Origin of the sequence: Klebsiella sp. Lac1 (genome assembly GCF_009825425.1) — a bacterium.
Classification (GTDB): Bacteria; Pseudomonadota; Gammaproteobacteria; order Enterobacterales; family Enterobacteriaceae; genus Klebsiella; species Klebsiella electrica.
Genome location: NZ_VJZJ01000001.1, coordinates 1,774,154 through 1,831,577 on the forward strand (window position 1 = coordinate 1,774,154; position 57,424 = coordinate 1,831,577).

53 protein-coding genes and 1 pseudogene (2 of these 54 cut by a window edge) are annotated in these 57,424 nt (G+C 57.0%); 27 read left to right on the top strand and 27 right to left on the bottom strand.

Going from position 1 to position 57,424, the window contains the following annotated elements; all coding sequences use genetic code 11:
* Positions 1–903 carry the 5' portion of a LacI family DNA-binding transcriptional regulator gene (locus FNY10_RS08435; RefSeq protein ID WP_160704910.1) on the bottom strand. The gene continues 162 nt to the left of window position 1, outside the view, so the window shows 903 of its 1,065 coding nt (coding positions 1–903); it begins with the start codon at positions 901–903; its stop codon lies beyond the left edge, outside the window.
* 220 nt (positions 904–1,123) lie between these two features.
* On the opposite strand from FNY10_RS08435, the gene FNY10_RS08440 reads away from it, so the two are divergent.
* Positions 1,124–4,231, top strand: a complete 3,108-nt coding sequence (locus FNY10_RS08440) for a beta-galactosidase (protein WP_160704909.1) — start codon at positions 1,124–1,126, stop codon at positions 4,229–4,231.
* Positions 4,232–4,505: 274 nt separating this feature from the next.
* On the opposite strand, the gene FNY10_RS08445 is transcribed toward FNY10_RS08440, so the two are convergent.
* Positions 4,506–5,606 (bottom strand): AAA family ATPase, encoded by a 1,101-nt coding sequence (locus FNY10_RS08445; RefSeq protein WP_160704908.1) that lies wholly within the window; start codon positions 5,604–5,606, stop codon positions 4,506–4,508.
* A gap of 99 nt (positions 5,607–5,705) precedes the next feature.
* A complete protein-coding gene (locus tag FNY10_RS08450) occupies positions 5,706–5,969 on the bottom strand; it encodes a hypothetical protein (RefSeq protein WP_202395525.1) in 264 nt (87 codons plus the stop codon).
* Positions 5,970–6,262: 293 nt separating this feature from the next.
* On the opposite strand from FNY10_RS08450, the gene bla reads away from it, so the two are divergent.
* A complete protein-coding gene (bla, locus tag FNY10_RS08455) occupies positions 6,263–7,138 on the top strand; it encodes a PLA/ORN/TER family class A beta-lactamase (RefSeq protein ID WP_160704907.1) in 876 nt (291 codons plus the stop codon).
* Positions 7,139–7,227: 89 nt separating this feature from the next.
* On the opposite strand, the gene FNY10_RS08460 is transcribed toward bla, so the two are convergent.
* The 5 genes from FNY10_RS08460 to FNY10_RS27170 form a co-directional block, all read right to left on the bottom strand.
* Positions 7,228–7,458, bottom strand: a complete 231-nt coding sequence (locus tag FNY10_RS08460) for a hypothetical protein (RefSeq protein WP_100683814.1) — start codon at positions 7,456–7,458, stop codon at positions 7,228–7,230.
* A gap of 495 nt (positions 7,459–7,953) precedes the next feature.
* Positions 7,954–8,079, bottom strand: a complete 126-nt coding sequence (locus FNY10_RS27165) for a hypothetical protein (protein WP_255493179.1) — start codon at positions 8,077–8,079, stop codon at positions 7,954–7,956.
* Positions 8,080–8,325: 246 nt separating this feature from the next.
* Positions 8,326–8,769, bottom strand: coding sequence for a hypothetical protein (locus tag FNY10_RS08465; protein WP_131050236.1), 444 nt, complete (start codon positions 8,767–8,769; stop codon positions 8,326–8,328).
* Between the two features lie 229 nt (positions 8,770–8,998).
* Entirely contained in the window at positions 8,999–11,044 is a 2,046-nt protein-coding gene (gene dcp, locus FNY10_RS08470) for a peptidyl-dipeptidase Dcp (protein ID WP_160704906.1), read from the bottom strand.
* A gap of 90 nt (positions 11,045–11,134) precedes the next feature.
* Positions 11,135–11,257 (bottom strand): hypothetical protein, encoded by a 123-nt coding sequence (locus tag FNY10_RS27170; RefSeq protein ID WP_255410868.1) that lies wholly within the window; start codon positions 11,255–11,257, stop codon positions 11,135–11,137.
* A gap of 512 nt (positions 11,258–11,769) precedes the next feature.
* Between FNY10_RS27170 and ydfG the strand changes: the two genes are divergently transcribed.
* Positions 11,770–12,519, top strand: a complete 750-nt coding sequence (gene ydfG / locus FNY10_RS08475) for a bifunctional NADP-dependent 3-hydroxy acid dehydrogenase/3-hydroxypropionate dehydrogenase YdfG (protein ID WP_131050234.1) — start codon at positions 11,770–11,772, stop codon at positions 12,517–12,519.
* Between the two features lie 92 nt (positions 12,520–12,611).
* Entirely contained in the window at positions 12,612–13,298 is a 687-nt protein-coding gene (locus FNY10_RS08480) for a GntR family transcriptional regulator (RefSeq protein WP_032687529.1), read from the top strand.
* A 57-nt stretch (positions 13,299–13,355) separates the two neighbouring features.
* Here the strand turns inward: FNY10_RS08480 and FNY10_RS08485 are convergent, their stop codons facing one another.
* The 5 genes and pseudogenes from FNY10_RS08485 to FNY10_RS26835 all read right to left on the bottom strand — a co-directional run.
* A complete protein-coding gene (locus FNY10_RS08485; protein WP_160704905.1) occupies positions 13,356–13,787 on the bottom strand; it encodes a universal stress protein in 432 nt (143 codons plus the stop codon).
* 337 nt (positions 13,788–14,124) lie between these two features.
* A complete protein-coding gene (locus FNY10_RS08490) occupies positions 14,125–15,588 on the bottom strand; it encodes a mannitol dehydrogenase family protein (protein WP_100683820.1) in 1,464 nt (487 codons plus the stop codon).
* Positions 15,589–15,802: 214 nt separating this feature from the next.
* Complete coding sequence (locus FNY10_RS08495) at positions 15,803–17,179, bottom strand: MFS transporter (RefSeq protein WP_142255883.1); 1,377 nt, start codon at positions 17,177–17,179, stop codon at positions 15,803–15,805.
* Between the two features lie 49 nt (positions 17,180–17,228).
* Complete coding sequence (locus FNY10_RS08500) at positions 17,229–18,242, bottom strand: Zn-dependent oxidoreductase (protein WP_160704904.1); 1,014 nt, start codon at positions 18,240–18,242, stop codon at positions 17,229–17,231.
* A 372-nt stretch (positions 18,243–18,614) separates the two neighbouring features.
* Positions 18,615–18,701: pseudogene (locus tag FNY10_RS26835) on the bottom strand (hypothetical protein); the annotation flags it as partial.
* A 152-nt stretch (positions 18,702–18,853) separates the two neighbouring features.
* Here FNY10_RS26835 and FNY10_RS08510 point away from each other — a divergent pair.
* The gene (locus tag FNY10_RS08510; protein ID WP_160704902.1) at positions 18,854–19,195 is read left to right on the top strand and encodes a DUF1283 family protein; all 342 of its coding nucleotides are present in this window, start codon (positions 18,854–18,856) and stop codon (positions 19,193–19,195) included.
* A 41-nt stretch (positions 19,196–19,236) separates the two neighbouring features.
* A complete protein-coding gene (gene speG / locus FNY10_RS08515; RefSeq protein ID WP_100683825.1) occupies positions 19,237–19,797 on the top strand; it encodes a spermidine N1-acetyltransferase in 561 nt (186 codons plus the stop codon).
* On the opposite strand, the gene FNY10_RS08520 is transcribed toward speG, so the two are convergent.
* Positions 19,791–20,468, bottom strand: a complete 678-nt coding sequence (locus FNY10_RS08520) for a YnfC family lipoprotein (RefSeq protein ID WP_202395532.1) — start codon at positions 20,466–20,468, stop codon at positions 19,791–19,793. The genes speG and FNY10_RS08520 overlap by 7 nt on opposite strands.
* 135 nt (positions 20,469–20,603) lie before the next feature.
* Between FNY10_RS08520 and FNY10_RS08525 the strand changes: the two genes are divergently transcribed.
* The 5 genes from FNY10_RS08525 (at position 20,604) to clcB (ending at position 25,721) form a co-directional block, all read left to right on the top strand.
* Positions 20,604–20,867 (top strand): DUF1161 domain-containing protein, encoded by a 264-nt coding sequence (locus FNY10_RS08525; protein ID WP_131049602.1) that lies wholly within the window; start codon positions 20,604–20,606, stop codon positions 20,865–20,867.
* Positions 20,868–21,011: 144 nt separating this feature from the next.
* Positions 21,012–23,462, top strand: coding sequence for a selenate/tellurate reductase subunit YnfE (gene ynfE / locus FNY10_RS08530; RefSeq protein WP_160704900.1), 2,451 nt, complete (start codon positions 21,012–21,014; stop codon positions 23,460–23,462).
* A 42-nt stretch (positions 23,463–23,504) separates the two neighbouring features.
* Positions 23,505–23,594 carry a dimethyl sulfoxide reductase anchor subunit gene (locus tag FNY10_RS26840; protein ID WP_224742549.1) on the top strand — a complete coding sequence of 30 codons (90 nt, stop codon included), beginning with the start codon at positions 23,505–23,507 and terminating at the stop codon, positions 23,592–23,594.
* Positions 23,595–23,636: 42 nt separating this feature from the next.
* On the top strand, positions 23,637–24,245 hold the full coding sequence (gene dmsD, locus FNY10_RS08535; RefSeq protein ID WP_160704899.1) for a Tat proofreading chaperone DmsD: 609 nt from the start codon (positions 23,637–23,639) through the stop codon (positions 24,243–24,245).
* Between the two features lie 180 nt (positions 24,246–24,425).
* Entirely contained in the window at positions 24,426–25,721 is a 1,296-nt protein-coding gene (gene clcB / locus FNY10_RS08540) for a voltage-gated ClC-type chloride channel ClcB (protein ID WP_160704959.1), read from the top strand.
* On the opposite strand, the gene bioD is transcribed toward clcB, so the two are convergent.
* The 3 genes from bioD to FNY10_RS08555 form a co-directional block, all read right to left on the bottom strand.
* Positions 25,674–26,369, bottom strand: a complete 696-nt coding sequence (gene bioD, locus FNY10_RS08545; RefSeq protein WP_142255880.1) for a dethiobiotin synthase — start codon at positions 26,367–26,369, stop codon at positions 25,674–25,676. The two genes, clcB and bioD, sit on opposite strands and share 48 nt — an antisense overlap.
* Positions 26,370–26,496: 127 nt before the next feature.
* Positions 26,497–27,717: a sugar metabolism global transcriptional regulator Mlc gene (gene mlc / locus FNY10_RS08550; RefSeq protein WP_100683844.1), complete on the bottom strand. Its 1,221-nt coding sequence runs from the start codon at positions 27,715–27,717 to the stop codon at positions 26,497–26,499.
* Positions 27,718–27,841: 124 nt separating this feature from the next.
* Positions 27,842–28,744, bottom strand: a complete 903-nt coding sequence (locus FNY10_RS08555; RefSeq protein WP_131049606.1) for a LysR family transcriptional regulator — start codon at positions 28,742–28,744, stop codon at positions 27,842–27,844.
* Between the two features lie 117 nt (positions 28,745–28,861).
* Between FNY10_RS08555 and FNY10_RS08560 the strand changes: the two genes are divergently transcribed.
* Complete coding sequence (locus FNY10_RS08560; RefSeq protein WP_131049607.1) at positions 28,862–30,112, top strand: MFS transporter; 1,251 nt, start codon at positions 28,862–28,864, stop codon at positions 30,110–30,112.
* Between the two features lie 34 nt (positions 30,113–30,146).
* Here the strand turns inward: FNY10_RS08560 and FNY10_RS26845 are convergent, their stop codons facing one another.
* Entirely contained in the window at positions 30,147–30,239 is a 93-nt protein-coding gene (locus FNY10_RS26845; protein WP_004862449.1) for a KPN_01571 family protein, read from the bottom strand.
* A gap of 271 nt (positions 30,240–30,510) precedes the next feature.
* Between FNY10_RS26845 and FNY10_RS08565 the strand changes: the two genes are divergently transcribed.
* Both FNY10_RS08565 and asr read left to right on the top strand, forming a co-directional pair.
* Positions 30,511–31,998, top strand: a complete 1,488-nt coding sequence (locus FNY10_RS08565; protein ID WP_160704898.1) for a carboxypeptidase M32 — start codon at positions 30,511–30,513, stop codon at positions 31,996–31,998.
* 182 nt (positions 31,999–32,180) lie between these two features.
* The gene (asr, locus tag FNY10_RS08570) at positions 32,181–32,711 is read left to right on the top strand and encodes an acid resistance repetitive basic protein Asr (RefSeq protein WP_160704897.1); all 531 of its coding nucleotides are present in this window, start codon (positions 32,181–32,183) and stop codon (positions 32,709–32,711) included.
* Between the two features lie 344 nt (positions 32,712–33,055).
* On the opposite strand, the gene FNY10_RS08575 is transcribed toward asr, so the two are convergent.
* Entirely contained in the window at positions 33,056–33,664 is a 609-nt protein-coding gene (locus FNY10_RS08575; RefSeq protein WP_160704896.1) for a LysE family translocator, read from the bottom strand.
* 118 nt (positions 33,665–33,782) lie between these two features.
* Between FNY10_RS08575 and FNY10_RS08580 the strand changes: the two genes are divergently transcribed.
* Positions 33,783–34,700 carry a LysR substrate-binding domain-containing protein gene (locus FNY10_RS08580; RefSeq protein ID WP_142255878.1) on the top strand — a complete coding sequence of 306 codons (918 nt, stop codon included), beginning with the start codon at positions 33,783–33,785 and terminating at the stop codon, positions 34,698–34,700.
* A 661-nt stretch (positions 34,701–35,361) separates the two neighbouring features.
* Positions 35,362–36,171, top strand: a complete 810-nt coding sequence (locus tag FNY10_RS08585; RefSeq protein ID WP_160704895.1) for a trypsin-like serine peptidase — start codon at positions 35,362–35,364, stop codon at positions 36,169–36,171.
* A gap of 4 nt (positions 36,172–36,175) precedes the next feature.
* On the opposite strand, the gene FNY10_RS08590 is transcribed toward FNY10_RS08585, so the two are convergent.
* The 3 genes from FNY10_RS08590 to mdtJ form a co-directional block, all read right to left on the bottom strand.
* The gene (locus FNY10_RS08590) at positions 36,176–38,332 is read right to left on the bottom strand and encodes an EAL domain-containing protein (protein WP_160704894.1); all 2,157 of its coding nucleotides are present in this window, start codon (positions 38,330–38,332) and stop codon (positions 36,176–36,178) included.
* Between the two features lie 104 nt (positions 38,333–38,436).
* The gene (gene mdtI / locus FNY10_RS08595) at positions 38,437–38,766 is read right to left on the bottom strand and encodes a multidrug/spermidine efflux SMR transporter subunit MdtI (protein WP_131049613.1); all 330 of its coding nucleotides are present in this window, start codon (positions 38,764–38,766) and stop codon (positions 38,437–38,439) included.
* On the bottom strand, positions 38,753–39,115 hold the full coding sequence (mdtJ, locus tag FNY10_RS08600; protein ID WP_131049614.1) for a multidrug/spermidine efflux SMR transporter subunit MdtJ: 363 nt from the start codon (positions 39,113–39,115) through the stop codon (positions 38,753–38,755). Before mdtJ ends, mdtI begins: the two co-directional genes overlap by 14 nt.
* Before the next feature lie 550 nt (positions 39,116–39,665).
* Between mdtJ and FNY10_RS08605 the strand changes: the two genes are divergently transcribed.
* The 9 genes from FNY10_RS08605 (at position 39,666) to mdcH (ending at position 48,530) form a co-directional block, all read left to right on the top strand.
* A complete protein-coding gene (locus FNY10_RS08605; RefSeq protein WP_100685039.1) occupies positions 39,666–40,697 on the top strand; it encodes an AI-2E family transporter in 1,032 nt (343 codons plus the stop codon).
* Between the two features lie 645 nt (positions 40,698–41,342).
* Complete coding sequence (gene mdcA / locus FNY10_RS08610) at positions 41,343–42,998, top strand: malonate decarboxylase subunit alpha (RefSeq protein ID WP_141964526.1); 1,656 nt, start codon at positions 41,343–41,345, stop codon at positions 42,996–42,998.
* Positions 42,998–43,858 (top strand): triphosphoribosyl-dephospho-CoA synthase, encoded by an 861-nt coding sequence (locus FNY10_RS08615; RefSeq protein ID WP_100685041.1) that lies wholly within the window; start codon positions 42,998–43,000, stop codon positions 43,856–43,858. Before mdcA ends, FNY10_RS08615 begins: the two co-directional genes overlap by 1 nt.
* 10 nt (positions 43,859–43,868) lie before the next feature.
* The gene (mdcC, locus tag FNY10_RS08620; protein ID WP_141964525.1) at positions 43,869–44,168 is read left to right on the top strand and encodes a malonate decarboxylase acyl carrier protein; all 300 of its coding nucleotides are present in this window, start codon (positions 43,869–43,871) and stop codon (positions 44,166–44,168) included.
* Positions 44,161–44,994, top strand: coding sequence for a biotin-independent malonate decarboxylase subunit beta (locus FNY10_RS08625; protein WP_131049619.1), 834 nt, complete (start codon positions 44,161–44,163; stop codon positions 44,992–44,994). Before mdcC ends, FNY10_RS08625 begins: the two co-directional genes overlap by 8 nt.
* The gene (gene mdcE / locus FNY10_RS08630) at positions 44,994–45,794 is read left to right on the top strand and encodes a biotin-independent malonate decarboxylase subunit gamma (RefSeq protein ID WP_160704958.1); all 801 of its coding nucleotides are present in this window, start codon (positions 44,994–44,996) and stop codon (positions 45,792–45,794) included. The genes FNY10_RS08625 and mdcE overlap by 1 nt, the downstream gene beginning before the upstream one ends.
* Before the next feature lie 255 nt (positions 45,795–46,049).
* Positions 46,050–47,009, top strand: a complete 960-nt coding sequence (locus FNY10_RS08635; protein WP_100685044.1) for an AEC family transporter — start codon at positions 46,050–46,052, stop codon at positions 47,007–47,009.
* A gap of 1 nt (position 47,010) precedes the next feature.
* Positions 47,011–47,631, top strand: coding sequence for a malonate decarboxylase holo-ACP synthase (locus FNY10_RS08640; RefSeq protein WP_141964524.1), 621 nt, complete (start codon positions 47,011–47,013; stop codon positions 47,629–47,631).
* Complete coding sequence (gene mdcH / locus FNY10_RS08645) at positions 47,628–48,530, top strand: malonate decarboxylase subunit epsilon (RefSeq protein ID WP_141964523.1); 903 nt, start codon at positions 47,628–47,630, stop codon at positions 48,528–48,530. The genes FNY10_RS08640 and mdcH overlap by 4 nt, the downstream gene beginning before the upstream one ends.
* Here mdcH and FNY10_RS08650 read toward each other — a convergent pair.
* The 3 genes from FNY10_RS08650 to FNY10_RS08660 form a co-directional block, all read right to left on the bottom strand.
* Positions 48,520–49,446, bottom strand: a complete 927-nt coding sequence (locus tag FNY10_RS08650; protein WP_131049622.1) for a LysR family transcriptional regulator — start codon at positions 49,444–49,446, stop codon at positions 48,520–48,522. The two genes, mdcH and FNY10_RS08650, sit on opposite strands and share 11 nt — an antisense overlap.
* Positions 49,447–49,651: 205 nt before the next feature.
* Positions 49,652–51,310, bottom strand: a complete 1,659-nt coding sequence (gene mqo / locus FNY10_RS08655; RefSeq protein ID WP_141964522.1) for a malate dehydrogenase (quinone) — start codon at positions 51,308–51,310, stop codon at positions 49,652–49,654.
* A gap of 271 nt (positions 51,311–51,581) precedes the next feature.
* Positions 51,582–52,502, bottom strand: a complete 921-nt coding sequence (locus tag FNY10_RS08660) for an N-acetylmuramic acid 6-phosphate etherase (RefSeq protein ID WP_141964521.1) — start codon at positions 52,500–52,502, stop codon at positions 51,582–51,584.
* A gap of 174 nt (positions 52,503–52,676) precedes the next feature.
* Between FNY10_RS08660 and FNY10_RS08665 the strand changes: the two genes are divergently transcribed.
* Both FNY10_RS08665 and dcuR read left to right on the top strand, forming a co-directional pair.
* Positions 52,677–54,296: a sensor histidine kinase gene (locus FNY10_RS08665; protein WP_141964520.1), complete on the top strand. Its 1,620-nt coding sequence runs from the start codon at positions 52,677–52,679 to the stop codon at positions 54,294–54,296.
* A complete protein-coding gene (gene dcuR / locus FNY10_RS08670; RefSeq protein WP_100685050.1) occupies positions 54,293–55,012 on the top strand; it encodes a two-component system response regulator DcuR in 720 nt (239 codons plus the stop codon). The genes FNY10_RS08665 and dcuR overlap by 4 nt, the downstream gene beginning before the upstream one ends.
* Here dcuR and FNY10_RS08675 read toward each other — a convergent pair.
* Both FNY10_RS08675 and FNY10_RS08680 read right to left on the bottom strand, forming a co-directional pair.
* Positions 54,993–55,955 carry an FAD:protein FMN transferase gene (locus tag FNY10_RS08675; protein ID WP_131049626.1) on the bottom strand — a complete coding sequence of 321 codons (963 nt, stop codon included), beginning with the start codon at positions 55,953–55,955 and terminating at the stop codon, positions 54,993–54,995. The genes dcuR and FNY10_RS08675 overlap by 20 nt on opposite strands.
* A gap of 82 nt (positions 55,956–56,037) precedes the next feature.
* Positions 56,038–57,424: the end of a flavocytochrome c gene (locus tag FNY10_RS08680; protein ID WP_141964519.1), read on the bottom strand. The gene runs 1,391 nt beyond the window's last position; 1,387 of the gene's 2,778 nt are visible here — the last part of the coding sequence; the start codon falls outside the window, past its right edge; the stop codon is at positions 56,038–56,040.

Below are 57,424 nucleotides of genomic sequence, written 5' to 3' on the forward strand. Positions count from 1 at the left end.
GCGTTTACCCAGCAGATCGAAGTTCTGCGCCACGGTGGTCAGCGGCGGCTGAAAGTAAAGACTGTCCGCCGTATCGTCGTAGCCGGTGACCGAGATGGCGCTGTGACCGGTGCGGTTAAGCTGCGCCAGCGCGCTGAGTACCCCTAATGCCATCTGGTCATTGGCCACGACGATGGCGCTGATCCGCGGCTGCAGATGAACCAGCTCAAAGGTTTTCTGCCAGCCGCTGGCGGCGCTCCAGTCGCCAAATACCGTCACGGCCTGACTCACCCCCAGACGATGCAATGTTTCCCGCCAGCTGCCCAGGCGCATCCGGGCGGAGACCGAGCTTTCCGGGCCGGCCAGCAGGCCAAACTCGCGATGGCCGAGTTCCCAGAGATGGCGCACGCAGGCGCCGCAGCCGTCACGATGATCAAAGCGCACGCAGGAGACCTCCGTCTCCGGCGACACATCAAGAAACAGACAGGCAATATCGGGATTTTCCTTCACCAGCCGTTCCGCGATGCTGCTCTCCAGCGGCAGGCTGATAATCGCGCCGCGAATATGCTGAGCACGGAACTCATCCAGCCGGGTCTGCAGTGAAGCGTAGTCGCTGCGTTCCGGCATGGCGATGGATACCTCCAGCTGATGAGCGCCAGCATGGCTTTTCACCGCCGAGGCGATTTGTGACGGCGCGTGCAGCGTCAGCGACGCCGTAATCAGCCCGATTGAAGGCGCCGCTTTTCCCGCCAGCAGCTGCGCCGAACGGTTAGGAACATAATGCAGCGCCTGCATCGCGCGGATCACTTTCTCGCGGGTCCGCGCGGAGACTACATCGGGACGATTCAGCACCCGGGAGACCGTTTGCTGCGAAACACCGGCCTCGTGGGCCACATCGTCTAAGGTTGCCGAACGCCGCTGCATAATCCCCCCTGTCTGCGCAAAATTGGTCTGATGACGGCAAATGTCGCCCGCTAACATTTTATGTCTTATTGACGACAAAAATCAGCGTTTACCCTGGAGTTTCGTGATCGTGAGTCGGTTTCATTTTCGCCAGTATTGCGGCCTGAATAAAAATACCTGATAACGACATCATCATTGTCTAACGAATGACATTTTTCTCACTTATCCGTCAGGTATGCCGATGCAACAACATGACTCAAACGCGGTTCGCTCGTTGACGTTTCAGGACGTGCTGGCCCGTGAAGACTGGCAAAATCAGACCATTACTCACCTTAACCGCTTAGCGGCTCGCCCCTCGTTTGCCAGTTGGCGATCACTCGACGACGCCCGGGACAACCGCCCTTCCGACCGCCTCCGCCTGCTTGACGGGCAGTGGCAGTTCTCCTGGTCCCCCAGCCCGTTTGCCGTCGATTCCCGCTGGCTCGAGCGCGATCCCGATACGAGCCGCAGCACGCCGGTGCCCTCTAACTGGCAGATGGAAGGCTACGACGCGCCTATTTATACCAACGTTCGCTACCCCATCGATACGCCGCCGCCGCGGGTGCCGGAAGAGAACCCGACCGGCCTGTACTCGCTCAACGTCACCCTGGAGCAAAGCTGGCTGACCGATGGCCTGACGCAAATTATTTTTGACGGCGTTAACTCCGCGTTTCATCTGTGGTGCAACGGCGCGTGGGTCGGTTATTCCCAGGATAGCCGGCTGCCGGCGGCTTTCGATCTCACCCCCTACCTGCGGGCGGGCGAAAACCGGCTGTGCGTGATGGTCATGCGCTGGAGCGCGGGCAGCTGGCTGGAAGATCAGGATATGTGGCGCATGAGCGGGATTTTCCGCTCGGTGTGGCTGCTCAACAAACCGCAGCAGCACCTGAGCGATGTGCAGATATCCCCGCTGCTGGATGCGCTGTATCGCGATGGCGAACTGCGGGTCAATCTGACCATCGCTGCCGCCGACGAACAGCTGGCCGGGCTGGAGGCTGAAGTCAGCCTGTGGGACGGCGAACAGCTGATTGCCCGCCAGCGCCAGCGGCCAGGTTCTGCGCCGGTTGATGAACGGGGCCATTATGCCGAACGGGCGACGCTGGCGCTGGCGGTGGAAAAACCGCGGCAATGGAGCGCGGAAACGCCCCACTGCTATCGTAGCGTGGTTGCTCTGTGGCGCGGCGAAGAGCTGGTCGAAGCCGAAGCCTGGGACATCGGCTTTCGCCGGGTGGAAATCAGCAACGGCCTGCTGCTGCTCAACGGCAAACCGCTGCTGATCCGCGGGGTGAACCGCCATGAGCACCACCATCAGCGCGGCCAGGTGGTGAGCGAAGAGGATATGCTGCAGGACATTCTGCTGATGAAGCAGAATAACTTTAACGCCGTACGCTGCTCGCACTATCCCAACGCCGCACGCTGGTATGAACTGTGCAACCGCTACGGCCTGTACGTGGTCGATGAGGCGAACATCGAAACCCATGGCATGGTGCCAATGAACCGCCTGTCCGACGATCCGGCCTGGCTGCCGGCCTACAGCGCTCGCATCACCCGGATGTTGCAAAGCCACCGTAACCATCCGTCGATTATTATCTGGTCGCTGGGGAACGAGTCCGGCTGCGGCGCCAACCATGAAGCCATGTATCGCTGGCTGAAACGCGAAGATCCTACGCGGCCGGTCCAGTACGAAGGCGGCGGTGCCGACAGCGCGGCGACCGATATTATCTGCCCGATGTACGCCCGCGTGGAACGCGATCAGCCGATTCCAGCGGTGCCGAAATGGGGCATTAAAAAGTGGATTGGTCTGCCCGGCGAACAGCGACCGCTGATCCTCTGCGAATACGCTCACGCAATGGGCAACAGTCTCGGTAATTTTGCCGATTACTGGCAGGCCTTCCGGGAATATCCGCGCCTGCAGGGCGGGTTTATCTGGGACTGGGCGGATCAGGCCATCGAAAAAACCTTCGATGACGGCAGCGTGGGCTGGGCCTACGGCGGCGATTTTGGCGACAAGCCGAACGACCGCCAGTTCTGTATGAACGGGCTGGTATTCCCGGATCGCCGCCCTCATCCTGCGCTGACTGAAGCAAAACATGCCCAGCAATATTTCCAGTTTGCTCTGCTGGCGCACTCCCCGCTGCGGATCGCGGTCGAGAGCGAATACCTGTTCCGCGCCACGGATAATGAAGTGCTGAACTGGCAGGTGCAGTCCGCCGGCGAAACCGTGGCCAGCGGCAGCCTTACGCTGAACCTCACGCCGCAGGGCCACGGCGATTTTACCTTGTGCGACAACCTGACCTTACCGCCAGGCGCCAGAGAGGTCTGGCTGACGCTGGAGGTTGTTCAGCCGCAGGCGACGCCGTGGTCTGCTGCCGGGCACCGCGTGGCCTGGGCGCAGTTCGCCCTCGCCGCCCCGCTGGCCTTACCGGCGCCCGCCGTCGTCGGTCCAGCGCCGGAGCTGACCATCGATGATGAGCGCTTCACCGTCCGTCAGGGATCCCAGCAATGGATTATCGATCGTCAGAGCGGCCTGTTAACTCACTGGCTGGCGGAAGGCGCAGAGCAACTGCTGTCTCCGCTGCGCGACCAGTTCGTTCGCGCCCCGCTGGACAACGATATCGGCGTGAGCGAGACGGATCGTATCGACCCCAACGCCTGGGTTGAGCGCTGGAAAAGCGCCGGACTTTATACTCTCGATGTGCGCTGCGTCCAGTGTACCGCGCAGCGCCTGGCCCATGAGACCATCGTCGACAGCCGCTGGCACTATCTGCGCGGTGACGAAGTGGTCATCGTCAGCCAGTGGCGGATGACCTTTACCCGCGATGGCCGTCTGCACCTGACGGTGAGCGGCGAGCGGGCCGGGACGCTGCCGCCGCTGCCGCGCGTGGGCCTGCACTTCCAGGTTCCTGACCAGCATGCTCCGGTCTCCTGGCTCGGCTACGGGCCGCATGAAAACTATCCTGACCGCAAGAGCAGCGCCTGTTTCGCCCGCTGGCAGCTTCCGCTGGAAGCGATGAGCACGCCCTATATTTTCCCGACAGAAAACGGCCTGCGCTGCGACAACAAAGCGCTGGACTGGGGGCGCTGGCAGGTGACCGGCGACTTCCACTTCTCGGTTCAGCCCTACAGCACCGCGCAACTGATGGAAACCGACCACTGGCACCGGATGACCCCGGAAAAAGGCGTCTGGATAACCCTCGACGGCGCGCATATGGGCGTCGGCGGCGATGACTCCTGGACACCGAGCGTGCTGCCGCAGTGGCTGCTGCTCGGGACCCGCTGGCAGTACCAGCTCTCTGTGTCTCTACGCTAAACCCTTAACGGGGGCTCGCGCCCCCTTTAAAACGGCTATACCCGCATATTCGGGATGCAGCGTGGCGGAAATGGGCAGAATCCGGGCCAAAAGACCGGGATGGCGAGTATCACGCCGGAAACAGCGTGCCGCCAATATCAGGCAACTGGAATGATGACGAGTATAATAACCCAGGAATATCGTGAACCGTATCGGGGCGAAAAATGCGCTGCCGACCGCTGGCTATAACAACGCCGCGTAAACCGCAACTTAGCGGCCAGACAGGCCGCTAATATTATCCGCCCACCGCGGCTTTAATTCGCGTCTCGCCGTCGCTGTTTTCCAGCTCGTATATCCGGCTGGCGGCCTGCGCGGAGATAAGCGCCGCCAGCTCGGCTGAGTGGCTGGTCAACCAGATCTGGCTATAGCGTGAGGCTTCGACAATCAGCCTGGCCAGCGCCGGGAACATCTGCCGGTGCAGGCTGTTTTCCGGTTCGTTGATCGCCAGAAATGCCGGCGGACGCGGACTCAACAACGCGACCGCCAGACATAAAAAACGCAGCGTACCGTCCGACATTTCCGCCGCCAGCAGCGGGCGAGACACTCCGTTGCGCCGCATCTTAATCGAGAAACGCGAGTTTTCGTTTTCGCAAAAGAACGCGCACTCCGGAAAGGCGGCGGCCAGAATCTCGTGCAGAAGTTCTTCGGCGCCAATTTCGACAATCGTCTGAAAAGCGGCGGCGAGATTGTGCCCGTCGCTGTCGAGGACCGGTGAACGGTAACCTACCGTCGGATGGCGGAGCGCCGAATGGCGGCCGATATTAAACTCGTGGTAGAAACGCCACTGGCGCATGGTTTCCCGGACGCGAGAGACTTCCGGGAAGCGGTGCGGCTCGCCCAGTTGACCAAAAATCGATTCATTTTCATAAATCGTGTCGGTGAAGGTATTTTTCTCGCCGTTGACATCGAGCAGGAACGCAGCCTGGTTTTTACGCTGCAAAACCCTGGCGGAAGGTCGCCGGGAGAATCCCGCCAGCCAGATGGACTCCTCTTTGACAATCGGATCGAGCATAAACTGGGTGGGATAAGGCAGCTTTTCCGGGAAGCCCACCTGAAGTTCATAATCGAACTCGCCGGTCAGACAGGAAATTTGCAACCGTCGCGGGTGGCGCGCCGTGGGCGCCGTTCGCCCCGACCACATCACATTTTCCAGGCCGCCCTCCTCGCTGATATAGCTGGAGAACTTGCCGTCAGCGGAGGCGGTTAACAGGTGAATGGCTTTGTAGATATTGGACTTGCCGCAGCCATTCGGCCCAAACACGATATTGAGCGCGCCCAGTTCCAGTTCGATATCCCTGACCGACCTGAAATTTTGTATGCGGATATGGTGAATCATGGTGCTCCCGATGAAAAACTCCGTGCTACGGCGGTGGCAAACAAGGGGATGATAACATGGTCAGGCCGGGCGAAGATCAATCGCCCGGCGCGGACGCACTCAGCGGAGAGACTTTTTCATGCCCCGGGTCAGGGCCACGCGTTTGAGCTTGTCAGCATCGTCATGGCTTTCGCTAAACACGCCGAAAAAATAGCGCTCATCATCGATCGTTTGTGAAACAATCCGATAGCTCAGCGGGTTGCCGGATTTCGCGCCATACTGCGCGGCGGTGACGGACAGTTCCGTCGCGGTACCGGCGACGCTGACCAGCAGGCCATCCGCCTTTCCCCCCACCAGCATGACCTTAATTAGCGGGTCCACCATGTTCCTCCCGGATGGATCAATGGTTAATACGTGATTGCCAACGGCGTAGAGCATTTACTCAACCTTCAGTACATTCTTATAGTTCATCGCAGCCCGAATGAAAAAAACTCTTTCATATACTCAGCTAAGCATTGATTATTACGGGTAAAAACTGGCTGATGATGAAGGAAAAAAGAGAAATTGTGAATCTCACAGCGCTTATTTACCGTTATTTTTTTCTTTATTTTCCATGACGTCGGCAAAAACCAGCCAGCTTAGCTGGTCTACAACAACCTCCAGGGAAACACTCCGCTATGCGTCAATATCGATTCGCCCTTCTGCCATTGTTAGCCGCCCTGGCGCTCCCCGGATGGGCGCATGAAGCCACGGTGGCGACAGTTAAACATGCCGAAAGCCAGCTTCAGGGTCGGGTCGGCTATGCCGAACTGGATTTAGCTTCCGGCCAGCTGCTGGCCGGCTATCGCCCGGACGAACGATTCCCGATGATGAGCACCTTTAAAGTGCTGCTCTGCGGCGCGGTCTTGTCGCGCGTCGATGCCGGTGAAGAACAGCTCGATCGCCGGATCCACTACCGGCAGCAGGATCTGGTGGAATATTCGCCGGTGACGGAGAAACACCTTACCGCTGGGCTGACCGTGGGCGAATTGTGCGCCGCCGCCATTACCCTGAGCGATAATACGGCGGCAAACCTGCTGCTGACCACCCTCGGCGGCCCGCAGGGACTCACCGCCTTCCTGCGCCACAGCGGCGACCAGACTTCGCGACTCGACCGCTGGGAAACGGAACTCAATGAAGCGCGGCCGGGCGACGTGCGCGATACCACCACTGCGCAAGCGATGGCCAGAACACTGCGAAATCTGTTGACCGGCCGCGTGCTTTCCCCCGCCTCGCAGCAGCAGTTACAGCGCTGGATGGTCGAGGATAAAGTGGCGGGGCCGCTGTTACGATCCGCGCTGCCAGCGGGCTGGTTTATTGCCGATAAGACCGGGGCCGGCAATCGCGGCTCACGCGGGATCATTGCCGCTCTCGGCCCGGACGGAAAAGCCGGGCGTATCGTGGTGATTTATTTGACCGGGACCCCGGCCTCCATGGATGAGCGCAATAAACAGATTGCGGCTATCGGCAAAACGCTGGTCGCGCACTGGGCCGCAGACGAGAAAACGCCCTAGCCGGGCAACGCATCAGAAGCCCCCGGAGAATGCGCGCTTCCTGAAATAAAAAAGCCTCGCCAACGCGAGGCCTGACGCGATGGCCGGGATTAGTTTTCCTCGTAGCCTTCGAGCGCATCCTGAATGGCGTCGGCTAAGGAGGCGACTTCCTGAGCCACATTACGTAAATCCATCTGGCTACGAATACCGGAATTTGCGGTTGATGAAGAGACGGCGGCTTTCGAAATTTCTAATGCCGCCTGAACAGCGAGCAAACGTTTATGCTTCTCGATAGCTGCGTCGTCGCTATCGCCATCAAACTGGAAGTATTTTTCTAACATAGCGGATCCTTTTCAGCCATTTTATTATCGGAGGATATTCTCGTCTAAGCGGAGGAAAATAAATAGCAAAAAAATATTAATGACAAAGAGTTAATATTCCTTTGTTTAACCACGCCGTGCAGCGCACAGGACGTCGCTGATTTTCCCGCACGCCTGCGAATTCATCATAACCAAATACTCTGGTCAACTGACGCCCACGTTGATGATTTAGTGGTATTGTGCATCGCGATACCTACCGGTTGTGACTTTTGAAATGTTGATAGTGTCATTTCACCCCCCTTTTTCCTGAACGCCCATTAGCGTGGTAAAAAGGGGGATTTCTTGCCCACTTGCTGAGGATCTAAAAGATCGTCACTTTACATTCATCTTGATGGTGTAGATTGCCAGACATGACCTGCAATACCGGATGGCTTACCAGTGAGAACACATAAAATTATTCCGTTTCTGGCCTTTATACTGGCATTGATAGCCGGGGCATTTTTTAGCCGACCCTCTTCACGGATCGTGCAGAATAAATGCATGTGGTTCGATGGGGTCATGACGACGTGCATGACAAAACAGGGTATGGCGCATTACCACCAGCCCGGTACAGTTCACCATTGAACGGCGGCAAACCGCCATTTCCCTTTCCTGCACAGACCATTCCACACGCTAAGGGTGTCATATCCTCTTCATAATACTGCGGAATACTATCCTCGCGCTTTACACACCAGGCGCGGGAGTTGCCTTAAAGACACCCCATGTGACGATGATGTATTGACTTTATTAATTGGTCGGCCGCCCATGAACGGGCGGTCTTTTTTCGTTCTGAACTATGCTTTAGCAAGACGCTGACGAACGGAGAAAGGAAACGTAGCCGTCTTTTTATTACCAGAGCGAAAGGTTCCCCGCTCTCGGGTGATTATAATTAGCCACCCAGACACGAATATTGTTTTGCAGAATCACCGTAAACCCGGTTTCCAGTTGAGTATGAAAATACTGCAACACGCTATATTCCTCAATGATATAGTGAAGCGCTCTTATATTCCCCTTCATTGGAAAGCACTTTTCTTTTGCATCAACGCTTATATTATTAATCTGAAATTTGGTTATTGGTCGACGGTGATTACAGTCACCATATTCAGTATAAGAAACAACCAGATTTGCTCCCGGAGTTCCCTGGTATGCAAAACTAATCAGTACAGGGCGACCATCCTGTGTTTGAGTGGTATCCGCCATTATCCCGTTATGTTTATGCCAGACGTTATATCGAGATTCTGCTGTTGCTGTGAAGGCTAAAAAAACCAGGGGAATAAAAGAAAAACGTTTCAAAACAAATACCTGCACCTATCCATGTGTTTTATTTGCGTGCATTATACACCACTCTCCAGGCCTTCAGCCATCGCGCTGTTTTACGGACGGGAGGATGTCAAACGCCTCTTTGCTACTTCGACGCCAATTTAGCAGAATTTAAAGCGTTATTTTGGGGGGATTTTAGGGAAACAAAATGGATAAAAAAACCGGGCTCTGGGCCCGGTCCTCTTTTACTCGATAAAACGCTCTACTCGCTCAGTCCGCGATTTTCCAGCATCGGCTCAATTTTTGGATCGTGCCCGCGCCACTGGCGATAAAGTTCAGCTAAATCCGTGCTATTGCCGCGCGACAAAATCGCCTCGCGGAAGCGTTGGCCGTTTTCGCGGGTTAAGCCGCCCTGCTCAACAAACCACTGATAGCCATCATCGGCCAGCATCTGCGTCCACAGATAAGCATAATAGCCCGCGGCATAACCGCCGCCGAAAATATGCGAGAAGTAGCTGCTACGATAGCGCGGCGGCACCGCGGCCAGGTCCATTTGCTCCTGACGCAACGCCATCGCTTCGAAGCTATCGACATCGTGCGGAATGTCCGCCGACGAGAGGCTATGCCAGTGCATATCCAGCAGCGCCGCCGCCAGCAACTCGCTCATGTCATAACCCTTATTAAACTTCGCCGCGCGCAGCATACGCTCACGCAGCGTATCCGGCATCGCTTCCCCGGTCTGATAATGGCGCGCATAGTGGGCGAACACCTGCGGTTCGCTGGCCCAGTGCTCATAGATCTGCGACGGAAACTCAACAAAATCGCGCGGCGTATTGGTCCCCGACAGACTGGCGTAACGCTGACTGGCAAACAGCCCGTGCAGCGCATGACCAAATTCATGGAATAAGGTGATGACCTCATCCCAGGAGAGCAGCGCACTGTGGCCGGCCTTCGGTTTCTGGTAGTTGCAGACGTTGTAAATCACCGGATGCTGCGCCAGCAGCGTGGATTGCTCAACGAAGACGTCCATCCACGCCCCGCCGCTTTTCGAATCCCGCGAGAAGTAGTCGCCGTAAAACAGCGCCAGGCCTTCCCCGTTGGCGTCAAAGATTTCCCATACCCGGACATCCGGGTGATACAGCGGAATATCAAAGCGTTCGACAAAACGCAGACCAAACAGCTGCGACGCTGTCCAGAACACGCCGTCCTGTAAAACGCGGTCGAGGGCGAAATAGGGTTTTAACTGCGCTTCATCGATGGCGAACGTCGCCCGGCGCACCTGTTCGCCGTAGTACAACCAGTCCCAGGCCCGAGCCTTAAAACCGCCGCCCTCACTATCAATCACCCGTTGGATATCCGCCAGCTCCCGCTCCGCTCTGGCCCGGGCCGCCGGGGCTATCCGCCGCATGAACGCAAATGCCGCCTCGGGCGTTGCCGCCATCTGGTCGGCCATCGACCAGCTGGCGTAATCCGCGACGCCCAGCAGTTCAGCTTTCCGGGCACGGAGCTCCGCCAGGCGCAGTACCAGCTCGCGGGTATCATTCGCATCGCCCTTCTGATTACGTGTCCAGCCCGCGGCAAACAGATTCTCACGCGTCTGGCGATGGCGTAAAGCGAGCAACGCCGGTTGTTGAGTGGTGTTCAGCAAAGGCAACAGCCAGCGGCCGCTCAGCCCTTTCTCCCGCGCGGCGTCTGCGGCTTCGGCAATCTCCTCAGCGCTGAGTCCCGCTAACAGCTCTGCGTCATCGACCACCAGGCCGCCGGATTTAACCGCCGCCAGCAGCCGCTGTTGAAACTGGCTCTGCAAAGCCGCCGCCTGGGTATTCAAAACCCGCAGCTCCGTTTTTTGCGTAGCGGCCAGGGTCGCACCGGCAAGGGTAAAACGCTGCCAGGTGATCTCCAGCAGCCGACGGGACTCGCTATCTGACGGCCAGGCGTCACGCTGCTGCCATACCTGTTTCACGCGCTGGAACAGCGCCTCGTTAAGCCAGATATCATTTCCCAGATCCGCCAGCTCAGCAGAAAATTGCTCATCAAGCGCCTGGATCGTCGGATTAGTATGCGCCCCGGCCATGGCGAAAAACACCCGGGTGACGCGTGCCAGCAGTTGACCGCTCTGCTCGAGCGCGACCAGCGTGTTGGCAAAGTCCGCCGGCGCCGGGTTATCCACTATCGCGGCAATCTCTGCCCGCTGACGGCGAACCCCTTCATCAAAGGCCGGTCGGTAATGGGTATCGTCAATCAGCTCAAAATGGGGTGCCTGATAAGGCAACAGACTGACGCGTAAAAAGGGGTTATTGTCGGCCATCATCATCTCCTGGACTCGGTAATCCAGTAAGATTAGGCAACTCATTGATTGACCGCAATGATTTCCGCCTACAGGCGAGCGGGAACGCGGTCATAACAAAAAATAGCAAATGCAGGCGACCAGCAGCGCCCCCGTAACGCCAAGAATATCGATAGCCGTGCTGATTAAGGTGGCGTGCGTTGAGATGCTCTCGTCTTCTTCCCATTCGTTCATCGGAACCCTCCTCAGGCAAAAAACGCCGACGCAGCAAGGATTTCAGTGTCAATCCTGCGCGCTTCTGTCGTGTGGCGGCAGAATAACAATCCCCATACAGTGTCGATGATCAATTCATGCCATGAATGCTTTCTGACCTGTTTTTCGGCAAGGTTCGCCTGATTTTTAGACCGGAATCGTCTTTTCCCAGGGGGAAAAGCGGCCGAACGTCCACCTCGTAAGGCGGTGATTTTTCTTCCGGCTGAGAGGCATTTTTCCCGCGCTCGCCATCGCAATTACCTGTTTTGGAAACGTATTGCTTGCTCCACGGATGTAGACTCTCTTTTCTTTTGTCGCTACAGTGCTTGTCACGCGCTTATCGTCATTGCGTAATTTTTTTCTCCGGCCTGGTGCCCTTTGGGGCGCTGCGACACGTCGAAGAACAATTTCAGCGAAAAATATGAAGCAAGACGGTATGGAAAGCCCCGACATGAAACGCCTGGGGCATGATGAGAACATTGACAGGAGCGATGATGATTATTCTGATTACCGGGGCAACAGCAGGTTTTGGCGAAAGCATGACTCGCCGTTTTATCGCGAATGGTCACAAGGTGATCGCCACCGGGCGTCGTGAAGAACGCCTGAAAACATTGCAGGATGAGCTGGGCGACAATCTCTACACGGCGCAGCTGGACGTACGTAATCGTGCCGCGATTGAAGAGATGATGGCCGGGCTGCCGGCCGAATGGCAGGCCATCGATGTGCTGGTCAATAACGCCGGTCTGGCGCTGGGCCTCGAGCCGGCGCATAAAGCCAGCGTCGAAGACTGGGAAGATATGATCGACACCAATAACAAAGGGCTGGTCTATATGACCCGTGCCGTACTGCCGGGTATGGTTGAGCGTAACCGCGGACATATTATTAATATCGGATCCACCGCCGGCAGCTGGCCCTATTCCGGCGGCAATGTCTATGGCGCGACCAAAGCATTTGTCCGCCAGTTCAGTCTGAACCTGCGTACCGATCTACACGGCACCGCCATTCGTGTCACCGATGTGGAACCCGGCCTGGTCGGCGGTACTGAGTTCTCGAACGTGCGCTTTAAAGGTGATGATGCCAAAGCGGGCAAAGCCTACGAGAATACCCAGGCGTTAACCGCGGAAGATGTGACCGAAGCGGTATGGTGGGTCGCCAACCTGCCTGCGCACGTCAATATCAACACGCTGGAAATGATGCCGGTCAGCCAAAGCTTTGCCGGTCTGAACGTCCATCGCGCAGGCTAATCCTCGCAACCCGGCCGCTTTGCGGTCGGGTATGGGCGAACGGACAAATAACGCGTAAAATAGCGCATATCCCCCAATAAAAGTAACCATCAATGGCCGCAGAATTGCAACTTAATCCGACACAGCCTGTAAACCAGCAAATTTATCGTATCCTTCGTCATGACATCGTTCATTGTTTGATTCCGCCGGGTACCCCGCTGTCTGAGAAAGAAGTGTCTGTGCGCTTTAGCGTTTCCCGCCAACCGGTGCGAGAGGCCTTTATCAAACTGGCGGAGAATGGCCTTATTCAAATTCGCCCGCAGCGCGGCAGCTACGTTAATAAGATCTCACTTTCCCAGGTACGCAACGGATGTTTCGTTCGCCAGGCTATCGAATGCGCCGTGGTGCGCCGCGCCGCCGGGATGATCACCGCCGAACAAATCTATCAGCTTGAGCAAAACCTTAACCAGCAGCGTATTGCCGTTGAGCGTCAGCAATTAAATGATTTTTTCCAGCTGGATGATGAATTTCACCAAAAACTGTCGCTGATTGCCGACTGTCAACTGGCGTGGGATACCGTCGAGAATATTAAAGCGACCATTGACCGGGTCCGCTACATGAGCCTCGATCATATTACGCCACCGGAAATGCTGTTGCGCCAGCACCATCAAATTTTCCAGGCCCTGGAGAATCGCGATGCGGATGCGGTAGGCACCGCGATGAATATTCACCTGCATGAAATCAGTGAATCGGTATTATTAATTCGTCAGGAAAATCGCGACTGGTTTAGCGAAGAGTAAATGATTCTGGCGGCAGTCAAATCATCAGCAATCCTGCCGCCCTGATAGATCAATACGCTAGCGGACAACCAGCACCGGTATTTTTGCGTAGCGCAGGATAGACTCGGCGTTCGAACCAAGAAGATGGGTGGAAAGGCCCGGCGTGCGTGAGCCGACAACAATCACGTCGAACTCGTCGGCTGTCCCGATGGCCAGTATTTCATCGCGCACGTTGCCAAATACGACCCGGGTATGAATGCGCGCCGCGGGAATCGAGAACAGACGGGACAGCGTCTGCATTTTCTTTTCTGATTCCGCTTGCATAAAGGTTTCGAATTTCCGAATATCCGCAGCGAACCCGCGTAAAATCGAACGACTGCTGTTCGGCAATACGTTTAATAACGTAATTTCGCCCTCTTCAGCCGCGGCCAGGAACTCAGCATGACGTATCGCTTTATCACTCAAATCCATTTCAAAGACATCGACAGGCAAGAGAATTTTCTTGTACATATTCGGCTCCTTTTTCCGAGGCACTTAATTTCACTGCGCACATCATGACATATTTATTTTCAGTCCCACACTGATAATAAGCCTGAGAACCGGCATATTCGTTAAAATAAATATCAATTATATATAGTTAACTCTGGATAGCTAAAGATATGTATATTCAATGTCCTCGATCAATATTTATATAAATATCCTGAATGACTATTTTTAGCGCCTGAGAAAACGTTCAACCTCAAGGTTAACGTTCGCTGATTGCACAAAAAATTAAGACACCCGGATAGGTGTCTTAATTTTTAACAAACCGCCCTGGCGCCCGCCAGGTCGATTGGGCCCGCTGACGTTAGTGCGTCTGAGCCCAGGCGGCGACGGTCGCTTTCGCGCCCCGCTCTTTCAACGACAGCCAGGCATTAGTGATAGCATCGACAAAACGACCGTTCTGCGGCAAATCGCGACCAAAGATAGCTTCGATGCCCAGCAACGCTTTTACTCGTTCCGGCCCCTCAACGCTGCTCTGGACTGCCTGCTGAATGACCGGCAGCAGCGGATCGCAGATCTCAATCGCCTGCCCCTGCTCATCCACGCCGCCGACATAGCACATCCAGCCCGCAATCCCCATCGCCAGCAGGCTGAAGTCGGTGTGCTGCGCGAGATGCCAGCGCACGGAATCCAGCATCCGTTGCGGCAGTTTCTGGCTGCCGTCCATCGCAATCTGCCAGGTGCGGTGCTTCAGCGCCGGGTTGCTGTAGCGGTCGATAAGAAGCCCGGCGTAATGTTCCAGATTAACGCCCTGGACCTTCAGCGTCGGCGCCTGTTCGCTCAGCATTAAGGTGCGCGCCGCGCGACGGTAATTCGGGTCCTGCATACAGTCATTGATATGCTGATAACCGGCGAGATATCCCAGATAGGCAAGGAAGGAGTGGCTGCCGTTGAGCATACGCAGCTTCATCTCTTCAAACGGCACCACATCCGCGACCAGTTCAGCCCCCGCTTGTTCCCACGCCGGGCGACCCGCCACAAAGTTGTCCTCAATAACCCACTGACGGAACGGCTCGCAGGCGACGCCCGCCGGATCGCGCACGCCGGTCAACTGCTCAATTTTATCCAGCGTGTCGGCCGTCACCGCCGGTACAATGCGGTCAACCATCGTCGACGGGAAAGTCACCTGTTGCGCAATCCAGTCGGCGAGATCGCGGTCAATTGCCCGCGCGAGGGCGCAAACAACATTACGCGTTACGTGGCCGTTCTCCGGCATATTATCGCAGGACATCACGCTGAATGCCGGTAAGCCTGCGGCTTTGCGCCGCGCAAGGGCTTCAACAATCACCCCCGGCGCAGATTTCGGCTGGTGCGGATTGACGATATCCGCAGCAATCAACGGGTGATCGAGCTGTATTTCACCGGTGGATGGCGAGTGGCAATAGCCTTTTTCGGTAATCGTCAGCGATACAATCGCCACCTGAGGCTCACACATCTTCGCCAGCACGCTTTCCAGGCCGTCGACCTCAGCATGCATCGCTTGTTTCACCACGCCGACCACGCGGGCAGTCCAGGCGTCCGCCGACATTTCGGCAACGGTATACAGCAGATCCTGTTGCTGCAGATCGGCAATCTGCTGCTCGCCGCCAATCAGGTTAACTTCGGTGTAGCCCCAATCGCTGCCCTGTTCTGCCGCCAGAATATCGGCATAGACCGCCTGATGCGCGCGATGGAATGCGCCAAACCCCAGATGGACAATCCGCGAAACCAGTTTGCCGCGATTGTAGGAAGGAAGCGTTGCCTTGGCTGTTAAAAGCGTGTTTTCCATGGTGACTCTCATTTTATGATTACCGATCAACCATTCTCGAGGAGAATGCCTCTGTGAGATAAACCATCTCATGCAATTGGTATAACATCCTTGATTTCTGTCAACTACCATACAAGAAGAGCGCGTCATTCACCGTCTGTTTCATGACGCGTGAGTAAAGGAAATAAAAAGCCGGGTTCCGCACCCGGCCAGCATACCTCGATCTGTCAACGGCTCAGGTTAACTGACCGCTTCTCACCGCGCGATGCTGAGGAGTGGCGTCCGCCGCATCGTCCAGCAAGCTCAGATCGCGGTCCCGCACTTCGGGCATGAGCAGAGCGGAGAGCAAACCAATGACCGAGTAACAAATCAGCATCGCCACAATCGGCCACCATGAGTCCGTCATGTTACAGAAAATACCGGCCAGCAGCGGACCAAAACCGACGGCGACTAATCCACCGGTTTCTTTTGAAATCGCCATTCGCGTAAAACGGTTACGCGAGCCGAAAATTTCCGCCATGGTGATATTTTCAAGCGCGAACAGGCCCAGCACGGCAATATTATGGATGACAATTAACGATGCCATAATGGCGCCAGCGCTGTAGCTCTTATCAACAATAATCGAGATCATCGGATAGGCCAGTAAAATAGCCGTGATATTCACGATAATATAAGGTACCCGGCGACCCATTTTATCCGACAACCACCCGAGGAAAGGGATGGTGATAAATCCGATCCCGGAACTAATCATTAAAGCATCGGTTGGAATAGCTTTATCAAATAATAAGGTCTGTACCAGATAACCGGCCAGGAACGTTTGCAATAAGCCTGAATTACCCGCCTGACCGAAGCGTAACCCGGTTGCCAGCCAGAAGGATTTACTTTTCAGCATCGCACCAAAGGTATTATCCTGCTCCACAGCGCTATTTTGCTGGGTACTCCCCTCGTTGACCTGTTCAAATACCGGGCTTTCTTTAAGATTCAGACGCAGCCAGATAGCGAATACCATCACTACTGCGCTGGCAAGGAACGGGATTCGCCATCCCCATGCCACCAGCTCTTGACGATCAAGAAGGAAAAACATGACCGCCCAGATAGCCGTTGCGCTCAGGGTACCGCAGTTGGTGCCCATGGCCACCAGCGACGAAATGATGCCGCGTTTCCCCTTTGGCGCATACTCAGCCAGCATGGTACCTGCTCCGGAGATTTCAGCCCCGGCGCCCAGCCCCTGGATAATACGTAACGTCACCAGCAACACTGGCGCAAAAATGCCAACCTGCGCATAGGTAGGTAGCACCCCAATCAGGGTGGTACAAATGCCCATCATAGTAATCGTGATAAAGAGAACTTTTTTCCGTCCGATCTTGTCCCCCATCCGGCCAAAAATAAAGGCACCGACTATTCGCGCGATATATCCCGCGCCATATGTCCCCATCGCCAGAATGAGCGCCATGGCGGCTGATTGCTCAGGAAAAAATATTTCATGAAAAACCAGCGCGGCCCCTAAAGAATAAAGTTGAAAATCCATGAATTCCAGTGCGGTCCCTAACCACCCAGACACAGCCGCACGGATGAGATCGGTCGTTGTTCTCTCATTATTTACTGTAGTCATCATTATTTTCTCTAATTGTTAGAAATCGAGACTGCATTTATTATTAGAGTCAAAAGGTCAATAAAACCTTACAACAGCTCTTTCTGTCTTTTTCAAAAATGTCGATAGCATCAATAATATTTTGATATTCAAAAACATGAGTAATGAGCGCTTCCGGATCAATTAATCCTTGCTCTAACCACGCCAGGACAACGGGGAATTTATGCGCATTCAGCCGCGATGAGAATATAGACAGCTCTTTACCGGTAATCCCCTGTTGGGCAACCTGAGAAGGTTCGGTTGAGAATCCCATCAGGACAATTCTGGCCGCCGGAGAAGCCAGCGTGACGGCTTGTTGAAAAATTGAGGGGTGGCACGCCGCATCAATAATCAACGTCGGTTTGATGCCTTTATCCTGCAGGCTGTCAGCCAATGACACTTCAGCGTTGTTGATAGTCCAGTCGGCACCATTTCGTTTCGCCATTTGCAGGCGTTCCTCGATCTGGTCAGCCACAATCACTTGCTTAACCCGATAGACCCGCTTCAACACCTGAATCGTAGTTAAGCCCATCGGCCCGGCACCAAATACCAGCGCGATGTCCTGAGTCGTCGGTTTAACCTGCCCGGTCACGTTGGCGGCGATGGTGAAAGGCTCAACCATGACCGCGTGCCGGTCAGGTACCGCGTCCGGCACTATCCAGCAATTTTGAGCGGGCACAACCGCATACTCGCTAAAACCGCCATCCCGGTGGACACCAAGCACCACCAGAGAAGTACATACATTGGGTTTGCCCACTGAGCAAGGGTAGCAATGACCACAGCTAATCACCGGATCAACGCTCACCCGCTGGCCGACCTTCCTGTCCGTCACCCCCTCGCCAACGGCGTCAATGATGCCGTAGAATTCATGGCCTATAACGCGCGGGTATTTAGCAAAAGGATTATGCCCGCGGTAGATATGGCTGTCCGAACCGCAAATCCCCGCCAGCTGAACTTTTACCCGCACTTCTCCTGCCGCAGGTTCCGGCCGCGCGCGTTCTTCGACTACCAGGTCATCAGGCTGACGAATCACAATACTTTTCACATTTCTCTCCTTACCCGTTCCACAAGTCCTCACGTCCAGTCTGGCCACAGGCAAACAGACTGGTTCATACGGGATTTCGCGACCCGCTTGTCATCAAAGCCCCGGTTTTCTCCCGGAGGCGTATAGCCGTTGTCCACAGGTCTCACTGTGCAGCAAACCGCCAACAACCGATCAAAATTAAAGCATCAGACCTACTACCATACAAGTATGAAATTAAAAAAAGACGAGTTCTGTCACACTCTTACGTCGACATGAGTAAGAGGCACCGAACGCTGGGAGGCGGCATAAAGCGTAGACGGTGAAAGGAACGCAGCCCGCAATAACCCGGCGGGATTAACAGGACGCCGACGCATCGTCGCCAACCGTCTTCCCGCCGCGTTTTAACCAGAGCCAGGATAAATAGCATCCGGGCATTTCACCGAGCGCGGTGGCGAAGAAAAGTCGCGTTGTTTTAAACATTAAAGACATGTAAAGAGAGCGGGTTGTCGGCCCATTTCAGGCAATAATCCTGCTCTCCCGTACTCTTTTGTCGGGTATGCCGACGAAAAGAGATGTAGTAAACTGTCTGTAGATTCCAGGGGTTTCCCCCTTATCACTCAAAGGAAATCGTGATGAAAACGACACAGAACACACGCTGGTGCCTGACAGCAATGCTGGCGCTGAGCGCCGTACTCTTTAGCGCATCGTCGTTCGCGCAAACCAGCAAGCTGGTGATTGAATCCGGCGATAGCGCGCAAAGCCGCCAGCAGGCCGCCATGGAAAAAGAGCAGTGGAACGACACCCGCTCTTTGCGTCATAAGGTCAACACCCGCGTCGAAAAAGAGTGGGACAAGGCTGACGTCGCTTTTGATGCGCAGGATAACTGCCAGAAAAGTGCGAACGTCAACGCGTACTGGGAACCGAACACCCTGCGCTGCCTCGACCGCCGAACCGGCCGCGCCATTACGCCTTAATTCGTCGGCGCGATAGTTAGCTTTTATCGACAGGAACAGCCATGACTGACGCTTATTCCATCAAACTTCGTCCGCTCGAGCGTGAAGACTTACGTTTTGTCCACCAGCTCGATAATAATGCCAGCGTAATGCGCTACTGGTTTGAAGAGCCCTACGAGGCTTTTGTCGAGCTCTCCGACCTGTATGATAAACACATTCACGATCAGAGCGAACGCCGGTTTGTTATCGAATGTAATGGTGAAAAAGCCGGGCTGGTGGAACTGGTCGAGATCAACCATGTCCATCGTCGGGCCGAATTTCAAATCATCATTTCACCGGATTATCAGGGCAAAGGTCTGGCGACACGCGCGGCGAAGCTGGCGATGGACTACGGTTTTACCGTTCTCAATCTGTATAAACTGTATCTCATCGTCGACAGCGAAAATGAAAAAGCCATTCACATCTACCGCAAACTTGGTTTTATGGTCGAGGGGGAGCTGATTCATGAATTTTTTATCAACGGCGAATATCGCAATACCATTCGTATGTGCCTGTTCCAGCACCAGTATATTACCGAACACCGCACCCAGGGACAGTCGCTGCTGAAGCCCACGGCTCAGTAGTATTCGATACTGTTTTTGATGGTATAAAGACGGGTTAACGGCGGCTGAACGCTTTCATCGATAACCTGCAGCTGGCAATCAACCGGGTTATCGTGGCTATCGTAATCGCAGGTTTGACGCACATTTCCCAGCTGACGATCGTTGAAGGTGCTGGTCGCCGTGTAATCCAGCTTTTTACGCGGATCCCTCGCCGGCGTGGAGACCACCGTAAAACGCTCGTTTTTCGCCACGGTGGTTTTACCGGTCGGATAGCCCTCGCGGTCATACTGGTAGGTGGCGGTCGTCTCTTTGCCACGCGCGGCCACCACAAAACCGTTATCGTCCGTTTCCCAGGTGATGCCTGCCGACGGCAGCTCCGCGAGCTGACATTTTCCCTGCAGGCGCAGGCGTTTCTCGCGGGTGTGGGCGTCAAGATAGAAGTTGGCATCCAGCATCAGCGTCGCGCCGGTATTATTTTCCCGGTCTTCCAGCGCCAGCAGATCGAAACAGCCCTCCCTGGACAGGCTGGCACTCACCCGTTTTACCACCTCGTCGTGTTCGTCAAACAGGGTCTGGCTAAAATCTTTCACCGGACCGCGCAGCGGATCGAACTCGAACTCATTGGAAAAACTCGCCATTTCCGGCGTAAACGCTTCAGGCGACTTCTGCGCATCGCAGGCGCCGAGCACCATCACCGCCGATATCAGCAATAACCGTTTTTTCACGCCGGATCCCTTTTGTGCATATTGCAATCATATTAGCAAATACAATTGTTTACACCAGTTCTGCTATGCTTAGATCTGGATAACGTTATTAAGGAGTCTATGATGAAACGCTCTCTCTGGCTATGCGTCGCCCTGCTGCTAGGTTCCGCCCCGGCGCTGGCCGCTCCCGATTCCTGCGAACGCGTGAAGAACGATATTCAGCAAAAGATCGTCAACAACGGCGTGCCGGCCGCAGGCTTTACGTTAGCGATTGTACCCAACGATCAACCCGATCAGCCAGGCGCCCAGGTGGTCGGCCACTGTGCTAACGATACCTTTAAGATTACCTATACCCGCACCGCCGACTCAGACAGCGACGCCCGTTAACCTGTTATTTTCATTCGAAGGATATTATCCCTGAGTTGACCAGGGATAATATCCTTCTACCCCACTCTGGGTATGATTGCTCACCCATACACCGGAAAATGCTACCGGCAATCTTTCAGCAGCACGACAACGATGGGGTGAGCCATGTCCAGTCAGGAACATTCTGGCGGCGTCAGCCGACGCACGTTAATTAAATCGTCTGCGATAGGCTCACTGGCGCTTGCCGCCGGTGGACTCTCGCTTCCTTTCAGTCTGCGTTCCGCTGCGGCGGACGTTCAGCAGGCGACGCAGAGCGAAGAACGCATCGTCTGGGGCGCCTGTTCGGTAAACTGCGGCAGTCGCTGCGCGCTGCGTCTGCACGTGCGCGATAATGAAGTCACCTGGGTAGAGACGGATAACACCGGGATGGATAATTATGGCGACCATCAGGTACGCGCCTGCCTGCGCGGCCGTTCCATTCGCCGACGGATCAATCACCCGGATCGCCTGAATTACCCGATGAAACGCGTCGGCAAACGCGGCGAAGGCAAGTTTGAGCGCATCAGCTGGGAAGAAGCGCTGGATACCATCGCCAGCAATCTGCAAAGAGTGGTGAAAGACTACGGCAACGAGGCGGTTTACATTAACTACTCATCGGGGATCGTCGGCGGTAATATCACCCGTTCCTCGCCATCGGCCTCGCCGGTCCCGCGCCTGATGAACTGCTACGGCGGGTCGCTGAATCAGTACGGCACCTACAGTACCGCCCAGATTGCCTGCGCCATGCCCTACACCTACGGCAGCAACGAGGGCAACAGCACCTCGGATATCGAAAACAGCAAACTGGTGGTGATGTTCGGCAATAATCCGGCGGAAACCCGCATGAGCGGCGGCGGCATCACCTGGTATCTGGAGCAGGCCCGCGAACGCTCCAACGCGCGGATGATTGTCATTGATCCGCGCTACACCGATACCGCCGCCGGGCGGGAAGATGAATGGATCCCTATTCGTCCGGGCACCGATGCCGCGCTGGTGGCCGGTATCGCCTGGGTACTGATTAACGAGAATCTGGTCGATCTGCCGTTCCTCGATAACTACTGCGTCGGCTACGACGAAAAAACCCTTCCCGCCGGCGCCCCGCCCAATAGTCACTACAAAGCCTACATTCTCGGCCACGGCGAGGACGGCACCGCCAAAACGCCGCAGTGGGCATCGCGTATCACCGGGATTCCCGTCGACCGAATCATTAAACTGGCCCGGGAAATTGGCACCACCCGACCCGCCTGTATTTGCCAGGGATGGGGACCGCAGCGTCAGGCTAACGGGGAACTGGCTTCGCGGGCGATTGCCATGCTGCCGATTCTGACCGGAAACGTCGGCATTAACGGCGGCAACAGCGGCGCGCGCGAATCGACCTATACCCTGACCATTGAGCGCCTGCCGGTACTGGTCAATCCGGTCAAAACCGCCATCTCCTGCTTTAGCTGGACCGACGCCATCGCGCGCGGCCCGGAGATGACCGCGCTGCGTGACGGCGTCAGAGGCAAGGAGAAGCTGGATGTGCCGATTAAGTTTATCTGGAACTATGCCGGCAATACTCTCGTCAACCAGCATTCCGATATCAACAAAACCCACGAAATTCTCGAGGACGAGAAAAAATGCGAGATGATCGTGGTGATTGAAAACTTTATGACCTCTTCGGCGAAGTATGCCGACATTCTGCTGCCGGACCTGATGACCGTCGAACAGGAAGACATTATCCCTAACGACTATGCCGGGAACATGGGCTACCTGATTTTTATTCAGCCCGCGACCACGGCGAAATTCGAGCGCAAACCGATCTACTGGATCCTCAGCGAAGTGGCCAAACGCCTCGGCGACGATATTTATCAACGTTTTACCGAAGGTCGCACTCAGGAGCAGTGGCTGCAGTATCTGTACGCCAAAATGTTGGCCCGCGATCCCGCGCTGCCCGGCTACGAAGCGCTGAAAGAAATGGGCATTTACAAGCGGAAAGATCCGGACGGCCATTTTGTCGCCTATCGCAATTTTCGTGAAGACCCGCTCGCGCACCCGTTAAAAACCCCTTCCGGCAAAATTGAGATTTACTCCAGCCAGCTGGCGGATATTGCCGCCCGTTGGCAGTTGCAAAAAGATGAAACCATCAGCCCGTTACCCATTTACGCCTCCACTTTCGAAGGCTGGGATGACCCGCTGCGCGACCAGTTCCCGCTGCAGCTTTTCGGTTTTCACTACAAGGCCCGAACCCACTCCAGCTACGGCAACATCGATGTGCTACAGGCCGCCTGTCGCCAGGAGGTGTGGATCAATCCGCTTGATGCCAGGCCGCGCGGCATTAAAAACGGCGATCTGGTGCGCGTCTTCAACTCGCGCGGCGAACTGCGGATTGCGGCGAAAGTCACGCCGCGCATCATGCCCGGCGTCGCGGCCATGGGTCAGGGAGCATGGCATGACGCCAGTATGGACGGCGACCGCATCGATCGTGGCGCCTGCATTAATACCCTGACCACCCAGCGGCCTTCACCGCTGGCAAAAGGCAATCCACAGCATACCAACCTCGTTGACATCGCCAGGGTGCAGGACGCGGCGTCATGATCTTCCAGGTTCAATGTCTGACCACAGGCAAGGAAGGAGCCCATGGGTAATGGATGGCATGAATGGCCGCTGGCGCTGTTCACAGTGCTCGGGCAATGCAATAATCGCCAGCGGCGCCCGATGGCTGGTTAATATTCAGGCGTGGCACCGTCCCGCCGCCGTAAGGAAGAGTACATGATGCAAGTTCACTACCGCGACGCCGTCGCGTTGAGCGCCCGCACGCTGGGCGCCCTGTTTTCATTTTCCCCGGACAGCGCGCAGGCCGCGCCGCTGGTAGCGGCTCTGCGAGACGGCAGCTGGCAGGCGCAATGGCCTTTTCCGCTGGCCGAATCGCTGGTGGCCGGGTTCGCCGCCGCCAGCGATGAAGCGCTCCCTCAGGCCTGGCAACGCCTGTTTATCGGTCCCTGGGCGCTGCCCGCCCCGCCGTGGGGTTCGGTGTGGCTGGATAAAGAGAATGTGCTGTTCGGCGACTCCACTCTGGCATTGCGGGAGTGGATGCGAGCGAACGGGATTGCTCACGCGGCGCAAAGCCAGGAGCCGGAAGACCATTTTGGCACGCTCCTGCTGCTCGCCGCCTGGCTGTGCGAGTCCGGGCAGGAGGAGGCGTTTTCGCAGCTGCTCGCCTGGCACCTGCTCCCCTGGTCCGGCCGGTTCCTTGCGGTGTTTATCGCCGGGGCCGGACACCCCTTTTATCAATCCCTCGCAGAGCTGACGCAGGCGACGCTCGCCGAGTGGCAGCGCCAGCTTCCGATTGCCGTCGCCGACAAGCCGCTGTATCGCTAAACGCATCGCCATGCCGGGAAACGGGCATGGCATTCTTAGTGACAACGTCACGCAGCCGGTATTCATTTCAGCGTTCTTATCTCCTCGCAGTTTCGCTGCTCAGGCATTTATATCTTTTGCGTCTAAGCTTATTTCCCATCACAATAAGTCTATGTTTCCTGCTAATGACCGTAACCAATGATGCATCGTCTGCATAATTATCCTGATGTTCAGGTCATGTTTCGTCGCCTGCTGATTGCAACCCTGGTCGGTATGCTGGCGGCGCTGGCCGTTGCGCTGTTTCATTGGGCGATGGGGATACTGGAAGGACTGTTTCTGCACGATCATAGTGGCAGTCTGGTCAATGCCGCCGAGGGGCTACCCGGCTGGCGACGTCTGCTCACGCCGGCCGCTGGCGGGCTGGCAGCCGGCGCGCTGCTGTGGCTCTGGCAATACCGAACCCGCCAGCGCCCGCATGCGCCCACCGACTATATGGAAGCGCTGGATAGCGGAGACGGTCAGTTTGATACCCCGGCCAGCCTGATCAAATCTCTGGCCTCGTTATTGGTGGTGACCACCGGCAGCGCGATTGGTCGCGAAGGCGCGATGATTCTGCTGGCCGCGCTGGCCGCGTCGCTGTTCGCCCGCCGCTTCACGCCAAAAGCGGAATGGAAACTGTGGGTCGCCTGCGGGGCCGCCGCCGGGATGGCCAGCGCCTATCATGCGCCGCTGGCCGGCAGTTTGTTTATTGCCGAAATTTTATTTGGCACGCTGATGCTTGCGTCACTGGGCCCGGTGGTCATCTCCGCGGTTATCGCCCTGCTGCTCACGCAGTTGATCAACGGCGGCGCGTCGCCGCTGTATCAGGTGGCGTTTCACGAGACGCTGACCGCTCTCCACTACGCGCTGATGCTGGCTACCGGGCTGCTGGCCGGGCTATGCGGGCCGCTGTTTATCGCGATGATGAGCTACAGCCACCGCTGCTTTTTGCGCCTGCATCTCTCGCCGCCGTGGCAACTGGCGCTCGGCGGGATCATTGTCGGCCTGCTGTCGCTGATCACGCCTGCGGTATGGGGCAACGGTTACAGCACGGTACAGCATTATCTGCAGTCACCGCCGCTGTTTAGCGCCATCGCAGTGGTCTTTGTGTGCAAACTGCTCGCAGTTTTGGCCAGCAGCGGATCCGGCGCACCGGGCGGCGTGTTTACCCCGACGCTGTTCGTCGGTCTGGCGATGGGCATGCTGTTTGCCAGCTTCAGCGGACTGTGGCTGCACCACGATCAAGGGCTGGCGATTATGATTGGTCTGACCGGAATGGCGGCCTTTCTGGCGGCCACGACGCATGCGCCGATTATGTCGACCCTGATGATTTGTGAAATGACCGGGCAGTACGTATTACTGCCCGGCTTATTGATTGCCAGCGTGCTGGCATCGGTGCTCTCCCGGACGTTACGCCAGGACTCTATCTACCGCCATCACGTCGCCGAGCATGGTTAGGTCAATATACTGGCTCAGCTCCCGCTGTTCAGCGCGCGGCAGGTAAGGAAGCTCGCCAATCAGCGGCCCGGGCAGCTTTTTGCTCAGCACCTCGATGATTTCCGCGTAATGCGCTAAACCCGGATTAATCCGGTTTGCCACCCAGCCAATCATCGGCAGACCGTCGTTGGCAATGGCCTGCGCGGTCAGCAGAGCATGGTTGATACAGCCCTCCTGAATGCCGACGACCATCACCACCGGAAGCTGCTCCTGCACCACCCACTCTGAAAGAGGACGCAGATCGTTCATCAGGCTTCGCCAGCCGCCGGTCCCCTCAACCACCACATGATCGACCTGCCCGCCCAGACGCTGGAGACCATCCGACAGCAGCCCGTAGTTGATCGGACAGCTGTGTGCCACGCTGCTTTCATCTTCGCTTAATGCTATGGGATTGACAGCATCATACGGTAACGCCAGCGACGACACGCTTTGTAAAATCAGCGCATCTTTGTTACGCAATCCGTCCGGCGTCTCTTTGCTACCCTTCGCCACAGGCTTGTATCCCGCGACGCTTTTGCCGCTGGCAGCAAGTGCCTGCAACAGCGCACGAGAAACCACTGTCTTCCCGACAGAGGTGTCAGTACCTGTTATAAAGAAACGCTTAAACATCATTAACCCCACAGTTATGTTGACGAGTTATACAGAAGAGAAGGAATAAACTGTGGGAAAAGTCTACGCCAGGCCGCCGGATACCGGCTTGAGATAGCGCAATTTTTGGTGTGACTATGAAAAAATGTTAACCCTGTAACAGTCGAATAAGCAGAGATCCGTTATAGAGGGCGTCCTTCACCAGCGCGGCGCCGGCCATCGTTCCACGGTTAGAGAACTGCGTGCTTTCAACGCTAATATGCCGACTGTAGGCAGGCAGGGATTGTTGGCGAATACAATCTGAAATGGCAGGGAATAAAATATCGGCCGCCAGACTAAACGGCGAGCCGATAAGGATTTTTTGCGGGTTGAACAGATTCACCATGATTGCCAGAATCCGCCCGACGTGCTGGCCGACGCCGCTAATAATATCCCGCGCCAGCAGATCGCCCTGCAGCGCCGCCTGACACAGCCACTCCACGCTCAACGGCTGCTGATGCAGCATCGAACTCATTGATTTCGCCATTCGCACCTGGGCCAGCTCCAGCACGCTTTCGACGCTGGCGATAGTTTCCAGACAACCGTGGTTGCCGCAGTAGCATCGCTTGCCGTAGGGATCGACCTGGGTGTGGCCGATCTCAACCAGGCTGCTGCTGCCCGCATGCAGCAAGCGACCATCGGTGATCACCCCGGCGCCGACGTTATGATCAATCACCACCTGAATAACATCGCGCGCCCCGCGGGATGCGCCAAACAGCGACTCCGCCATCGTCCAGGCGCTGATATCGTGCTGAATATAGACCGAGACGCCGGTGTGGTTCGCCAGAACCTCGCCAAGCGGCAGATCTTTGACCTCGTCATAAAATGGCATCCGGTGAATCACGCCGTTTTCGGTATCAATGATGCCCGGCAAAGTGACGGCGATGGCGGTCAGACGCTCCAGTTTCTTTTGATGGCGGATAAAGAATTGATCGATATGCGCAACCACGCGCGTCAGGAACGGCTGCGGGTGCTCAAGCGCCAGCCCGAGCTGCTCCTCGACCACCAGCTTGCTGCTGAGATCGCGCAGCGCAAGGTGAATTTCACCGCGGCTGATTCGCACGGAGAGATAGTGCCAGGCCTCGGTCTCGACCATCAGACCCACGGCGGGACGCCCGCGGCTCCCCGGCTCCTGAATTTCCGTCTCCTGAACCAGATGCGCTTCAAGCATTTCACGCACGATTTTAGTAATGCTGGCCGGCGCCAGTTGCGCAAAACGGGAGAGGTCGATGCGCGACACCGGGCCAAGCTGATCAATCAGGCGATATACCGCTCCTGCGTTGGTCTGCTTTATTTGATCGATATGGCCTGGCTGACTGTCCGCTACCACCATTGACTCCCTTTATTTTCGCGCTTCGAAATAAACTTTTAGCTATGGTGAAGCACTTGGGTAGCACTCGTCAAATTTTTACTTAGCCTTGTGATTTACCGCACATTTTTGACTGTTTTTAGTCTTAATTATTCAGCGCAGCGGCAGCAAGCAGGTATTGCCGAAAGCGCTGCGCCGCCTGGCTCTGTTCATGATGCTTCGACCATACCAGCCACATTTCCGAAACGGCATCCTGTTCTTTGATCGGCAGCCAGCGCATTTCGTTGAGCTGCACCCGCTTAAACGACGCCGGTAATATCGATACCCCCAGTCCGGAAGCCACCAGACCAATAATCGTCATCGCCTCGCCGACCTCCTGGGCGATCGTCGGCGTCTGACCATAGCGCCGCATCAGCCCCAGAATGTCGTCATACAGCCCGGTTCCGACGTGCGGATCAAAAAAGACAAACGGTTCGCGGGCCAGTTCCACCAGGCTTACCGCCTGCTGACGCGCCAGGGGATGGTCGCTCGGCACCATCGCCAGCAGCGGTTCACGCAGCACCCGCTCCCAGACCAGCGTCTCCGGCAGCTGCGTATTGCGCATCAGCCCCAGATCGAGGGCGCCTTCATTCAGCGGCACAATCTGCTCGCGGGTATTGGTTTCCCGGGTCTGAATATGCACATCGGGATAGCGCCGACGAAAGGTGGAGAGCGTATCGGACACCGCCTTGATAAACGGCGCGGAGGAGGTAAAGCCGATGTGCAGTTCCCCGGTTTCACCGTGGTGCAGACGGCTGGCGCGCGCCGCCGCATCGTCGACCAGGCTGAGGATGTGCCGGCTGTCGGCAAGAAACTGTCGCCCCGCCGCCGTCAGGCTCACGCTGCGGTTGGTTCGGGCGAAGAGGCGCGCGGCAATCTGTTGTTCAAGTATCTGGATCTGCTGGCTTAACGGCGGCTGTGAGATGTTCAGCCGTGCCGCCGCGCGGCCAAAATGGAGCTCTTCGGCGACGGCAATAAAGTAGCGCAGATGACGCAGCTCGATATTCATATTTAAAACGTCTTATTTGAGATTATTAATATATTAGACAGAATATTTACATTTTCATACCCTTAAAATGTGATCTGTGATGTTCCCTAACTCTGTGTTCTCAGCAAGGATTGTTCCGTGAGTCGTACAACTACCGTTGACACCGTGCCGGCAAGCGAGGTCAGCGACAATGTTATATCCCAGCCAAATCAGTTTATTAAACGCGGTACCCCTCAGTTTATGCGGGTCACTCTCGCCCTCTTCTCCGCCGGTCTGGCCACCTTCGCCCTGCTCTACTGCGTCCAGCCGATTCTGCCGGTACTCTCGGCCGAATTTGGCGTGACTCCCGCCAGCAGTAGCGTTTCGCTGTCGATTTCCACCGCGATGCTCGCCGTTGGCCTGCTGTTTACCGGCCCGCTTTCGGACGCTATCGGCCGTAAACAGGTGATGGTGACCGCGCTGGTGCTGGCCTCATGCTGTTCTTTACTGTCTACGATGATGTCGAGCTGGCACGGCATTTTGATTATGCGGGCGCTGATTGGCCTGTCGTTAAGCGGCGTGGCGGCGGTCGGTATGACCTATCTGAGTGAGGAGATCCACCCCAGCGTCGTCGCCTTTTCCATGGGGCTGTATATCAGCGGCAACTCGATTGGCGGAATGAGCGGTCGTCTGCTGACCGGGGTTTTCACCGACTTTTTCGGCTGGCGCGTGGCGCTGGCGGTGATCAGCTGCTTTGCGCTGGCCTCGGCGATTATGTTCTGGCGAATCCTCCCGGAGTCGCGGCACTTCCGCCCGAGTTCACTGCGTCCTAAAACCCTGCTGATTAACCTGCGCCTGCACTGGCGCGATCGCGGGCTGCCGCTGCTGTTCCTCGAAGGGTTCCTGCTGATGGGCTCGTTTGTCACCCTGTTCAACTACATCGGCTATCGTCTGATGATGTCGCCCTGGTCGCTGAGCCAGGCGGTGGTTGGCCTGCTCTCCGTCGCTTATCTGACCGGGACCTGGAGTTCACCAAAGGCCGGAGCGATGACCGCGCGCTATGGCCGCGGCCCGGTGATGCTCGCCTTTATCGCCGTGATGCTGGCCGGGCTGATGCTGACCCTGTTCTCATCGCTGTGGCTGATATTTGCGGGCATGCTACTGTTCTCCGCCGGTTTCTTTGCCGCCCACTCGGTCGCCAGCAGCTGGATTGGTCCTCGTGCGCGCCGCGCCCGCGGCCAGGCCTCGTCGCTGTACCTGTTCAGCTACTATCTCGGTTCCAGTATTGCGGGGACATTAGGCGGGGTATTCTGGCATAACTATGGCTGGAACGGCGTGGGCAGCTTTATCGCGCTGATGCTAATGGCAGCACTGCTGACTGGCGTTTGCCTGCACAAACGTCTGCAATAATCTCTCTGCACGTGGCCTTCATCGGCCACGTCTTTCACCACATGCCCAGTACCGACGAAGCACCCAATAGCTCTCTGACGGCATCGATAGACAGCAGTGCAATAAACAGCATAGTGAACGGATTCATAATGACTCCCTGACTACGGCCTGCGCTTGCATAAGTTTAGCCGCTGTTCAAAAAGAATCCGCTATTCTGACCACAGCAATATGACAATATTTCGATCCTGCCTGCGCCCGGATGGAAAAACGGGCGCAATCGTCCGTCACGCCCCCCGCGTGCGCCGGGCCCAGCGGCATGGCCGCGCCTTACGTCTCGTATGGAAGATTAGTGCGGATCAGGATAGTGTAGAGGTCAACGGGCAACGCCTTTCGTTCACTCGCAACAGGCCAAACTAAATATGACTGAAAACAAAAACTATCAGCAACTTACCCGCACTTTCCAGCGTATCTCTCGCTTCTCGCATCTCGGCGCTATCGCCGGCTGGGATATGTTCGCCATGATGCCGCCAGGCGGCAGCGCCGCGCGAGGAGAGGCGCTGGCGGAACTGGGCGTGCTGCAACATCAAATCCTGACGGATAAAAGCGTGGCTGAAGCGCTGCGCAACGCACGTCAGGAAAACCTGAATGACGTCGAACAGGCTAATCTGCGCGAAATGACCCGCCAGTACGAACAGGCGGCACTGCTGCCGGAAAGTCTGGTTGAGGCCAAATCACTGGCGGGCAGCCGCTGCGAACATGCCTGGCGCAACCAGCGTCCGGCGAACGACTGGGAAGGTTTCGCCGAAAACCTGCGTGAGGTGGTCAAGCTGAGTCGTGAAGAAGCGGCGATTCGCGCCGGGGCGAAAGGCGGCTCCCGCTACGACGCCCTGCTGGATATTTTTGAACCGGATATGACCAGCGCGCGGCTTGACGTTTTGTTTGCCGATCTCAAATCCTGGCTGCCGACCCTGCTGGCCAGCGTCGTCGAAAAACAGTCCCTGCGCCCGCCGGTTGCCCCGCAGGGCCCGTTCCCGATTGCTGAACAGCGTGAACTGGGGCTGGAAGCGATGCGCATTTTGGGCTTTGATTTCGATGGCGGACGTCTGGATATCAGCGCCCATCCGTTCTGCGGCGGCGTGCCGCAGGATGTGCGCATCACCACCCGCTATAACGAAGAGGACCTGCTCAGCGCCCTGTTCGGCGTGATTCACGAAACCGGCCATGCGCGCTATGAGCAGAACCTTCCGCGTAAATGGCTCGATCAGCCGGTGGCGCTGGCCCGCTCAACGGCAATTCACGAATCGCAAAGTCTGTTCTTCGAAATGCAGCTCGGGCGCAGCGATGCCTTCCTGAAACGCCTGCTGCCTGCCGTGCGTCAGCGTTTTGGCGAACAGCCGGCCTTCAGCACTGAAAATTTCATTGCCTGGAACCAGCGCGTCAAGCCGGGTTATATCCGCGTGGATGCTGACGAGGTCAGCTATCCGGCGCATGTTATCCTGCGCTACGAGATTGAACGGGCGCTGATCGATGGCGACATTGAGGTGGATGATATTCCCGCGCTGTGGGATGAGAAAATGCGCAGCTGGCTGGGCCTTTCCACCACCGGTAATTATCGTAACGGCTGTATGCAGGACATTCACTGGACCGATGGCGGATTTGGCTACTTCCCTTCTTATACCCTCGGCGCCATGTACGCCGCGCAGCTGATGGCCGCCGCGAAGCGCGCGTTGCCGCAGCTGGAGGCCAACATCGCCAACGGCGATTTCTCGGCGCTGTTTGCCTGGCTACAGCAGAACATCTGGCAGCACGGCAGTCGGTTCAGCACCTCACAGCTGATTATCAACGCCACCGGGGAAGATCTGAACAGCGATTATTTCCGCCAGCATCTCACCGCCCGCTACCTGTAAGCCCGCCCGTCGCGCCGGGGTTCTCCCGGCGCTCAGCGCACTATCCTCGTCTCAGTAGCGGTTGTACATATCGTTACATGCCGATACCAAACACTCACGGAAAGCCAGCAAAGACAGGCATATAGTTCTTTCAACGGCCCCGCAGTGGGGTTCACTGAAAAAACAATTTCGAGGATATCAGAATGAAAAAAGTATTAGCTCTGGTCGTTGCCGCTGCTATGGGTCTGTCTTCTGCTGCTTTCGCTGCTGACGCAGTAAGCACCACTCAGGCTCCGGCTGCTGCAACTCACAGCACCACTGCCAAAACCGTGCATCATAAGAAAGAGCACAAAACCGCTGCTAAACCGGCCGCTGAACAGAAAGCTCAGGCTGCGAAAAAACACCACAAAGCCGCTGCTAAACCAGCCGCTGAGCAGAAAGCCCAGGCTGCGAAAAAACACCACAAAGCCGCTGCTAAACCAGCCGCTGAGCAGAAAGCACAGGCTGCGAAAAAACACCACAAAGCTGCTGCTAAACCAGTAGCGCAGAAAGCTCAGGCTGCGAAAAAACATCACAAAGCTGCAACCAAACCAGTAGCGCAGAAAGCTCAGGCTGCGAAAAAACACCACAAAGCTGCAACTAAACCAGTAGCACAGAAAGCTCAGGCTGCGAAAAAACACCACAAAGCTGCTAAACACCACGCCGCTAAACCTGCTGCACAACCGGCTGCTTAATTCTTCCGGTAAATCAGGTTAATCATAAACCGGCGCTGTTTCAGCGCCGTTTTTTTTCTGGAGGGCACTTATGCTGCGGCGCTATCGTTTTGAGCTCATCCTGATCCTGTTAATTCTCTGCGCGCTGATTGCTACCCGTTTTTTCCTCTACTGAACAGGGCGGCGCTTTATCACTCCCCGCAGCGACTCTCCGGCCCGGCGTCTCCCCATGTTGCCGTCGCCCGCCGCCGTCCACATTGTTTTCTCTTGTCGTACTGCCTGGATTGCGCGGTGAATACCGCGTCAACGCGCTGGTTTTGAGCTCCAGGTACCCAATCAGGCCGCTGCCCCTCCTGCGGGCAAGGCTAACGGATTGCCCGCAGCCAGAAATGATATCCCACGCCATACAGCCCAAGGATCAGCAAAAACCAGGCGGCAATTGTCGTTAAGCGAGAGGTATACGTCGGGGCCAGCCAGCGACGAATAGCGAGAATATAGAACGACAGAACGGCAAGATCGATAACCACCCAGATAATGCTCAACAGACCAAGGCTCAGGCCGACATCGCTGGTTATCTGGATAAACTGCGGGAAAAACGCGACAAAGAACAGAATGTCCTTGGGATTACTCAGGGCAGTGGCAAACCCCGACAACACACCGCCTCGCGCGGTCGCCGCGCCAGGCGTTATGTGCGGTGCGCGCAACATACTCAGGGCAAGCCACGTAATATAGATGGACCCCAGCGCCGCCAACAGCAGCAGAACATCGGGATGGATTGCCACGGCGCCGGTCAACATAGCCGCCGCAACGGCCATCAGCACCAGCGACGCGAGATTGCTGCCTATCATCGTACGCAGTGCCGATGAAGTCCCGTCTCTGGCGGCGCAACCGGTCACCAGTAGCACGACCGGGCCCGGTGTCGCAATCAGCGCCAGCACCGTCATGCTGTATCCCGCCATCAATGCATAGTTCATGATACTGACTCACTCTCTTTTTTCAGGTCAGCGCATTTTCTACTTAGATTTCAGGATTGAAAAACGACAAAGGCTGAGTTTGAATGTGAGTTTTACTCAACATAGAAAACTAACCGATATGTCGATGCCGCCGCTGTACGCCCTCCGCGCTTTTGAAACCGCCGCCCGCCTTGGCTCCTTTAGCACGGCCGCCGCGGCGCTGCACGTGACTCCCGGGGCGGTCAGCCGTCATATCAGCACGCTCGAGGCCTGGTTCGACTGCCAGTTGTTTACCCGTCAGGGGCCAAAAGTGACGCTCACCGACGCAGGAAGGCAGCTCGCCAGCGCGCTGGCGGAAAACTTCGCCGCCATCGACAGAGCCTGCCAGACCTTGCGACATCAGGCGGGCAAACTGCGGCTGAAATCGCCGTCGACGTTGACCATGCGCTGGCTGCTGGATGTGTTGCAGCGCTTTCGCCAGCAGCATCCGCGGCCGGTTATCGAGATGAGCAGCGTGTGGATGGACAGAGACAGCGTCGACTTCACCCGCGAACCTTACGATTGCGCGATTTTGCTTGGCGATGGTCATTTCGGCGAAGAGACCTGCCACGGGCTGTTATTTGCCGAATGGCTGGTTCCGGTCTGTGCCCCGGCGATGGTCGAGGCCGCTCGCCAGGATTTATCATCCTGCCCGCTGATTCATCCAACGACCGATCGCCGCGACTGGCGACGCTGGCTACAGCATGCCGACACGCCAGCGCAGACCGGGATAAATCAGGGAATCGTCTTTGATAGTCTGGAACAAGGTACCATGGCGGCCATGAGCGGGCACGGCGTCTCGGTGGGCGATCTTTTTTTGAGTCTGGAAGCCATTCGCAGCGGCCTGCTGGCGCTGCCGTTTGCGCAAGCCGTTGCAACCGGCGAGGGCTATTATCTGGTGTGGCCAAAGCACACGCTCAATCCGCAGCCTGTCGATCTGCTGTATCAATTTTTACTTGCGCATATCCCGGCGCCGTTCCCGGACGGACTAAGCCGTCGGGGCCAGGCGCCAGAGTGACGTCGGCCCCGACGGGTTACATGACATGAACAGCCTGCACGACCAGATATCCCGCTGCGCCCCAGATAAAAACCGACGCGAGAGAAACATAAACTAACGCGCGAATACCTTTTTTAGACATACATCCTCCCGAAACCGGAAATAAGAATTAGTTGATATCATCGCCGGGATAACATCTCTGTTTGCTCAACGGAGGCGAGGAATAACAATATTTGCGGTGAGAAAATGTTTCACATTGAAAGCAACTGAGTATGCTGTAAAGAAGTGCATGTTCAACTGAAGAAATGTCTGTTTTTACTGCCCTTCGTCGCGGGCCGCGCAATAAACTCCCGATCCCTTTGCGCGACCCGCTTGCTTAATTTTCGTCTGGTTTGGTACTTTCCGTAACCCGATTTATGTTGCTTCCCGCTGCGGTTTCTGCGGAAATAACGCCACGGAGAGAGACGCGCTAACCGGTTGAGTTATCTTCATTCTTCCGCAAAAAAGAGCCGTCTGGAGCTAATTTTGTTCGCCGTTGGCCTTGATTAAAATTACTCTTAACTTTCATAAACTTAAATCTCCTGCTACTGTCAATATACACAAAATCATCCCGGCGGCTTCATCCGCGTGAAGCACGCGAAAGGATGCAATGTAGAAACATAATTTCTCCCCAGAGAGTGATATGCGTAAAGACGTACTGTTATTGCTGTGTTCTTGTTTGTTGTCCCCGTTTGCTCACGCTGATGATGACAGCATGAGTGCGAAAGATATCAAGACGCTTTTTTTCGGTCATGACGATCGCAAACCGGTCAACAATCCGGCTGAGGAACCCTGGGATGCCATTGGTCAGTTAGAAACGGCCAGTGGCAATCTGTGTACCGCCACCCTCATTTCACCGCATCTGGCGCTGACCGCCGGTCACTGTCTGCTGACGCCGCCAAAAGGTAAGCCGGATAAACCCGTTGCGCTGCGCTTTATTTCCCGCAAGGGCGGCTGGGTGTATGAGATTCACGGCATTGAAGGTCGCGTCGATCCGTCGCTGGGTAAACGGCTCAAAGCCGATGGCGATGGCTGGATTGTCCCCTCGGCCGCCGCGCCCTGGGACTTTGGCTTGATCGTTTTACGCTACGCGCCGGGCGGCATCACGCCGATCCCGCTGTTTAGCGGCGATAAAGCCGCTCTCACCGCCGCGCTGAAGGTGTCTGAGAGAAAAGTTACTCAGTCCGGCTACCCGGAAGATCATCTGGATAATTTGTACAGCCATCAGGACTGTATTGTGACCGGCTGGGCGCAAAACACGGTACTGTCGCACCAGTGCGACACGCTGCCCGGCGATAGCGGTTCGCCGCTGCTGTTAAAAACCGATACCGGCTGGCAGGTCATTGCCGTTCAGAGTTCGGCTCCCGGCCCGAAAGATCGCTGGCGGGCGGATAACCGGGCTATCTCGGTGACCGGTTTTCGTGACAAGCTGGAAGCGCTGGCCAACGAGTAAACGGTCAGCCTTGCTGCTGGCGCAGCAGTAACAATGAGCTAATCGGCATCGGTTCGCTGAAGTAAAAACCCTGCAACCGATCGCATCCCGCCCGTCGCAGCAGCGCCAGCTGCTGCTGATTCTCGACCCCTTCGGCCACCACCGTCATGCCCAGCGCGCTGGCGATGCGTACGGTCCCGCGAACCAGTTCAGCGGCCTGGGCATCCACATCCACCAGCCCGGCCAGCGATTTATCAATCTTAAGCGTATCGAAACGAAAACTGCGCAGATAGCCGATACTGGAATAGCCAGTGCCAAAATCATCCAGCGCAACCGCCGCCCCCAGCGCTTTCAAATTTTCAATCGCCGCAAGGGCGCGAGCGGGGTTTTCCATCACATAGCTCTCGGTCACCTCAATTTGCAACCGGCGAGCCGGAAAATGGCAGCGGGCGAGCACCTGAACGACGCGCGTTTCAAACTCCGGGTCACGAAACTGTGCGGGCGAGATATTCACCGACAGCATCAATTCCCTGATGGGCTGGAGATCGCAGCAGGCCCGGTAGAGCGCAAACTGCCCCAGCGCATAAATCAGACCGCTGCTTTCCGCAATGCCGATAAAGACATCCGGCGGCAGCGGCCCTTCCGGTCGGCGCGGCCAGCGCAGCAGCGCCTCGACGCCCTCCATCTCCAGGGTATCGGCGTTCACAATCGGCTGGTACCAGACATCAAACTCATCGTTTTCCAGCCCCTGGCGAATGCCGTTTTCGATATTCAGCTGGTACTGCCGGGTATCGTTGAGGGTTTCGTCATACCAGGAGGTGCGCCCTTTCCCCGATTTTTTCGAGTGATACATCGCAATATCGGCCCGGCGAAACAACTCGGTGCTCGAACAGGACGCGGGAGAACCGCTGGCAATGCCGATACTGGCGCTGATGTAAATTTTGCGCTCATTGAGCTTCACCGGCGATTTCAGCATCTCCAGTACCGCCCACGCAAAAGCCGATGCCTGATCCACCGCCAGCTCTCCGCTGATGGTCATGGCAAATTCATCGCCGCCCATACGGGCCAGCAGGCCGTCGCCCGGGACCCGCTCCTGTAGCGCGCGGGCAATATGAGCAATCAGCGCGTCGCCAACGTCATGCCCGTAGTTATCGTTGACATCCTTAAACCCGTCGAGGTCAATAAACACCACGCACTGGGTCACCTGCTGCGGCTCTTCGCACTGCTGATTCAGTCGGCCGATCAGCGCCCGCCGGTTGGGCAACTGGCTAAGCCAGTCAGTCAGCGCGATATTGCGCGCCAGCTTCTCGCCACACGACAGTTTGTACAGCCCGAGACAGCTGAAGAGGATAAACAGCAGGATCCGGCTGGCGGCCACTATGGCGATAAGCCGGATACTGTTCGACGCCGCGTGCGCCGCTTCCGCACCGGGCAGACGCGGCTGCCAGCTGAGATAGCCGATGATCTCTCCGGCATGGGTGCGCAGCGGAATGCTATATTCGCTGCTGCCCTGCGTCTCATGCAGGCCGTTAATCTGAAAGGTATTCCCCAGCGTTTGCAGCATCCCGGCATTGATATGCCGGGTCACCACCAGGTAGCGACGGGTATCATCATGCACCTGTAAGCGCCCCAGCGTCGGGCGAATCAGCCCGATCCCGATAAAAGCAATGCCTTCACGAGTACGGGTAATACCGGCGTAGGCGCCTTTGCCGCTGCGCAATGCTTCAGCGTTCCGGGCGATAAGCGATTGCAAACCGCTGCCAAAAAAGCGGGTGTCGGTTTCATTAAAGGACTGGCTGCGAAACGATCCCCACAGCACGCGATAATGCTGATCGAGCACAAAGGTGCCGTCGTAAAGATTGTTGATTTTGAAGCCCGAGCCCCAGGAGTCATACAGCCAGCCGGTATTCAGCATCGGGGCATAGGTTTGTTTCACCGCCTCGTCCCATATCGAGTTATCCAGTACCAGCGAAAGGACGCGGTTGACCGATGTTTGCACCGCGCCATCCACGGAAAGAACGGAGCGATGTCGGTCAATTTCATTTGTTTTAATGCTAATCAGATGCTGGGAAAGATAGATTAAAGAAATAACAGAAACAATAAGCCCGATACCGGCGAGGAAGATCATAACCGAAAGCGTTTTGGCCGAGGGAAGATTGCGCCAGCCAGGCAAATTAACCATTCTTTGTCCTCATCACGGCTGAAGGTAAACGCAGCGCCAGTACTTTTTTAAATGATACTACAGAGAACAAATTTTGCCGCCTGCGGAAAACAGGCGGCAGCAGATTACGCCAGTTTAATCAGCACCATGCCGGTCACCAGCAATATCACGCCAATCCAGCCTTTATGGTTTAAGCGTTGGCCGAATAAAATCCATCCCGCCGCAAGAGTGGCGGCAATACCGAAGCCGCCCCACAGCGCATAGGCCACCGACAGGTCAATCCCCTTCACCGCCTGGGACAGCGCGCTGAAGGCCCCCAGCACCGCCAGCAGCGACAATATGCCGTAGACTTTACGACGAAAACCGTCTGAGAATTTCAAAAAGACGTTAGCGCTAATTTCCAGCACGATAGCCAGCGCCAGCCAGGCGCCATGAACCCACTCAAACTGTTGCATGGGCCGCCTCCGTTGGCTGCTTCGCCTTTTTTTGGCTACCGGATTTAATTAACACAATCCCGACCACCAACGTCGCCAGGCCAGCCATTTTGACCAGCGAAAGCGCTTCATCAAACAGCAGGACGCTGAATAAAGTGATCAGCAAAATACCAATCCCCTCCCACAGGGCATAGGCCACGCCGAGGGCGATTTTTTTAACGGCAAAAGCCAAAAATATATAGGAAAGCGCAATCATTACCAGCATTAAAATAAAGCCGGTGTGCCCACCGCTGACGCTGGCCCACTTCATAGAAAGGGTGCCGATAATTTCAGCAACGATTGCAAAAGCTAATAACATCCAATAAAACATAATCCTTCTCCTGCTAGAGAATATAATCCACTACGGCTTACAGCGAAGGTAAACCGGAAAAATTCTGAGATTGTTTAGCCGTGCGCAGTGCGCCAGCTCAGGCAGAGAGAAAGGACTAAAGCGCGGAGCGCCAGTGTTGCTCGCCGACAAAGCGGCAGCCAGGGAAGGAAACTGCAGGGTGAGTCGAAATATACATCCTGAACTGATTGTCCATAAAATTACAATTATCCGCGGTATTGCTTCTCGTCATTGCGGATGAGTATTGTCCTCGGTAGTTATACACGGTAAATTTGTACCATAATGCTACATTATACTCAAAGTCTTTGCACTTCTTTACGTCTGTCATTTGATTTTGATTAGCTTTTACTGATGCCAATCGCCATTATGATGGCGCTTCAGTATTTTATTTTCGCCACCGAATTGTTTTCACCATCGTAGACGTTTTAGCAAGGGCAGTTAGTCTGCCCGACCGATACAGTTTTTGCTGATTTTACCCGCGCATTCGGGTCTACACTGTGAGGAAAATCCGGTCATTTTTTCAGGGACACACATGGCTAAACCCATCATTACGCTTAATGGATTAAAGATTGTCATCATGCTGGGCATGCTGGTCATCATTCTCACCGGTATCCGCTTTGCCGCGGATATCATCGTCCCGTTCATCCTTGCGCTGTTCCTCGCCGTGGTCATTAACCCCGTAGTGCGGCTGATGATGCGCTGTCGGGTCCCGCGCGTGCTGGCCATTTCGTTGTTAGTCAGCGCGATTGTCATGCTGGCGGTGGTGTTGCTGGCCTCATTAGGTACCTCGCTGAATGAACTGGCGCGCACGCTGCCGCAGTACCGCGCCTCGCTCAACGAGCCGGTACAAACCGTGACGCCCTGGCTACAGCGCTTTGGGTTTACCGTTTCCGTTGTCGAGTTGAATAAATACATCGACCCCAACGCGGTCATGACGATGGTGACCAGCCTGCTTACCCAGTTGTCAAACGCCATGTCCTCCATCTTCCTCTTGCTGCTGACGGTGGTCTTTATGCTGCTGGAAGTTCCCCAACTGCCGGCTAAGCTGCAACAATTGATGTCCAGGCCGGTGGAAGGTATGGGCGCCATCCAGCGCGCGATCGACAGCGTCTCTCACTACCTGGTGCTAAAAACCGCCATCAGTCTGGTAACCGGGATGGTGGTCTGGGGCATGCTGGTACTGCTGGACGTTCGCTTCGCCTTTATGTGGGGGCTGCTGGCGTTTGCTCTCAACTATATTCCGAATATTGGCTCGGTCCTGGCCGCCATTCCGCCCATTTTGCAGGTGCTGGTGTTCGGCGGATTGTACGAGGCGCTGGTGGTGCTGGCAGGCTACCTGGTGATTAACCTGGTCTTCGGGAATATTCTTGAGCCGCGGATCATGGGGCGCGGTCTGGGGCTATCAACGCTGGTGGTCTTTCTGTCGTTGATTTTCTGGGGATGGCTGCTGGGGCCCGTTGGCATGCTGCTTTCCGTCCCGTTGACGATCATTGTTAAAATCGCGCTTGAGCAGAGTCCCGGCGGGCGGAGTATTGCCGTCCTGCTGAGCGATTTAAGTCACTAGGCTGGCGTTCACGCTGGCGGCGCAATGCCGCCAGCGGCAAGTATTCCCGGCGTCTTAGCTTCCCCCTCTGTGGCTGGCGGACTTATCATCACAGGCGCGGCCGACGCTGTTCTGAGTGAGCATAACGAATTTATCACATCCGATCATGCCATGTATCTGTCCGGCACGTTGACGATTCTGCCCGATATGAGTCATTTCGCCCTTTTGCAGCGGCCGGTGGTTTTTTTACCGGGTCACGGGGAAAATTTTCCGGAAACGCCCTCACACAAGCCGCTCTCCCCATGAAATATCAGAATGTAAGGGGCATGCTTAAGGCCGTGAACCAGACCCTGAGAAGAAACTATCCACGCTGCTGTTCGAATGCCAGCGCCTTTTCGATAAGGTTTCATGGCCCACATAGCAATAATCGCTGGACGCATCATCGGATACTGATGTTGTAACGCTGGCGGAGATTTCCCCCATCTTCCCCCATAGCCTACGTCCCAACCCCCATCTTCGATCCCCGTCACATAATCACCCAGGCAATTATTACTCTCAGACTAACAATCTGCGCTTCAGCTTAATTGATGCGCTACCCCTTACGGAGCAGACTGACTGCAGCATAAATCCAGGCAAAAAATGATTTGCTGAATCAGGAGGTTAATAATGAATGCTGGCCAAACTCCGGCCCGGAACTGGAACACACGCCGCAGCGAGAAAGCGCGGCGCGTTGCCTCCCTTCCGGTGCAGGGCAAGGTAATTCCCACTGACGGTCTGGTGGATGCGCTGGAGAAACTGATTGCTCCCGGCGACCGCGTGGTGCTTGAAGGCAATAACCAGAAACAGGCCGATTTTCTCTCCCGCGGGCTTGCGGCGGTCAATCCGGCGAAAGTCCACAATCTGCATATGATCATGCCCAGCGTCGGGCGCAGTGAACATCTGGATCTCTTCGAAAAAGGGATTGCCCGCAAACTCGACTTCTCGTTCTCCGGCACCCAAAGCCTGCGGATTTCGCAGCTGCTGGAAGATGGTCTGCTGGAAATTGGCGCGATTCACACCTACATCGAGCTTTACTCGCGCCTGTATGTCGACCTGTCGCCGAACGTCGCGCTGATCGCCGGGTATAAAGCCGACCGCAAAGGCAACCTTTACACCGGTCCCAGCACCGAAGATACCCCGGCGCTGGTCGAGGCCGCCGCCTTCCACGACGGGATCGTTATCGCCCAGGTCAACGAACTGGTGGATGACGAGTGCGACCTGCCGCGCGTCGATATCCCCGGCTCGTGGATTGACTACGTGGTGGTGGCCGACAAACCGTTCTTTATCGAACCTCTCTTTACCCGCGACCCGCGCCTGATTAAGCAAGAACATATTCTGATGGCGATGATGGCGATTAAAGGCATCTACGCCGAACACCAGGTACAGTCGCTCAATCACGGGATCGGCTTTAACACCGCCGCCATTGAACTGCTGCTCCCGACCTATGGCGAACAGCTGGGGCTGCGAGGCAAAATCTGTAAACACTGGACGCTGAACCCGCATCCGACGCTGATCCCAGCGATTGAAAGCGGCTGGGTGGAAAGCGTCCACTGTTTTGGCGGCGAACTGGGAATGGAAGAGTACATCCGCGCCCGCCCGGATGTGTTCTTTACCGGCGCCGATGGCTCCATGCGTTCTAACCGTGCCTTCTGCCAGTTGGCGGGTCAGTACGCGGTCGATATGTTTATCGGCTCGACCCTACAGGTTGATGGTCTCGCCAACTCCTCTACCGTCACCCGCGGCCGTCTTTCCGGATTCGGCGGCGCGCCGAACATGGGCCATGACCCGCACGGTCGTCGTCATGCGACGCCAGCCTGGCTGAACATGATAACCGAACCGGACCCGATGCAGCGCGGCAAAAAGCTGGTGGTGCAGATGGTCGAAACTTTCCAGGCTGGCGTGAAGCCGACCTTTGTCGAACAACTCGATGCCGTTGAAGTAGCGAAATCCTCCGGTATGCCGCTGGCGCCGGTGATGATCTACGGCGATGACGTCACCCATGTGCTGACCGAAGAAGGCATTGCCTATCTCTACCGCGCGGAGAGCCTCGAAGAGCGGCGGGCGATGGTTGCCGCCGTTGCCGGCATCACCGACATCGGGCTGGGCGTCGACGCCAGTCGCGTCGCCGAACTGCGTCGCAGCGGCAAAGTGGTCTATCCGGAAGATATCGGTATTCGCCGCAGCGATGCGACCCGCTCCCTGCTCGCCGCCGGCAGCGTTGCCGACCTGGTCGAATGGTCCGAGGGTCTTTACAACCCACCTGCCAAATTCCGGAGCTGGTAATGAAACTCCTGTCACAGACTCATGCCGAGGCGCAGGTCGAGAAGCTGGCGTTGATCGCCCGCGATTGCCTGATCGACGAAGCGCGATTAAGTCCGAAGCCGGGTCTGGTGGACAGCCGGGGAAACGGCGCTCATCACGACCTGTCGTTAGATCTGATGGAACGCTCGGCGCACAGCCTGACCCCGACGTTTCTGCAACTGGCCCGGCAGAGCTGGCTGCGTCCGGCCGACATCGCCCTGCGCGAAAGCGTTGGTCGTTTAGGACGCGAAGGCGAACGGCAGATGATGGCGGCCACCGACGGCGTGAATACCCATCGCGGCGCCATTTGGGCGCTGGGGTTACTGGTTAGCGCGAGCGCGATGTTAAGCGCCAACGCCAGCGCGCAGCAGATTGCGGACACTGCCGCCCTGCTCGCCCGTCTGCCGGACAGCGCTGCGCCGAAAGTCTTCAGCAAAGGGCTGAAGGCGACGCACCGCTACCGGGTACCGGGCGCGCGTGAGGAAGCGCAGCAGGCGTTCCCGCACGTGATGAAACTGGCGCTGCCCCAGCTGTTGCGCAGCCGCGCACAGGGCGCCGGTGAAAACGCGGCTCGTCTTGACGCGCTGATGGCGGTCATGACCTCGCTCAGCGATACCTGCGTCCTTTCCCGTGCCGGGATGCCCGGCCTTATAGCGATGCAGAGCGGCGCGCGCGCCGTGCTGACTGCTGGCGGCAGCGCCACGGTTCAGGGCCGCAAAGCGCTCGCCGGACTCGACGCACAGATGCTCGCGCTCAACGCCTCTCCCGGCGGCGCCGCCGATTTGCTCGCCGCCACGCTGTTTCTCGACAGGGTCAGCCAGCCCGCGTCTTGCTCATTTTAAAGAGGATGTTATGGAACACATTACATTGTCATTCCCTGCCAGCCGCACCCTGAGTGGTAAAGCCCTGGCAGGCGTCGTTGGCTCCGGTGATATGGAAGTGCTGTTCACCGCGGCAGTCGGTGACACGCTCAACATTGATATCACCACCTCCGTGGACAACAGCACTCACCGCTGGAACGCGCTGTTTGACCGCCTGAACCTGACCAACGGCCTGCCGGCAGGCACGCTGATTATTCACGACTTCGGCGCGACGCCGGGTGTGGCGCGCATTCGCATCGAACAGATTTTTGAGGAGGTTAACCATGCGTAACGACCGCAGCTTTATTGAATTACGCGCCCGTGAACGCGCCCGGACGCTGCTTGATGAGGGCAGCTACCGCGAACTGCTCGATCCGTTCGCCGGGATAATGTCGCCGTGGCTGGCACCGCAGGGCGTCGTCCCGCAGTCTGACGATGGCATGGTGGTCGCTCGCGGCACCATCAACGGTCAGTCCGCGGTGGCAATCGCCATCGAAGGCACTTTCCAGGGCGGCAGCATGGGCGAAGTCTCCGGCGCGAAAATGGCGGCGGCGCTGGAGCTGGCGGCAGAAGACAACCGCAACGGCATCCCGACGCTGGCGGTGCTGTGCCTCGAAACCGGCGGCGTGCGCCTGCAGGAGGCTAACCTCGGTCTCGCAGCCATCGCCGACATTCATGCGGCGATTGTGGACCTGCGTCGCTACACCCCGGTGGTCGGCATTATCGCCGGCACCGTCGGCTGCTTCGGCGGGATGTCCATCGCCGCCGCGCTGTGCAGCTACCTGATTGTCACCCGCGAAGCGCGTCTGGGCCTCAACGGCCCGCAGGTCATCGAGCAGGAAGCGGGTATTGACGAGTACGACTCTCGCGATCGCCCGTTTATCTGGAGCATGACCGGCGGCGAAATCCGTTATGCCAGCGGGCTGGTCGATGCGCTGGTCGGCGACGGCGTCAAGGCGGTGAAATCGGCGCTGAATGAGGCCATTGCCAGAGGCGTCCCGGCACAAAACCGCAGCGATAACTATGCGGATTACCTCGCCCGCCTGACCCACTTCGATACCCGCCAGCAGGCGGATACCGCGCAGATCAAACAGCTTTTTGCCCGGGAGGTGAAATGATGGCGCAGTCCAATAGCCGTGGCGCCGTATGGCTGGAAAAACTGGCGCCGAATGCGCCGCGCATGAGCGGTCTTTGCCCGTCCGTACAAGTTGCCGACGGGGAGCTGAACAATGAGGCCGTACGCTTCATCGCCGTGGTGCCGGACGCCAACAACCACTACCCGCGCGCCGCCAAAGGCGAAGTGGGTCTGCTGGAAGGCTGGACGCTGGCGAAAGTGGTCAATGAAACCCTCGCTGCCGACGCTAACAGCGATGTCAAACGCCCGATTGTGGCGGTGATTGACGTCCCGAGCCAGGCCTATGGCCGCCGCGAAGAGGCGTTCGGTATTCACCAGGCGCTGGCCGGTGCCGCGGGCGCGTATGCAAAAGCGCGCCTCGCGGGCCATCCGGTGATCGGTCTGATCGTCGGCAAGGCGATGTCCGGCGCGTTTCTGGCGCACGGCTACCAGGCCAACCGCCTGATTGCCATCAACGACAAAGGCGTGCTGGTGCATGCGATGGGCAAAGCGTCCGCCGCACGGATCACGCTACGCACCGTCGAAGCGCTGGAAAAACTGGCGGCGACCATTCCCCCCATGGCCTACGACGTCAGCAACTACGCCACCCTCGGCCTGCTCTCCGACCTGCTCAATCTCAGCAACCCGGATGCCCCGTCTGATGCTGACCTGGCGCTGGTGGAGATAACCGTGCAAAAAGCCATTGCCGATGCGCGTAAAGACCCCACGTTGCAAAACCGCCTCGGCGCGGAAAATCGCCGTAGCTCTGCCCTGGTCCGCGAACGGATGCGCGCCAGCTGGTAACGAGCTGCATCAGAAGTACGTAAAAAAAGACCTGCCGAAAGCGGCGACCGTCGGGCGCAGCATAGCGCCCACGGCTCGCTGCTTTTAGAAAATTAAAAACATCGCAATTAGCCCAATACGCTGAATCATTCACGCTGGAGCAAGGCGGCACTGAGCCAATCCCCATGAGCTGACTTGAATAAGTGGCTGGGGGGCGGGAGGCGGGCAGCCGAAGGACGACGCGTATCTCTTTTTTTATCTACAGGTGATTACTCTATGACTTATGTAATTGTTCATGCCCTGGCGCCGATTTTTATCATCATGCTGCTGGGCTTCTGGGCTGGCAAAGCCAAAATGGTCGACAACAAAAACGTATCGCTCCTGAATATCTTTGTCATGGACTTTGCCCTGCCTGCCGCGCTGTTCAGCGCCACCGTGCAGACGCCGTGGGCGGGTATCGTCGCGCAGTCCCCGCTGATTGTGGTGCTGACCGGCGCCATGTGGATAACCTATGCGGCGATCTATTTTCTCGCCACCGGGGTGTTTAAAAAATCGCCGCAGGACGCGGCGGTGCTGACCCTCACCGTGGCGCTGCCGAATTACGCCGCGCTCGGTCTGCCCATTCTCGGCAGCGTGCTGGGCGAAGGCTCCGCCACTTCGCTGTCCGTGGCGGTGTCCATTGCCTGCGGCTCGGTGCTGATGACTCCGTTCTGCCTGCTGATCCTTGAACGCGAAAAAGCGCGCGCCGCCGGGGAAAACAGCGGTTCTACCCTGGCGATGCTGCCGGTGCTGATGTGGCGTTCGTTGAAAAAACCTATCGTCATGGGCCCGCTGCTCGGCGTTATCCTTTCGGCTATCGGCATCGCCATGCCGGACCTGCTGCTGGCGGCAATCAAACCGCTGGGGCTGTCTGCCACCGCGGCCGCGCTGTTCCTGACCGGGGTGATCCTCTCTGCCCGTAAGCTGAAACTGAATGCGATGGTCGGCATCGCAACCATTGCCAAACTGCTGATCCAGCCGTTTATCGCCTGGGGTATCGTACTGGCCTTCGGTCTGCACGGTTCGGTGGCGATCACCGCGATTCTGATGATTGCCCTGTCTGCCGGTTTCTTCGGCGTGGTGTTCGGCAACCGCTTTGGCGTCCAGTCGCCGGATGCCGAAGCCGTGCTGCTGTTGAGCTCCGTTCTGTGTATCCTGTCGTTACCGCTGTTTATTACCCTGACTTCAGGACTCTGATATGACCTTTGCCCCGCGCCCGCACGATTTACTGTGGCTGAACAACGCCGACGCCTTACTGAACGTTGAGGAGCCCTGGGTGGCAACCCAGTGGCACCCCGGTTTACCGGTAGTGGTGCGGCGCGATGTCAATGAAAACCATGATATTGCGGTGGGCGTGCGCGGTATGAAGCGCGAGCAGCGCGCCGCCGGGTGGGTGAAGGCCGAGGCGGTTTCGCGCGTGGTGACGCCGGAAGCGCTCACCGACCGCGAACGCCTGCTGCACTCGCCGTTTGTCTCCCAGCCGCCGGTTCAGGCGGCTATTTTACTGACGACCTTTGCATGGCCGTGGCTGTGGGGCATTACCGGCAGCACCGGTTATGCGCTGGCCAGCGAAATTCCCGTTCTGCACGCCGATAGCGATCTCGATTTACTGATCCGCGCCCCCATGCCGCTGACTGATGATGAACTCCGGCAATGGCAGGCGCAGGTTGCGAAGCTGCCGTGTCGGGCCGACACCCAGATTGAAACGCCCTTCGGCGCCTTTGCCTTGAATGAATGGCTGCGCGATGGTCGCGTATTGCTGAAAACGTCCCGGGGCGCGCGCCTGACCGATACGCCCTGGTACAGGGAGGAAACATGAATATTTTCTTTACCTTTCCCGGTCAGGGAAACCAGCGTCCAGGTATGCTCGACGCCATTCCCGACCGTGAGGCGATCCTCGCCGAGGCCCGCAGTATACTTGGGGAAGAACTCGTCACCTTAGATAGCGCCGCAGCGCTCAGGCACACCCGGGCCGTGCAGCTGTGCCTGCTCATCACCGGGGTTGCCTGGGCGCGGGAACTCCAGCGCCAGGGGGTCCAGCCGGATATCGTCAGCGGGTTGTCGATCGGCGCCTTTCCTGCCGCGGTCATTGCCGGGGCACTGGATTTCACCAGCGCACTGCGCCTGGTGGCGCTACGCGGCGATTTAATGGAACAGGCCTATCCGCACGGTTACGGTCTGACCGCGATTATGGGACTGACGCAGGATCGGGTGGCGGCGCTGCTGCTCGCGGGTGAAACCTACATCGCTAACCTTAATGCCGACACGCAGATTGTGATTGCCGGTACCGATGAGGCGATGGCGCGCGTGGCGCAGAAGGCGCTGGCCATCGGCGCCACCAAAGCTCAGCGGCTGGCAGTCAGCGTGCCGTCACACTGCGCGCTGCTGGACACTCCGGCGGCGGCGCTGGCGCAGGCGTTCACCCGGGTCTCGTTGCAGCGCCCGCGCTGCGCTTACCTGAGCGGCTCCACCGCGCGGGTACTGTGGGATCCGCAGCGGATCGCCGACGATCTGGCGATGAATATGGCGCGGACGGTGCGCTGGCAGGATACCGTCGTCGCCGCCCAGGAGCGCGATGCCCGGCTGGCGATAGAGATGCCGCCCGGCGGCGTGCTGACCTGCCTCACCCGCCAGGCGGGCTGGCAGGGAGAGAGCCTGGCTCTTGAGAGCAGCAGTGTGGCGGTCGCCCGCCATCTGGCGCGGCGGCTTAACGGTTAAGGCTGCGGGCGTACATTCGCCCTTCCGCCGCCAGCGCCAGCAGGTCGGCGTCACGTTCACGATGGTGGGCATAGACGATAGAGATCAGCTGGCGCATCTGGTAGGGTTCCGCCAGCTTTAACAGCTGCACATCGTTTTCATACACTTTCTTCATCCGTCCCGGCAGCAGCGCAAAACCAACGCCGGCCTGCACCAGGCTAATCATTGAGAAGATATCGTTCACCCGGGTCACAATTTCGGGTTCGAATGCCGCTACCTGAAAGGCTTCCTGGAACCCGGCATAGGTGGCAAATCCTTCGGCCAGCGAGACAAACTTGCGGTCTGCGTAATCGCGCAGGTCGGCAGGCAGCACGGTATCGAGTTTCTCCACCGCCGGTGCGGCGAGGAAAATATCGTCTTCAAACAGCGGTACCACGTCAAAGGCGGAGTTGCTGAACTCCCCTTCATTGGTCGCAATCAGAATGGCGTCAAGGGCATCGTCTTCCAGCATATCCAGCAGCATCTGGTTGGATCCCATGGTCAGATCGAGCTCCAGTTCGGGTCGTCGCAGCTTCATGCCCATGATTATCCGCGGCACCGTCTCCAGCGTCAGCGAGTAGAGCGTGCCGATGCGCAAACGCCCCTGACCAACGCCGGCCACCTTGCGCGTCGCTTCCAGCCCGCGGGTCATTAAACTGGTCACATCCTGGCAGTACTCCAGCAGCGTCCAGGCCGCCGCCAGCGGCAGTAAATTTCGCCCCTTATGCACAAACAGCGAGCAGCCCACCCCTTCTTCCAGGGTATGCAGCGCCCGATGAACGCTCACTCCGCTCAGCCCCATGGCTTCGGCGGTTCTGGCGATATTCCCCTTAGCCATGAACATCATAAATATCGACAGTTTGCGAAAGGTTATCTCCTGATTAATGTCGTCTTTCATTACCTGCGCCCCGCATTTGCGTCTTTTTCTTGTCAATTCAAGCCAGTATAACCACAAACCGCGGCGAAAGTTTTAACGGGGCGCACGTTCAGCGACGGGACAAGCAGTGAGCCAGGAGGTACGCGCAGGCAGTCGGCATCCGCCAAAAAAAATGCCAGTCGGCGATGAACCAACTGGCATGCTTTCTGGCGAGCGTGAAGTCAGATTACAGCGCCATATCGTGCTGTGCCGACTCCGCAGGTTTTGCCTCGGCCGGCTTCGCGGTGGTCACCGCAGGCTGAGTCTTGCTCATGTCGATGACCGGCGGTTTCACCAGTTGCAGCGTCGCGGCGGTGTCATCCCATACCTGTTGCGTCAGGGCCGGATTATCGTTCAGCTTCTGCCCGTAGCTCGGTACGATAGCGTGAATGCGGCTCTGCCACTGCGCAGAGGCAAACTGCTCCGGGAACATCTGCTTAAGGACGTTAAGGGTGATCGGTGCCGCGGTAGATGCGCCCGGCGATGCCCCGAGCAGCGCAGAGATGGTTTTTTGTTGATCGACCACGACTTCGGTACCGAGCTTCAGGACTCCGCCTTTGTCGGCATCTTTCTTGATAATCTGCACGCGCTGACCGGCCTGGATCAGTTTCCAGTCTTCTTTACGCGCGTCCGGATAGTACTCTTTCAGCGCCGCAAAACGGTCATCATCGTTCAACATCACCTGACTGACCAGGTATTTCACCAGATCGAAGTTGTCGAGACCGACATGGGTCATCGGCAGCACGTTATCGGTGGTGGTGGTGCTCAGCAGGTCCATAAATGAACCATTTTTGAGGAATTTGGTCGAGAAGGTCGCAAACGGTCCGAACAGCACCACGCGCTTACCATCAATGAAACGGGCATCCAGGTGCGGAACCGACATCGGCGGTGCGCCAACGGAGGCCTGACCGTACACTTTTTCCAGATGTTGCTTCGTCACGTCCGGATTTTCGGTCATCAGGAAGGAGCCGCCAACCGGGAAGCCCGCATAATTATCAGCTTCCGGAATACCGGTTTTTTGCAGTAATTTCAGCGCGCCGCCACCGGCGCCGATAAAGACATATTTCGCGTCGATCGCCTGCTCCTGGCCGCTATTGACGTTTTTAATCGTCACGTGCCAGGAATTATCGGCATTACGTTTAAAATCGGTCACTTCGGCAGAGGTTTGCAGCGTGAAATTATTATTTTTCTTCAGGCTGCCGATCAGCTGACGGGTAATTTCACCGTAGTTGACATCGGTACCGACCGGAGTCCAGGTCGCCGCCACTTTTTGTTGCGGGTCGCGCCCTTCCATGACCAGCGGCGCCCATTGTTTAATTTGCGCGTGATCGGTAGAGAATTTCATCCCCTGGAAGAGTGTGGTTTGCTGCAATGCCGTATAACGCTTTTGCAGATACTCGACATTATCACCCCAGACGAAACTCATATGCGGTGTGGAATTAATAAAGGCGTGCGGATCGTGCAAAATGCCGCGTTTAACCTGCGCCGTCCAGAACTGACGGGAGATCATAAATTGCTCGTTAATATCCAGCGCTTTGCTGACATCGATGGAACCATCCGGACGCTCCGGCGTATAGTTCAGCTCCATGTTCGCTGAGTGACCGGTCCCGGCGTTGTTCCAGCCGTTAGAGGATTCCAGCGCAACGCCATCCAGTTTCTCGACCATCACCTGTTTCCAGTCCGGCTGTAATTCATGCAGCCAGGTCCCCAGGGAGGCGCTCATAATTCCGCCGCCGATCAGCAGGAAATCGGTTTTTTGAGCGGTATCAGTATTTGCATATGACGCGGTGCTGACAAACATCGCCAGCGCGGTCACAGATAAGAGAGATTTTTTTATTGCAGGCATAATAGAATTATCGCATAGCACAATGAAATAAGTGCACATATGTTAACGCATTTCCATTATATTTTAAAATATCATTTACATCTTCCGCACAGTTAATCAATTTATAACAAACACTTTTTTAACTTAAAAAAGTAAAATCTCGGGCGAGAATATAAAAGCCAGCAAATAATGGCGAGAATTAAAGGGGTTAAATCATTCCCGCCGGTTAATTTAGTTATTTATCACCACGCCGGGTCGCGGCATAACGGCGCGCTATTGCGCGCCGCAGCCCTCAATTTACGCGACTCAGCGACGAGGGCGCGGTCTCCTGCAGCGCAAGGCGCAACCGATCGTTATTTTCCGCCAGTCGATCCCGCGCCTGCCAGGCATCGAGTCCGGCTATCAGCATCAGGATTGCCGTCCGCACGTGCTGATTGCAGTTGGCCAGCGCGGCTTTGGCCTCGCTGCGCGAGCAGTCGGTGGCCGTCATAACGATGGCAATCTGGCGTTCCGTCCAGCGCGGGCTGGTGGCCTGCAGATCGACCCGCAGGTTACTGTAAACTTTGCCGCTGCGAATCGCCAGCCCGGTGGTCAGCATCGTGAGGATCTGCCGCTGCGCCATTTGCGCTTTCGGGTTACCGTACCCCGCCACCGCTTCTGGCCCGGTTTGCGGCGCAATGATGATATCCGCCAGCTGGGCGGCTTCACTCCCCGCCTGCTGGGTTAATACCGCAATTGGCGCGCCGAGCGACCAGGCGTGACGCATCGCGCCCCACACCCACGGCGTTTGCCCGCTCACCGTCAGCGCCAGCAGCATATCGTTGCTGCTAAAACGGACAGACTGCAGCTCAAGCGCGCCGAGGTCGTAATCGTTCGCGGCGGTTTCCATCTCCTGCAGCGCGGCTGCCGGGCCGCCGGCAATGAGCCCAACCAGCGCCTGCTTCTCTTCCGGCGCATACTCACTGACCGTCTGTAGCGCCGCGCGGCCGGATGCTCCGGCGCCGACAATCACCAGCCGTCCCCCCCGACTCAGGGCGGCGGCGGCATTATCGACGAGACGCGCTATCTCCGGTAAACAGGCTCCGACGGCGTCGGCAATCTGCCGATCGTCTTTATGCAGCAGAGTCAGCATATCGAGGGTGGCGAGCGTGTCGATGTGACGGGTTTCAGGGTGGCGTCGTTCCATCATTGATGCGGTTGGCTTACTGCTCATAAAAACCTCCTTTTAAATAACTCCATATTCACTATAAGGATATTTATTGCGAGGTCCTGCGAGTGAGGTCACGCTTCCCGGTTCTTTCAGCGCCGTTTTTGCTTTTTTACATAGCTTTAAGAAATGGTTACCTTCAGCGATAATAGCCCCTCGCCGAACAGTTCAGGGGATGGTATGAAGGATATCGCGGAGTCAATTCCGCCCGTGCGCAAACGTCTGATGAGTATGAAGCTGAGTACCGCGGTGACGCTTATGATTAGCAGCGTGATTGGTTCGGTACTGCTGCTGGTCTACGCGCTGTGGTTTATACAGATAAGCGACACCACCCGCGACGGGGTCAAGGATACGGCACTGGCGGTGGCACGCACATTCGCCGATATGCCGGAAGTGAAGCAGGCCCTGACGCTGCCGCCGCAGAGCGGACTCATCCAGCCGCTGGCGCTGACCATCACCCGGCGTAACGATCTGCTGTATGCCGTGGTGACCGACATGCGCGGCGTGCGCTATTCGCATCCCAACCCCCGGCTTATTGGTAAACAGTTTATCGGCGAGGATATTCAGCCCGCCTTTAATGGCAAAGAGAATGTCGCCGTCAATCACGGGGTGCTGGCCCCGGCGCTGCGCGTCTTTACCCCGGTATTCAACGACAGGCAGCAGCAAATCGGCGTGGTGGTGGTCGGGATTTCGCTGAGTAAAGTGGACGAGCAGATCGCCAAAGGCCGCTGGGACGTACTGCTAACCGTGCTGTTTAGCGCCCTGGTCTGCGGAATCGGTACCTGGAGTCTGGTGCGCGGCCTCAAGCGCGTGCTGCTGGGACTGGAGCCGCAGGAAATTTCGACGCAGTTTCAACAGCGGCAGGCGATGCTTCATTCGTTAAAAGAAGGGGTTGTCGCGGTAGATGTCGAGGGTCGCGTCACGCTGATCAACCCGGCCGCCAGCGAGATCCTGCTTAGCGGCCCCGGTAAAGAGATTGCCCATACCCCGCTACTGGCGGATCTGCAGGAGGTTTTGCAGACCGGCGAGCCGATTTACGACCGCGAGCTCGGCTGCAACGGCTTCCTGCTGATCAGCAACACCGTGCCGGTACGCAGCCAGAACGCCATCGTCGGCGCCATCAGTACCTTCCGTGATAAAACGGAAGTCAGCCAGCTGTTGCAGCGGCTGGACGGCATGGTGAATTATGTCGATGCGCTGCGCACCACCTCGCATGAATTTATGAACAAATTGCATGTGATCCTCGGCCTGTTAAACATGAAAAGTTATGACAAGCTGGAGGAGTATGTGCTGCAAACCGCCCATACTTATCAGGCGGACATTGGCGAAATTCAGCACCGCATCAAATCACCGGTGGTCGCGGGCTTTCTGATTGGTAAAATCCAGCGCGCCAAAGAGCGCGGTTTCACGCTGAACTTAGCCGAAGAGAGCCTGGTGCCCGACTGCCCCAATGAAAAGCAGGTCACCGTGCTGGTCACCGTGCTGGGTAATTTGATTGAGAATGCGCTGGATGCCATGAGCGGCCAACGCGAGGGGGAAGTCGGCCTGCTGCTGCACTATCAAAACGGCTGGCTGAGCGGCGAAGTCAGCGATGACGGGCCGGGTATTCCACCGGCGAATATTGAGGCCATCTTTAATAAAGGCTTCTCGACCAAGGGCGAGAATCGCGGCGTTGGCCTGTTTCTCGCCAGCCAGCAGCTCCGTGAACTGGGCGGCACGCTGGCCGTCGAGTCTGAGCCTGGCGTCTTTACCCAATTTTTTGTTCATCTTCCCTGGGATAGTAAAAGGAAACGTGCGTGATAAATGTATTAATTGTTGACGATGATGCCATGGTCGCCGAACTGAATCGCCTGTATGTGGCGCGAATTCCCGGCTTCCGCTGCTGTGGCACGGCGTCTACGCTGAGCAAGGCCCAGGAGATGATTAACGATAGCGGACAGGAGATCGATCTGGTGCTGCTGGATGTCTACATGCAGCATGACAGCGGACTGGATCTGCTGCCGACCATTCGCGCCTCCGGCCGCCCTGTCGACGTGATAATGATTACCTCCGCCGCCGATGCCGCCACCGTGCAGACCTCGATGCACTACGGCGTCGTCGATTATCTGATCAAGCCATTCCAGTTCCCGCGCTTCGAAGAGGCGCTGACCGCCTGGCGCGAAAAACGCAAACTGATGACCGGACAGCCCTATTATGAGCAGGCCGATGTTGACCGCCTCCTCCACGGCAACGCGCCGGAAGCCAGCGACGCGCGCAAGCTGCCGAAAGGCTTAACCGCCCAGACGCTGCGCACGCTGTGCCAGTGGATTGACGCCCATCCGGGTACCGAGTTTTCCACCGATGAACTGGCGGTGGCGGTCAATATTTCCCGCGTCTCCTGCCGGAAATATCTGATCTGGCTGGCACAGATTAATATTCTCTACACCAGCATTCACTACGGCGCCACCGGCCGCCCGGTCTATCGCTACCGACTGGTCGCCGAGCAGTACAGCCTGCTTAAGCAGTACAGTCAGTAAGCCGGTAGCTGGCGTCGAGCAGGTGGAAACGAAAGCGGCGCTGCGATGAGAGGATAATGTCGCGATTTTTGGTGACGAAAATCGCCTCAATGTCTTCGCGATGACGCAGCGCCGCACAGCCTTTTTCTACCCCCAGACCGAAGATCAAGGTGGTCCAGATATCGCCGTCGAGCGAGTCGTCGGAAATTATCGTCACGCTCTCCAGTTCGTTATCCAGCGGATAGCCGCTGCGCGGGTCGAGAATATGGTGCCAGCGTCGGCCGTCCTGCTCAAAATAGCGCTCGTAAATGCCGGACGTCACTACCGACTGGCCGACGACGTCGAGACTTCCCACCAGCGCATTATCGGCCGCAAACGGTTTTTTCAGACCAATCGACCATCCCCCCAGGGTATGCACGTTGCCGCCGAGGTTGATCAGCGCCGCGTCCACTCCCTGGCGCTGCAGGTCATCGCGAACCCGGTCGGCAATGTAGCCTTTGGCAATCGCCCCAAGGTCTATCTCCATGCCCGGTCGGGCGAGAAAAACGCTGCCAGCGGCGTCATCAAGGATCACATCCTGCGGACGGGTCAGCGCTAAGCGTGCGGCGATGTCTGCTGCGTCCGGCACGCTGTGGCCGTGAAAACCGATGCGCCATAGCTTCACCAACGGGCCGATCGCCAGATTAAAGGCGCTCTCCTGCACCATACTGGCCGCTTTCGCGCATTTGATCAGCTGATAAACCGGGCGGCTGACGCTGACCGGGTGGCGGCCGGCGGCATGATTAATCCCCATCACCTCCGAGTGCGCGCGGTTGACGGTGAACAGGTCTTCGTAGCCTTTAATCAGTTGAAAGGTGCGGGAAGCCAGGGCTTCATCGTGGGAGAACAGTTTGAGCAGGATGGGGGAACCCATCAAAACAGCGGAGTAACTATAGAGGCGTGGGTCGCCCGAGATGCCAGACATGGTTGAAGCTCCTCTGTGTCACCCGGGCAGGCGGTCGCCGCCGGGAATCGGCCGGGCGAACCCGGCCTGTTATCACTGAGCGTTAGCCTCTGGCGCGTTTTGCCGCCTGGTGGCCCGCCAGGGTGCCAAAGATAATAATATCCGCCACGGCATTGCCGCCGATACGGTTGCCGCCGTGGATCCCCCCGACCACCTCACCCGCGGCATAAGCGCCGACAATCGGCTGATGATGAGTATCCAGGACCGCGGTGTCAGTATTAATGGTCACGCCGCCCATAGTGTGGTGAACCCCCGGCGCGATGCGGATCGCATGGAACGGCCCTTCGTTGACCGGCGCGCGCAGGGCGGTGGTACGACCGAACTCTTCATCGCGCTGATTTTCAACAAAGCCATTGTAGCGTTCCAGCGTGGCGAGGAAGGCATGGTAATCCATCCCCAGTTTCTCCGCCAGTTCGCGCGGCGAGCTGGCGCTGGTCACCAGACCTTTGGCGATATATTCGTCGGCCGCTTTGTTTTTCGCCCGCACATGTTCATCAAAGACGATGTAAGCATAATGCTCCGGCAGCGCGATAATCGCCGCAGACACTCTATCGCGGGTCGCCATTTCGTTGAAGAAGCGGTTGCCCTGTTGATTGACCAGGATAGCGCCGCCGCCGCGAATCGATTCGGAAATCAGGTACGAGGTGTTCTGCTCAACGGTCGGGTGAATTTGAATTTCGCCCATATCCACGGTGCCGGCACCAATCCGCTCCAGCAGCGCAATGCCGCCGCCGGTGGCCCCTTTATGGTTGGTGGTGACAAAACCCGCCAGATCCGGACGATATTTCACCACCATCGCGCTATTAGCGCTGAAACCGCCGGTCGCCATGACGATACTTTTGGTCTGTACCTCGATGCTTTCCTGCTCATCATTCAGCAGACGTACCCCGCTCACTTCGCCGTGAGCCATCAGGATCTCTTCCACCGATGTATCAAGCATCACATCGATGCCGCGGCGAGTGATATTGCGCACCAGACCACTGATCAGATAGCCACCAACCGCAGATCCGTCACGCGGACGGTGAGTCCGGTCGATACTCATCCCGCCGGTGGTGGTGATGTCATTGAGCATGATCCCGCGATGCGCCAGCCATTCGATGGCCTCCGGCGCATTTTCCACAAACCGACGCAGCAGCTGCGGATTGTTTTTGTTGTGCCCGCCTTTTAAGGTTTCCTGATAGAACAACTCTTTGCTGTCCTCAATACCTTTCACCCGCTGGAAGCGCGTTTGCGCAGCGTTCATCCCGGCAGAGGCTTTAATCGTATTACCGCCGATGGTGGGCATTTTCTCAACGATCAGGACGCTTGCGCCTTCGTCGTGCGCCTGAATGGCCGCCGCCAGACCGGCGCCGCCGCTCCCGACCACCACCACGTCATAGCTTTTCGCCGTCAGGTCCGCGCCGCCCTCTTCCAGCGCCAGCGCTTTACTG

Excerpts from the sequence above, each read along its gene's own strand:
- FNY10_RS26845 (WP_004862449.1), bottom strand. The coding sequence starts at position 30,239 with ATGAATCCGTTCACTATGCTGTTTATTGCACTGCTGTCTATCGATGCC.
- FNY10_RS08510 (WP_160704902.1), top strand. The coding sequence starts at position 18,854 with ATGAAAACGACACAGAACACACGCTGGTGCCTGACAGCAATGCTGGCG.
- FNY10_RS08490 (WP_100683820.1), bottom strand. The coding sequence starts at position 15,588 with ATGGAAAACACGCTTTTAACAGCCAAGGCAACGCTTCCTTCCTACAAT.
- FNY10_RS27165 (WP_255493179.1), bottom strand. The coding sequence starts at position 8,079 with ATGGCGGTTTGCCGCCGTTCAATGGTGAACTGTACCGGGCTGGTGGTA.
- mdcC (WP_141964525.1), top strand. The coding sequence starts at position 43,869 with ATGGAACACATTACATTGTCATTCCCTGCCAGCCGCACCCTGAGTGGT.
- FNY10_RS08495 (WP_142255883.1), bottom strand. The coding sequence starts at position 17,179 with ATGACTACAGTAAATAATGAGAGAACAACGACCGATCTCATCCGTGCG.
- FNY10_RS08605 (WP_100685039.1), top strand. The coding sequence starts at position 39,666 with ATGGCTAAACCCATCATTACGCTTAATGGATTAAAGATTGTCATCATG.
- mdcA (WP_141964526.1), top strand. The coding sequence starts at position 41,343 with ATGAATGCTGGCCAAACTCCGGCCCGGAACTGGAACACACGCCGCAGC.
- FNY10_RS08460 (WP_100683814.1), bottom strand. The coding sequence starts at position 7,458 with ATGTTAGAAAAATACTTCCAGTTTGATGGCGATAGCGACGACGCAGCT.
- FNY10_RS08640 (WP_141964524.1), top strand. The coding sequence starts at position 47,011 with ATGACCTTTGCCCCGCGCCCGCACGATTTACTGTGGCTGAACAACGCC.
- dcp (WP_160704906.1), bottom strand. The coding sequence starts at position 11,044 with ATGGCCGACAATAACCCCTTTTTACGCGTCAGTCTGTTGCCTTATCAG.
- FNY10_RS08580 (WP_142255878.1), top strand. The coding sequence starts at position 33,783 with ATGTCGATGCCGCCGCTGTACGCCCTCCGCGCTTTTGAAACCGCCGCC.
- FNY10_RS08485 (WP_160704905.1), bottom strand. The coding sequence starts at position 13,787 with ATGTACAAGAAAATTCTCTTGCCTGTCGATGTCTTTGAAATGGATTTG.
- FNY10_RS08520 (WP_202395532.1), bottom strand. The coding sequence starts at position 20,468 with ATGGTGCTCGGCGCCTGCGATGCGCAGAAGTCGCCTGAAGCGTTTACG.
- speG (WP_100683825.1), top strand. The coding sequence starts at position 19,237 with ATGACTGACGCTTATTCCATCAAACTTCGTCCGCTCGAGCGTGAAGAC.
- asr (WP_160704897.1), top strand. The coding sequence starts at position 32,181 with ATGAAAAAAGTATTAGCTCTGGTCGTTGCCGCTGCTATGGGTCTGTCT.
- bioD (WP_142255880.1), bottom strand. The coding sequence starts at position 26,369 with ATGTTTAAGCGTTTCTTTATAACAGGTACTGACACCTCTGTCGGGAAG.
- mdtI (WP_131049613.1), bottom strand. The coding sequence starts at position 38,766 with ATGCAACAGTTTGAGTGGGTTCATGGCGCCTGGCTGGCGCTGGCTATC.
- FNY10_RS08585 (WP_160704895.1), top strand. The coding sequence starts at position 35,362 with ATGCGTAAAGACGTACTGTTATTGCTGTGTTCTTGTTTGTTGTCCCCG.
- FNY10_RS08675 (WP_131049626.1), bottom strand. The coding sequence starts at position 55,955 with ATGTCTGGCATCTCGGGCGACCCACGCCTCTATAGTTACTCCGCTGTT.
- FNY10_RS08615 (WP_100685041.1), top strand. The coding sequence starts at position 42,998 with ATGAAACTCCTGTCACAGACTCATGCCGAGGCGCAGGTCGAGAAGCTG.
- ynfE (WP_160704900.1), top strand. The coding sequence starts at position 21,012 with ATGTCCAGTCAGGAACATTCTGGCGGCGTCAGCCGACGCACGTTAATT.
- FNY10_RS08575 (WP_160704896.1), bottom strand. The coding sequence starts at position 33,664 with ATGAACTATGCATTGATGGCGGGATACAGCATGACGGTGCTGGCGCTG.
- FNY10_RS26840 (WP_224742549.1), top strand. The coding sequence starts at position 23,505 with ATGGGTAATGGATGGCATGAATGGCCGCTGGCGCTGTTCACAGTGCTC.
- mqo (WP_141964522.1), bottom strand. The coding sequence starts at position 51,310 with ATGCCTGCAATAAAAAAATCTCTCTTATCTGTGACCGCGCTGGCGATG.
- FNY10_RS08635 (WP_100685044.1), top strand. The coding sequence starts at position 46,050 with ATGACTTATGTAATTGTTCATGCCCTGGCGCCGATTTTTATCATCATG.
- FNY10_RS08525 (WP_131049602.1), top strand. The coding sequence starts at position 20,604 with ATGAAACGCTCTCTCTGGCTATGCGTCGCCCTGCTGCTAGGTTCCGCC.
- ydfG (WP_131050234.1), top strand. The coding sequence starts at position 11,770 with ATGATTATTCTGATTACCGGGGCAACAGCAGGTTTTGGCGAAAGCATG.
- bla (WP_160704907.1), top strand. The coding sequence starts at position 6,263 with ATGCGTCAATATCGATTCGCCCTTCTGCCATTGTTAGCCGCCCTGGCG.
- FNY10_RS08555 (WP_131049606.1), bottom strand. The coding sequence starts at position 28,744 with ATGAATATCGAGCTGCGTCATCTGCGCTACTTTATTGCCGTCGCCGAA.
- FNY10_RS08650 (WP_131049622.1), bottom strand. The coding sequence starts at position 49,446 with ATGAAAGACGACATTAATCAGGAGATAACCTTTCGCAAACTGTCGATA.
- FNY10_RS08660 (WP_141964521.1), bottom strand. The coding sequence starts at position 52,502 with ATGAGCAGTAAGCCAACCGCATCAATGATGGAACGACGCCACCCTGAA.
- FNY10_RS08440 (WP_160704909.1), top strand. The coding sequence starts at position 1,124 with ATGCAACAACATGACTCAAACGCGGTTCGCTCGTTGACGTTTCAGGAC.
- FNY10_RS08450 (WP_202395525.1), bottom strand. The coding sequence starts at position 5,969 with ATGGTGGACCCGCTAATTAAGGTCATGCTGGTGGGGGGAAAGGCGGAT.
- mdtJ (WP_131049614.1), bottom strand. The coding sequence starts at position 39,115 with ATGTTTTATTGGATGTTATTAGCTTTTGCAATCGTTGCTGAAATTATC.
- FNY10_RS08565 (WP_160704898.1), top strand. The coding sequence starts at position 30,511 with ATGACTGAAAACAAAAACTATCAGCAACTTACCCGCACTTTCCAGCGT.
- FNY10_RS27170 (WP_255410868.1), bottom strand. The coding sequence starts at position 11,257 with ATGAACGAATGGGAAGAAGACGAGAGCATCTCAACGCACGCCACCTTA.
- FNY10_RS08590 (WP_160704894.1), bottom strand. The coding sequence starts at position 38,332 with ATGGTTAATTTGCCTGGCTGGCGCAATCTTCCCTCGGCCAAAACGCTT.
- mdcH (WP_141964523.1), top strand. The coding sequence starts at position 47,628 with ATGAATATTTTCTTTACCTTTCCCGGTCAGGGAAACCAGCGTCCAGGT.
- clcB (WP_160704959.1), top strand. The coding sequence starts at position 24,426 with ATGCATCGTCTGCATAATTATCCTGATGTTCAGGTCATGTTTCGTCGC.
- dmsD (WP_160704899.1), top strand. The coding sequence starts at position 23,637 with ATGATGCAAGTTCACTACCGCGACGCCGTCGCGTTGAGCGCCCGCACG.
- FNY10_RS08445 (WP_160704908.1), bottom strand. The coding sequence starts at position 5,606 with ATGATTCACCATATCCGCATACAAAATTTCAGGTCGGTCAGGGATATC.
- FNY10_RS08625 (WP_131049619.1), top strand. The coding sequence starts at position 44,161 with ATGCGTAACGACCGCAGCTTTATTGAATTACGCGCCCGTGAACGCGCC.
- FNY10_RS08665 (WP_141964520.1), top strand. The coding sequence starts at position 52,677 with ATGAAGGATATCGCGGAGTCAATTCCGCCCGTGCGCAAACGTCTGATG.
- mdcE (WP_160704958.1), top strand. The coding sequence starts at position 44,994 with ATGGCGCAGTCCAATAGCCGTGGCGCCGTATGGCTGGAAAAACTGGCG.
- FNY10_RS08480 (WP_032687529.1), top strand. The coding sequence starts at position 12,612 with ATGGCCGCAGAATTGCAACTTAATCCGACACAGCCTGTAAACCAGCAA.